At 43.4% G+C, this 57671-nt stretch carries 57 protein-coding genes, 1 tRNA gene and 3 pseudogenes (2 of these 61 only partly in view); 33 read left to right on the forward strand and 28 right to left on the reverse strand.

The features are described 5' to 3' along the window. The 3 genes from ilvB to ACYQ0C_RS14785 form a co-directional block, all read right to left on the reverse strand. Window positions 1-1539, reverse strand: partial view of a biosynthetic-type acetolactate synthase large subunit gene (ilvB, locus tag ACYQ0C_RS14775; protein WP_016275828.1) — the 5' portion only. It extends 159 nt beyond the left edge of the window; the window shows 1539 of its 1698 coding nt (coding positions 1-1539); the start codon lies at window positions 1537-1539; its stop codon lies off the left edge, out of view. Window positions 1540-1638: 99 nt separating this feature from the next. Further along, window positions 1639-3441 (reverse strand): dihydroxy-acid dehydratase, encoded by a 1803-nt coding sequence (gene ilvD / locus ACYQ0C_RS14780; protein ID WP_016275827.1) that lies wholly within the window; start codon window positions 3439-3441, stop codon window positions 1639-1641. Window positions 3442-3852: 411 nt separating this feature from the next. After that, window positions 3853-4227, reverse strand: coding sequence for a hypothetical protein (locus tag ACYQ0C_RS14785; RefSeq protein ID WP_016275826.1), 375 nt, complete (start codon window positions 4225-4227; stop codon window positions 3853-3855). Between the two features lie 356 nt (window positions 4228-4583). Between ACYQ0C_RS14785 and ACYQ0C_RS14790 the strand changes: the two genes are divergently transcribed. The 3 genes from ACYQ0C_RS14790 (at window position 4584) to ACYQ0C_RS14800 (ending at window position 7703) form a co-directional block, all read left to right on the forward strand. Next, window positions 4584-5162, forward strand: coding sequence for an FKBP-type peptidyl-prolyl cis-trans isomerase (locus tag ACYQ0C_RS14790; protein WP_016275825.1), 579 nt, complete (start codon window positions 4584-4586; stop codon window positions 5160-5162). 508 nt (window positions 5163-5670) lie between these two features. Continuing rightward, window positions 5671-6939, forward strand: a complete 1269-nt coding sequence (locus ACYQ0C_RS14795; protein ID WP_016275823.1) for a putative DNA modification/repair radical SAM protein — start codon at window positions 5671-5673, stop codon at window positions 6937-6939. Continuing rightward, window positions 6936-7703, forward strand: a complete 768-nt coding sequence (locus ACYQ0C_RS14800; protein ID WP_016275822.1) for a TIGR03915 family putative DNA repair protein — start codon at window positions 6936-6938, stop codon at window positions 7701-7703. The genes ACYQ0C_RS14795 and ACYQ0C_RS14800 overlap by 4 nt, the downstream gene beginning before the upstream one ends. On the opposite strand, the gene truA is transcribed toward ACYQ0C_RS14800, so the two are convergent. Then, entirely contained in the window at window positions 7669-8442 is a 774-nt protein-coding gene (gene truA, locus ACYQ0C_RS14805) for a tRNA pseudouridine(38-40) synthase TruA (protein ID WP_016275821.1), read from the reverse strand. The two genes, ACYQ0C_RS14800 and truA, sit on opposite strands and share 35 nt — an antisense overlap. 34 nt (window positions 8443-8476) lie before the next feature. Continuing rightward, window positions 8477-9151 (reverse strand): DUF5715 family protein, encoded by a 675-nt coding sequence (locus tag ACYQ0C_RS14810; protein ID WP_016275820.1) that lies wholly within the window; start codon window positions 9149-9151, stop codon window positions 8477-8479. Between the two features lie 157 nt (window positions 9152-9308). Between ACYQ0C_RS14810 and ACYQ0C_RS14815 the strand changes: the two genes are divergently transcribed. From ACYQ0C_RS14815 to ACYQ0C_RS14870, 12 genes are all read left to right on the forward strand, one after another. Beyond that, window positions 9309-10292: a PhoH family protein gene (locus ACYQ0C_RS14815; protein ID WP_016275819.1), complete on the forward strand. Its 984-nt coding sequence runs from the start codon at window positions 9309-9311 to the stop codon at window positions 10290-10292. 42 nt (window positions 10293-10334) lie between these two features. Beyond that, entirely contained in the window at window positions 10335-11279 is a 945-nt protein-coding gene (locus tag ACYQ0C_RS14820) for a phosphoribosylaminoimidazolesuccinocarboxamide synthase (RefSeq protein ID WP_016275818.1), read from the forward strand. A 95-nt stretch (window positions 11280-11374) separates the two neighbouring features. Then, window positions 11375-12112: a bifunctional demethylmenaquinone methyltransferase/2-methoxy-6-polyprenyl-1,4-benzoquinol methylase UbiE gene (ubiE, locus tag ACYQ0C_RS14825; protein WP_016275817.1), complete on the forward strand. Its 738-nt coding sequence runs from the start codon at window positions 11375-11377 to the stop codon at window positions 12110-12112. Window positions 12113-12129: 17 nt separating this feature from the next. Next, a complete protein-coding gene (locus tag ACYQ0C_RS14830; RefSeq protein WP_016275816.1) occupies window positions 12130-12870 on the forward strand; it encodes a shikimate dehydrogenase family protein in 741 nt (246 codons plus the stop codon). Between the two features lie 7 nt (window positions 12871-12877). Further along, window positions 12878-13828, forward strand: a complete 951-nt coding sequence (locus ACYQ0C_RS14835) for an alpha/beta hydrolase (RefSeq protein ID WP_016275815.1) — start codon at window positions 12878-12880, stop codon at window positions 13826-13828. Next, on the forward strand, window positions 13825-14760 hold the full coding sequence (locus ACYQ0C_RS14840) for a TPM domain-containing protein (protein ID WP_016275814.1): 936 nt from the start codon (window positions 13825-13827) through the stop codon (window positions 14758-14760). Before ACYQ0C_RS14835 ends, ACYQ0C_RS14840 begins: the two co-directional genes overlap by 4 nt. 37 nt (window positions 14761-14797) lie before the next feature. Further along, window positions 14798-15379, forward strand: coding sequence for a LemA family protein (locus ACYQ0C_RS14845; RefSeq protein WP_025018551.1), 582 nt, complete (start codon window positions 14798-14800; stop codon window positions 15377-15379). Window positions 15380-15587: 208 nt separating this feature from the next. Further along, window positions 15588-16664, forward strand: a complete 1077-nt coding sequence (aroC, locus tag ACYQ0C_RS14850) for a chorismate synthase (protein ID WP_016275812.1) — start codon at window positions 15588-15590, stop codon at window positions 16662-16664. Between the two features lie 13 nt (window positions 16665-16677). Continuing rightward, entirely contained in the window at window positions 16678-18030 is a 1353-nt protein-coding gene (locus tag ACYQ0C_RS14855) for a dipeptidase (RefSeq protein ID WP_016275811.1), read from the forward strand. 12 nt (window positions 18031-18042) lie between these two features. Continuing rightward, on the forward strand, window positions 18043-18672 hold the full coding sequence (locus tag ACYQ0C_RS14860) for a nitroreductase family protein (RefSeq protein ID WP_016275810.1): 630 nt from the start codon (window positions 18043-18045) through the stop codon (window positions 18670-18672). Window positions 18673-18932: 260 nt separating this feature from the next. After that, on the forward strand, window positions 18933-20363 hold the full coding sequence (locus ACYQ0C_RS14865; protein ID WP_016275809.1) for a RapZ C-terminal domain-containing protein: 1431 nt from the start codon (window positions 18933-18935) through the stop codon (window positions 20361-20363). Further along, window positions 20360-21205, forward strand: a complete 846-nt coding sequence (locus tag ACYQ0C_RS14870; RefSeq protein WP_016275808.1) for a sugar phosphate nucleotidyltransferase — start codon at window positions 20360-20362, stop codon at window positions 21203-21205. The genes ACYQ0C_RS14865 and ACYQ0C_RS14870 overlap by 4 nt, the downstream gene beginning before the upstream one ends. 149 nt (window positions 21206-21354) lie before the next feature. Here ACYQ0C_RS14870 and metH read toward each other — a convergent pair whose 3' ends face one another. The 4 genes from metH to ACYQ0C_RS14890 form a co-directional block, all read right to left on the reverse strand. Next, window positions 21355-24108, reverse strand: a complete 2754-nt coding sequence (metH, locus tag ACYQ0C_RS14875) for a methionine synthase (protein ID WP_016275807.1) — start codon at window positions 24106-24108, stop codon at window positions 21355-21357. Window positions 24109-24145: 37 nt separating this feature from the next. Then, a complete protein-coding gene (gene smpB / locus ACYQ0C_RS14880) occupies window positions 24146-24598 on the reverse strand; it encodes an SsrA-binding protein (RefSeq protein ID WP_016275806.1) in 453 nt (150 codons plus the stop codon). After that, window positions 24598-25167, reverse strand: a complete 570-nt coding sequence (locus tag ACYQ0C_RS14885) for a Yip1 family protein (RefSeq protein WP_016275805.1) — start codon at window positions 25165-25167, stop codon at window positions 24598-24600. The genes smpB and ACYQ0C_RS14885 overlap by 1 nt, the downstream gene beginning before the upstream one ends. Before the next feature lie 229 nt (window positions 25168-25396). Next, window positions 25397-26149 (reverse strand): hypothetical protein, encoded by a 753-nt coding sequence (locus ACYQ0C_RS14890; RefSeq protein WP_016275804.1) that lies wholly within the window; start codon window positions 26147-26149, stop codon window positions 25397-25399. Between the two features lie 554 nt (window positions 26150-26703). On the opposite strand from ACYQ0C_RS14890, the gene ACYQ0C_RS14895 reads away from it, so the two are divergent. Next, window positions 26704-28083: a sodium/glutamate symporter gene (locus tag ACYQ0C_RS14895; protein ID WP_016275801.1), complete on the forward strand. Its 1380-nt coding sequence runs from the start codon at window positions 26704-26706 to the stop codon at window positions 28081-28083. 165 nt (window positions 28084-28248) lie between these two features. On the opposite strand, the gene ACYQ0C_RS14900 is transcribed toward ACYQ0C_RS14895, so the two are convergent. Beyond that, the gene (locus tag ACYQ0C_RS14900) at window positions 28249-28758 is read right to left on the reverse strand and encodes a DMP19 family protein (RefSeq protein WP_016275800.1); all 510 of its coding nucleotides are present in this window, start codon (window positions 28756-28758) and stop codon (window positions 28249-28251) included. 237 nt (window positions 28759-28995) lie between these two features. Here ACYQ0C_RS14900 and ACYQ0C_RS14905 point away from each other — a divergent pair, with 237 nt between their 5' ends. The 7 genes and pseudogenes from ACYQ0C_RS14905 (at window position 28996) to ACYQ0C_RS14935 (ending at window position 34764) form a co-directional block, all read left to right on the forward strand. Beyond that, complete coding sequence (locus ACYQ0C_RS14905; protein WP_005847450.1) at window positions 28996-29697, forward strand: iron-sulfur cluster assembly scaffold protein; 702 nt, start codon at window positions 28996-28998, stop codon at window positions 29695-29697. A gap of 18 nt (window positions 29698-29715) precedes the next feature. Continuing rightward, on the forward strand, window positions 29716-30726 hold the full coding sequence (locus ACYQ0C_RS14910) for a GGGtGRT protein (protein ID WP_016275799.1): 1011 nt from the start codon (window positions 29716-29718) through the stop codon (window positions 30724-30726). A 416-nt stretch (window positions 30727-31142) separates the two neighbouring features. After that, a complete protein-coding gene (locus ACYQ0C_RS14915; protein ID WP_016275798.1) occupies window positions 31143-31433 on the forward strand; it encodes a type II toxin-antitoxin system Phd/YefM family antitoxin in 291 nt (96 codons plus the stop codon). Then, complete coding sequence (locus ACYQ0C_RS14920) at window positions 31421-31696, forward strand: Txe/YoeB family addiction module toxin (protein ID WP_016275797.1); 276 nt, start codon at window positions 31421-31423, stop codon at window positions 31694-31696. Before ACYQ0C_RS14915 ends, ACYQ0C_RS14920 begins: the two co-directional genes overlap by 13 nt. 88 nt (window positions 31697-31784) lie before the next feature. Continuing rightward, window positions 31785-32231: pseudogene (locus ACYQ0C_RS14925) on the forward strand (JAB domain-containing protein). 149 nt (window positions 32232-32380) lie between these two features. Continuing rightward, window positions 32381-32725 carry a site-specific integrase gene (locus ACYQ0C_RS14930; protein ID WP_016275795.1) on the forward strand — a complete coding sequence of 115 codons (345 nt, stop codon included), beginning with the start codon at window positions 32381-32383 and terminating at the stop codon, window positions 32723-32725. A 740-nt stretch (window positions 32726-33465) separates the two neighbouring features. Then, the gene (locus ACYQ0C_RS14935) at window positions 33466-34764 is read left to right on the forward strand and encodes a hypothetical protein (RefSeq protein WP_016275793.1); all 1299 of its coding nucleotides are present in this window, start codon (window positions 33466-33468) and stop codon (window positions 34762-34764) included. 129 nt (window positions 34765-34893) lie between these two features. Here the strand turns inward: ACYQ0C_RS14935 and ACYQ0C_RS14940 are convergent, their stop codons facing one another. Together ACYQ0C_RS14940 and ACYQ0C_RS14945 are read right to left on the reverse strand one after the other, a co-directional pair. Further along, complete coding sequence (locus tag ACYQ0C_RS14940) at window positions 34894-35532, reverse strand: nucleotidyl transferase AbiEii/AbiGii toxin family protein (protein ID WP_016275792.1); 639 nt, start codon at window positions 35530-35532, stop codon at window positions 34894-34896. After that, window positions 35529-35861, reverse strand: a complete 333-nt coding sequence (locus ACYQ0C_RS14945; protein ID WP_016275791.1) for a hypothetical protein — start codon at window positions 35859-35861, stop codon at window positions 35529-35531. Before ACYQ0C_RS14945 ends, ACYQ0C_RS14940 begins: the two co-directional genes overlap by 4 nt. Window positions 35862-36034: 173 nt before the next feature. On the opposite strand from ACYQ0C_RS14945, the gene ACYQ0C_RS14950 reads away from it, so the two are divergent. From ACYQ0C_RS14950 to ACYQ0C_RS14970, 5 genes and pseudogenes are all read left to right on the forward strand, one after another. Next, a tRNA-Met gene (locus ACYQ0C_RS14950) sits at window positions 36035-36103 on the forward strand. 224 nt (window positions 36104-36327) lie between these two features. Beyond that, a complete protein-coding gene (locus ACYQ0C_RS14955; RefSeq protein WP_016275790.1) occupies window positions 36328-36717 on the forward strand; it encodes a hypothetical protein in 390 nt (129 codons plus the stop codon). A gap of 14 nt (window positions 36718-36731) precedes the next feature. Then, a pseudogene (locus ACYQ0C_RS14960) lies at window positions 36732-36884 on the forward strand (lipocalin family protein); the annotation flags it as partial. Window positions 36885-36983: 99 nt separating this feature from the next. Continuing rightward, entirely contained in the window at window positions 36984-37574 is a 591-nt protein-coding gene (locus ACYQ0C_RS14965; RefSeq protein ID WP_016275788.1) for a putative polyvalent protein kinase domain-containing protein, read from the forward strand. Window positions 37575-37740: 166 nt separating this feature from the next. After that, window positions 37741-37917, forward strand: a pseudogene (locus ACYQ0C_RS14970) (GGGtGRT protein); the annotation flags it as partial. 132 nt (window positions 37918-38049) lie between these two features. Here the strand turns inward: ACYQ0C_RS14970 and ACYQ0C_RS14975 are convergent. The 10 genes from ACYQ0C_RS14975 to ACYQ0C_RS15020 all read right to left on the reverse strand — a co-directional run bounded on the left by ACYQ0C_RS14975 (window position 38050) and on the right by ACYQ0C_RS15020 (window position 49143). After that, window positions 38050-39078 (reverse strand): DUF4857 domain-containing protein, encoded by a 1029-nt coding sequence (locus ACYQ0C_RS14975; RefSeq protein ID WP_016275787.1) that lies wholly within the window; start codon window positions 39076-39078, stop codon window positions 38050-38052. A gap of 33 nt (window positions 39079-39111) precedes the next feature. Then, on the reverse strand, window positions 39112-39783 hold the full coding sequence (locus ACYQ0C_RS14980) for a hypothetical protein (RefSeq protein ID WP_016275786.1): 672 nt from the start codon (window positions 39781-39783) through the stop codon (window positions 39112-39114). 22 nt (window positions 39784-39805) lie between these two features. After that, entirely contained in the window at window positions 39806-40693 is an 888-nt protein-coding gene (locus ACYQ0C_RS14985; RefSeq protein ID WP_016275785.1) for an ABC transporter ATP-binding protein, read from the reverse strand. Window positions 40694-40720: 27 nt separating this feature from the next. Beyond that, a complete protein-coding gene (locus tag ACYQ0C_RS14990; RefSeq protein ID WP_016275784.1) occupies window positions 40721-41296 on the reverse strand; it encodes a PepSY-associated TM helix domain-containing protein in 576 nt (191 codons plus the stop codon). Beyond that, window positions 41280-41867, reverse strand: a complete 588-nt coding sequence (locus ACYQ0C_RS14995; RefSeq protein ID WP_016275783.1) for a hypothetical protein — start codon at window positions 41865-41867, stop codon at window positions 41280-41282. Before ACYQ0C_RS14995 ends, ACYQ0C_RS14990 begins: the two co-directional genes overlap by 17 nt. Before the next feature lie 20 nt (window positions 41868-41887). After that, window positions 41888-43438: a DUF6850 family outer membrane beta-barrel protein gene (locus ACYQ0C_RS15000; RefSeq protein WP_016275782.1), complete on the reverse strand. Its 1551-nt coding sequence runs from the start codon at window positions 43436-43438 to the stop codon at window positions 41888-41890. A 38-nt stretch (window positions 43439-43476) separates the two neighbouring features. Continuing rightward, window positions 43477-44691, reverse strand: coding sequence for a DUF4876 domain-containing protein (locus tag ACYQ0C_RS15005; protein WP_025018704.1), 1215 nt, complete (start codon window positions 44689-44691; stop codon window positions 43477-43479). A 21-nt stretch (window positions 44692-44712) separates the two neighbouring features. After that, window positions 44713-47448 (reverse strand): TonB-dependent receptor, encoded by a 2736-nt coding sequence (locus ACYQ0C_RS15010; RefSeq protein WP_032941697.1) that lies wholly within the window; start codon window positions 47446-47448, stop codon window positions 44713-44715. Window positions 47449-48045: 597 nt separating this feature from the next. Next, the gene (locus ACYQ0C_RS15015) at window positions 48046-48561 is read right to left on the reverse strand and encodes a TlpA family protein disulfide reductase (RefSeq protein WP_016275779.1); all 516 of its coding nucleotides are present in this window, start codon (window positions 48559-48561) and stop codon (window positions 48046-48048) included. A gap of 192 nt (window positions 48562-48753) precedes the next feature. Continuing rightward, on the reverse strand, window positions 48754-49143 hold the full coding sequence (locus tag ACYQ0C_RS15020) for a DUF2721 domain-containing protein (protein ID WP_016275778.1): 390 nt from the start codon (window positions 49141-49143) through the stop codon (window positions 48754-48756). 118 nt (window positions 49144-49261) lie between these two features. Here ACYQ0C_RS15020 and ACYQ0C_RS15025 point away from each other — a divergent pair, with 118 nt between their 5' ends. Beyond that, window positions 49262-50431: a DUF3843 family protein gene (locus tag ACYQ0C_RS15025; protein WP_016275777.1), complete on the forward strand. Its 1170-nt coding sequence runs from the start codon at window positions 49262-49264 to the stop codon at window positions 50429-50431. On the opposite strand, the gene ACYQ0C_RS15030 is transcribed toward ACYQ0C_RS15025, so the two are convergent. The 6 genes from ACYQ0C_RS15030 to ACYQ0C_RS15055 all read right to left on the reverse strand — a co-directional run bounded on the left by ACYQ0C_RS15030 (window position 50428) and on the right by ACYQ0C_RS15055 (window position 54297). Further along, window positions 50428-51435, reverse strand: a complete 1008-nt coding sequence (locus tag ACYQ0C_RS15030) for a 2-hydroxyacid dehydrogenase (protein ID WP_016275776.1) — start codon at window positions 51433-51435, stop codon at window positions 50428-50430. The two genes, ACYQ0C_RS15025 and ACYQ0C_RS15030, sit on opposite strands and share 4 nt — an antisense overlap. Window positions 51436-51502: 67 nt before the next feature. Beyond that, complete coding sequence (locus ACYQ0C_RS15035; protein WP_025081764.1) at window positions 51503-52084, reverse strand: Maf-like protein; 582 nt, start codon at window positions 52082-52084, stop codon at window positions 51503-51505. Between the two features lie 17 nt (window positions 52085-52101). Further along, on the reverse strand, window positions 52102-52620 hold the full coding sequence (locus tag ACYQ0C_RS15040) for a KdsC family phosphatase (protein WP_016275774.1): 519 nt from the start codon (window positions 52618-52620) through the stop codon (window positions 52102-52104). A 5-nt stretch (window positions 52621-52625) separates the two neighbouring features. Then, the gene (locus tag ACYQ0C_RS15045) at window positions 52626-53432 is read right to left on the reverse strand and encodes a Rossmann-like and DUF2520 domain-containing protein (protein ID WP_016275773.1); all 807 of its coding nucleotides are present in this window, start codon (window positions 53430-53432) and stop codon (window positions 52626-52628) included. Further along, window positions 53432-53758: a hypothetical protein gene (locus ACYQ0C_RS15050; RefSeq protein ID WP_016275772.1), complete on the reverse strand. Its 327-nt coding sequence runs from the start codon at window positions 53756-53758 to the stop codon at window positions 53432-53434. The genes ACYQ0C_RS15045 and ACYQ0C_RS15050 overlap by 1 nt, the downstream gene beginning before the upstream one ends. Before the next feature lie 2 nt (window positions 53759-53760). Beyond that, entirely contained in the window at window positions 53761-54297 is a 537-nt protein-coding gene (locus ACYQ0C_RS15055; RefSeq protein ID WP_016275771.1) for a nitroreductase family protein, read from the reverse strand. Window positions 54298-54342: 45 nt separating this feature from the next. Between ACYQ0C_RS15055 and ACYQ0C_RS15060 the strand changes: the two genes are divergently transcribed. From ACYQ0C_RS15060 to ACYQ0C_RS15075, 4 genes are all read left to right on the forward strand, one after another. After that, entirely contained in the window at window positions 54343-55365 is a 1023-nt protein-coding gene (locus ACYQ0C_RS15060; RefSeq protein WP_016275770.1) for a GNAT family N-acetyltransferase, read from the forward strand. A 156-nt stretch (window positions 55366-55521) separates the two neighbouring features. Next, window positions 55522-55935: a methylmalonyl-CoA epimerase gene (mce, locus tag ACYQ0C_RS15065; RefSeq protein WP_016275769.1), complete on the forward strand. Its 414-nt coding sequence runs from the start codon at window positions 55522-55524 to the stop codon at window positions 55933-55935. Window positions 55936-56036: 101 nt separating this feature from the next. Then, window positions 56037-57590, forward strand: coding sequence for an acyl-CoA carboxylase subunit beta (locus ACYQ0C_RS15070; protein WP_016275768.1), 1554 nt, complete (start codon window positions 56037-56039; stop codon window positions 57588-57590). Between the two features lie 27 nt (window positions 57591-57617). Next, window positions 57618-57671, forward strand: partial view of an OadG family transporter subunit gene (locus ACYQ0C_RS15075; protein ID WP_016275767.1) — the 5' end (the start) only. It continues 876 nt past the right edge of the window; the window shows 54 of its 930 coding nt (coding positions 1-54); its start codon is at window positions 57618-57620; its stop codon lies beyond the right edge, outside the window.

Genomic DNA, 57671 nt, shown 5'->3' on the forward strand with positions numbered 1-57671 from the left:
GGCAGGAATCTCGTATGCCTCGGCAATCTTCATGTAATCCGGATTCAGCATCGGAGTAAATGAATAACGATGACCGAAAAACATAGCCTGCCATTGACGTACATTGCCCAAATAGTTATTGTTCAATAAAATAATCTTTACCGGTGCCTTTTGCTCCATGACAGTTCCCAATTCCTGAATATTCATCTGCAAACCGCCATCCCCCATGAAGACGCATACTGTACGATCCGGGCGACCGAAAGTGGCACCTATGGCAGCGGGAAGTCCGAATCCCATCGTTCCCAATCCACCCGAGGTTACAATGCTACGGTTCTTGCTGTATTTAAAATAACGGGCAGCCATCATTTGGTTCTGTCCCACGTCTGTTACCAGTACCGCCTCATTGTTCGATGCCTCACTTACCGCACGCACCACTTCACCCATATTCAACGCCCCGCCGGCCGGATGGATTTCTTTACTGATAACATGTTCATATTCCGTCTTTTCATATTCGGCAAAACTATCAATCCATTCAGTATGTTTATTCTCCCGGATCAGTTGTGTCAGCATAGCTAACGTATGTTTACAATTGCCTAACACAGGTACGTCCACTTTTACATTCTTATCTATTTCAGAATGATCAATATCCAGATGGATGATCTTTGCTTGTTTAGCGTATGTATCCAATTTTCCGGTTACACGGTCGTCAAAACGCATACCTACGGCAATCAGCACATCACATTCATTGGTCTTGACATTGGGGCCCAGATTTCCATGCATGCCCAACATTCCTTTATTTAAAGGATGTGAAGTCGGTATGGCCGAAAGTCCCAGCAAAGTGCAGCCACAAGGCATATCGGCTTTTTCTATAAATGCACGCAACTCATCCTGCGCATTGCCCAACTCTACGCCCTGCCCCACCAATACCAATGGTCTTCGGGCATTGTTTATCAATTCGGCAGCCTCCTGAAGAGATTCCTTGTCAGGGTTAGGTTCAGGATCATAACTGCGGATAAAGTCAAGCTTCATCGGTTCATAATCCACCATCTCCACTTGCGCATTCTTGGCAAAATCCAGAACGACCGGGCCGGGGCGTCCGCTTTTAGCTATATAGAAAGCACGTGCTACAGCCCAAGCCACATCTTCCGCACGACGGATCTGGTAACTCCATTTAGTTATAGGCTGAGTCACGCCCACCAGATCCACCTCCTGAAAAGCATCCGTGCCCAAGAAAGAGGCCCCCACTTGTCCGGCAATCACCACGACAGGAGTGCTGTCAATCATGGCATCGGCAATGCCGGTAATGGTATTTGTCGCACCGGGACCGCTAGTCACCAAACAGACACCAACCTCACCGGATACACGGGCAAATCCCTGTGCTGCATGGGCAGCTCCCTGTTCATGACGGACCAATATATGGTTCAATGTATCCCTATGATGATATAAAGCATCAAAAGTTGGCATGATAGAACCTCCGGGATATCCGAAAAGAGTCTTCACTCCCTGATACTCCAAAGAACGCATCATCGCCTCTGCTCCTGTTATCTTTTCTTTTGCCATAATGTTTAGTTGAATATTGAGAATCAAAAGAATACGATGCTGTAGAATCACTCAGTGACAGCACAGCTATTTTTTAAGTCCCAATTTTTAGTTTCTAATTTAGTCAATGATTCTCACTCCTCCTTTATCTGCCGAACTTACCATACTGGCGTATGCCTTCAAGCTTTTAGGAACTTTGCGGTCACGGGTCACTGGTGTCATCGGCCGGGCCGCCAATACCTCATCGCTCAGCTTCACATTAATACTACGGTTCGGAATATCAATCTCAATCATATCACCATCCACTATTTTTCCGATATTACCACCTGCTGCGGCTTCGGGGGAAATATGTCCGATACTCAGTCCCGAAGTGCCCCCGCTGAAACGTCCGTCGGTAATCAAAGCACATTCTTTTCCTAAATGCTTGGATTTGATATAAGAAGTTGGATAAAGCATTTCCTGCATACCGGGGCCACCTTTCGGACCTTCATGGGTGATGACAACGACATCGCCACTCACGACCTTTCCTCCCAGAATCCCTTCACAAGCGGCATCCTGCGAATCGAACACCTTGGCAGGTCCCGAGAATTTCCAAATACTTTCGTCCACTCCTGCCGTTTTCACCACACAACCGTCCTGTGCGATATTTCCTTTCAGAACGGCCAGACCTCCATCCTTGCTATAAGCATGCTGCAAGTCGCGGATGCAACCGTTGGCACGATCGGTATCCAGTTCTTTATAAGCAGCATTCTGAGAACCTAACTTTATATTGAACTTGTTTCCCGGAGCACCCGAATAGATGCGCTTTGCCTCAGCATCCACTTCCTCCTTACATATATTATATTTCTCGATAGCTTCCGCCAATGTCAGACCATCCACCCGCTTCACATCAGTTTTCAGCAAGCCGCCTTTGGACAGTTCCCCCAATATATTAAGGATACCACCGGCACGGTTCACATCCTGGATATGGTATTTCTGTGTGTTCGGAGCCACTTTGCACAGGCAAGGCACATGGCGTGAAAGCATATCAATGTCATCCATTTTAAAATCCACTTCCGCCTCGTGGGCGATAGCCAGAAGGTGCAGCACCGTATTGGTAGATCCACCCATGGCAATATCCAGCGTCATAGCATTCAGAAAAGCGTCACGGGTCGCGATGCTGCGCGGTAACACACTATCATCTCCTTCCTCATAATATTTATAAGCATTCTCCACTATCAGAGCGGCCGCATCCTTGAACAACTGAGTACGATTGGCATGAGTTGCCAGAATAGTACCATTCCCCGGAAGTCCCAGACCGATGGCCTCATTAAGACAATTCATAGAATTAGCCGTAAACATACCTGAGCAGCAACCACAGCCCGGACACGCATTGTTCTCAATCTGAGCCACTTCCTCATCACTGACCGACGCATCGGCGGATTTAATCATAGCATCTATCAAATCAAGATGCTGATTGTTCCACTCTCCCGCCTCCATCGGACCGCCCGATACAAAAACAGTCGGTATATTCAGTCGCATGGCAGCCATCAGCATACCCGGAGTGATCTTGTCGCAATTACTGATACACACCATTGCATCTGCTTTATGTGCGTTCACCATATACTCCACGCTGTCGGCAATGATATCACGGCTGGGCAGCGAATACAGCATACCATCGTGTCCCATAGCTATCCCGTCATCAATGGCAATCGTATTGAATTCCGCTGCAAAGCATCCCAATTTTTCAATCTCGGCTTTCACCTGCTGACCAATTTCGTGCAGATGGGTATGTCCCGGAACGAACTGTGTAAACGAGTTTACTATGGCTATGATGGGCTTGCCCATCATCTCTTTCTTCATACCGTTAGCCACCCATAGAGCTCTTGCCCCTGCCATGCGGCGGCCTTGTGTGCTAAACGAACTGCGTAATTGATTTTTCATCTTATCTAAATCTATAACATCCTATTATTTATTGAAAAAGCCTTTCTCAACATGTGAGAAAGGCTTTCAATTATTTCTTTATATGTACAACTACACATACACAACCTTTCTCACGCTCCCAGTGTGACCACCACGACGCGAATAATATGCAGGACTGCCAGGTTATTCAGAGTAGTAATATTCATATATCTGTTTTCTTTATTTCTTTAACGACTGCAAAGGTAAGGCGTTTTTCGTAACAAACAAATAAAATGAAGGTTTTTTTTCATATAAATTATTATTCGTAACTAAATCAAGCTTTAAATAATCATTTTATCACAAACTTACATTAAATCTTCCAACAGACATACGAAAAAAGAGAATGCAACTCCATGCATTCTCTTTTCAGTTCATTTATTTCATTGAATGAATTTACTTATCCGCCACATCTTCCATATAGGAATCCAAACCTTTGTTTTTCAATGTAACATTCAACAGCTGCACATACTTCTTGTACTGTTCATTAGTCAATGTACGTTTCATCAGTTTGAAGTTTCCATATACGGCTTCACGTAGCTTTTTACCCTGTTTAGCTTCTTTTGCGTAGCTTGCGCTCTGTACTTTGTCAGCAAAATAATCAGAAATGTTAGCAACTTCTTCCATCTGGCGTGCATCCAAATCCAAATATTTGCTCAACTTTGTGACGTTAACATCCACCTTCCAATCTTTACCTTCTACTTTTTCTCCTGCAAAACTTGTAGCTGACATTCCTAATGCCACTACAACTAACAATACTAAACGTTTCATAATACCTAAAATTTTAATTTGTTAAACCTAAAAACAATTTACTTAGTACCTAAGAACTAAATAATACCTGCTAAAAACAATCTTGTTATCTCTTTCTTTTTACACTGCAAATATAACGACACACTTTGCAACATGTTGTCACATTTTTGTTAATAAAATTAAATACACGACAAAATGATCATTTAATTGATATAAATCAAGAAATCAACACTATCAAAACCCCATTTATAATGTCATAATAACAATTTTATGTAATATAAACGTAATAACAAAGGAGAAAGGAGAATTAATTCGTATCTTTGTCGGCAGAAAACCTACGCAAGTAGTTTATATTACATTATTATATATAAGAAAACATGGAAAATAAGTACATCACCGTGGCATACAAACTCTATGTAATGCAAGACGGTAAGAAAACATTGGTAGAAGAAGCAACTGTAGATCATCCTTTCCAGTTCATATCCGGCCTAGGAACTACACTGGAACGCTTTGAAACAGAAATAACAGCCTTGAACAAGGGTGACAAGTTTGAATTTGTCATCCCTACCGCAGAAGCCTACGGAGAATATATGCCCGAAGGTGTGCGCACCGTATCTAAAGAAATGTTCACCATTGATGGTGTTTTTGATGAAGAACGCATCTTCCCGGGAGCTGTCATTCCTTTACAGGACAATGAAGGCCATCACTTCTATGCTACTGTAAACGAAGTGACCAATGACACTGTAACTGTAGATTTGAACCATCCTCACGCAGGTAAAGACCTCACTTTTGAAGGTGAAGTAGTGGAATCCCGCACGGCCACTAATGAAGAAATTCAGGAAATGATAAAAATGATGAGTGGAGAAGGATGCGGATGTGGTTGCGGTGACTGCGAAGGTGGATGCGGTGACGGATGTGATGACGGAGGCAATTGCGGATGCGGACATTGCCATTAATCCGGTTTGAGATATAACAGACTTTAAAAAGAAAGCGGACGTGTCAAAGTTCTAACAGCATTTTGACACGTCCGCCTTTTAAAAACAAATACATGGCAATCATCTGTCAAAGACTTCACAATTGCCATGAAACACATAAATTCTTTCAAAATCAACGAAGCGGTGATGTTCTTCTTTATCACCATCCCTAAGAATGACATACGTATCCGGAACATCCCGTACACACCGGACGCTTTACGCAAAAACACCCTCCGGCCCATCTACAACAGAGTTTTGCAAAACTCCGGGAAGAAAAATAGAAAAACATGTCGCATCAAGCCAGGATCATACTTCCCCACCAAAGTCCGACAAGCCAAAAAGTTTGAATAAAAAATTGAGACTTTACCTTCAACTGATTCCATTATGTTAATAGAACGAATTCATTCTATTAAAACAAATCGTTTTTTTACGGGAATTTGTCCATTCCAAACACTATCTGTATTTTTGCAGAAACATCCCGATAGAACCCATGAACGAGAATATCCTTGCCAAACTGAAAATACTCGCAGAATCTGCCAAGTATGATGTTTCCTGCTCCAGTAGCGGAACCGTGCGCCGCAACCAATCCGGCACATTGGGAAACACGGTAGGCGGCTGGGGAATATGCCACAGCTTCGCCGAGGACGGCCGTTGCATATCCTTGCTGAAAATCATGCTGACCAATTATTGCATCTATGACTGCGCCTATTGCATCAACAGAAGAAGCAACGATATTCCCCGCGCCACACTTTCAGTAAGCGAACTGGTGGATCTCACCATCGAGTTCTACCGCCGCAACTACATCGAAGGGCTTTTCCTTAGTTCCGGTGTCGTGCGCAATCCGGATTACACCATGGAAAGACTGGTACGTGTTGCCAAAGACCTACGGTTAGTACACAAATTCAACGGATATATCCACCTGAAAAGCATCCCCGGAGCCAGCCGCGAGCTGGTCAATGAAGCCGGACTCTACGCCGACCGCCTCAGCGTAAACATAGAGATTCCCAAAGAAGAGAACCTGAAATTGCTGGCCCCCGAGAAAGACCACAAAAGTGTGTACCAGCCTATGCGCTATATCCAGCAGGGAGTGCTGACCAACAAGGAAGACCGGAAAAAGTTCCGCCATGCCCCCCGCTTCGTTCCTGCCGGACAAAGCACACAGATGATTGTCGGTGCCACCGCCGAATCAGACAAAGATATCCTTTATCTTTCTTCCTCACTCTATCAACACCCTACCATGAGGCGTGTTTACTATTCAGGATACATTTCCGTAAACACATACGACAAACGGCTACCGGCACTGAAACAACCGCCGCTGGTACGTGAGAACCGTTTGTACCAAGCCGACTGGCTACTACGTTTCTATCAATTCAAAGTAGAGGAAATAGTCGATGACTCCTACCCCGACCTGGATCTGGAGATCGACCCCAAACTAGGTTGGGCGCTACGGCATCCCGAACTATTTCCGATAGATATAAACCGGGCAGATTACGAAATGATCCTCAGAGTACCGGGCATCGGAGTAAAATCGGCAAGACAAATCATCGCTTCGCGCCGTTTCTCTAAACTGGGATTCTACGAACTGAAAAAGATAGGTGTAGTGATGAAAAAAGCACAATACTTCATTACCTGCAACGAACTCCCTACCCGGACTGTCAATGAACTGACTCCGACAGGAGTACGCAGACTGTTAGTGCCCAAGCCCAAAAAGAAAGTGGACGAACGCCAATTGATACTAAACTTTGCCGACGACGAATGACCCTGTTTATCTATGACCATACATTTGAAGGCCTGCTGACTTGTATTTTTGACGCTTACTTCCGCAAGACCTTTCCTGACTCGCTCTTGACGGAAGGCGGGCCGCTACCCTTGTTTTACGATGAAGCCATACACATAGTCACTGATGAAGAGAAAGCCGGACGCGTGTGGCGCGGATTACAGAAGAAAATTTCCAGACATGCCCTTTCCAGCCTGACCTGCTGCTGGCTGTCAGAACTGCCGAAGGTGGACGAAATGCTTTTCCGCTACATCCGGAAGGCCATAAACGCTCCTCATTCCATCGAAACCAATTTTGCCGATCCTGATGTGCTGGAACTTGCGAAAATTTATAAAAGAGTAGATGGAGAGCGCATACGCCTCATGCAGTTCGTGCGCTTCCAAAAGGCGGCGGACGGAACGTTCTTTGCAGCCGTAGAGCCTTCATTCAATGCACTGCCACTGGCTGTGGATCATTTCAAAGACCGGTTTGCCGACCAGCGTTGGCTCATTTATGATGTAAAGCGGCAATATGGGTATTACTATAACCTGACAGAGATAGAAGAAGTAACTTTTGAAGATCCTCATCAGGCACATCTGGTCACAGGAATGCTGAATGAAACATTGATGGACAATAACGAAAAACTGTTTCAGGAACTTTGGAAAACATACTTCAAGTCCATCTGCATCAAAGAACGTCGGAATCCCAGAAAACACCGGCAGGATATGCCTGTCAGGTATTGGAAATATCTGACGGAGAAACAATAAACAGTTCTTCCGGATATCCCACATCCACTAAAAACAAGGCATGTCCCGGAACAGAGCTCCCGGCACAACAACGATCCTTATCCTCTATCACCTTCCTGAACCCCTCCAAAGTCATTTTACCACGCCCCACTTCCACCAGCGTACCTACCACTGCCCTTACCATATTCCGCAAAAAGCGGTCGGCTTTTATAGTAAACACCCATTCCGTTCCGCTCACCTGCGTCCATTCAGCCTGCATAATCCGACAATTATTCGTCTTCACATCCGTATGCAGTTTACTGAAACTGGTAAAATCCGTATAATCAAACAGCACACGGGCAGCCTCATTCATCTTCTCAAAATCCAATGAATGAAAAAGCCTCCAGGCATAGTGACGGCCAAACGGATCTTTCCGGGTGGTCACATAATATTTATAAGCACGATACGTGGCGTCAAAACGGGCATGCGCGTCATCCCTCACCCGCTTCACATCGTAAACCGCTATATCGGAAGGAAGCAAACGGTTTAATTTATCCGCCACCTGAGCGACATCCAGCTCCCGGTCATCATCAAAATGCGCGACCATGAGACGTGCGTGCACACCGGCATCCGTACGTCCAGCCCCTACCACCTCTATCTCCCGACGGAGAAAAGTAGAAAGAGCACGCATTAATGTTTCCTGCACACTGTCACCATTAGGCTGGATCTGCCAACCGTGATAATTTGTCCCATCATAAGCCAAATAGATGAAATATCGCATCGTGAAGCCTCCTATTAGATGAAAATTCAGAAAATCAGCGTGCGGTGATATGAAAACATCCCTGCTTCAGTTCATATTTGATATAACATCTGTCCGCTTTCCGAAGATCACGGAGCACCTCGGCCAAGACCAGTTTCAGCGTATCCGGACTGACATCCTGCATGGGGCGTCCATCCGGGTCCTCCACTTTAAAAAACCGGCGGTAACTGACATCGAAAGTTGTCCCGAAAGCATGGGCGGAGTTAGCGGAAGCATTTCCATTGCGGCGCCGGAGGCGTTTCACATCATCTGCCGTACGAAGCACAGAGGTTACTATGATTTGGTTAGGATTCAATCCCTTGCAAGTCAATGAGTCCAGAAAATTGACCCCTATCGTATCCAGTAACGCACTAGCCTGCGGAACCAGAAACGGGATGGAGTGCGTCAGCGAGTCCATGGCATAACGCTCACAAGGCTTTATCTGGACCAATTTGCCGCCCAACCGTTCCGCCTCCGAACGAGAAGCCAACGGGCGGATACCGATTTTCTTCGCCACACTGAGATGAGTGTCATTCAAATCACCAAAACTACGTTTGTAACTGATCACACCTTTTATATTATGGGGTTCGTTCATCTTCATAGACATATCTTTTTCCTTGCAACCGGAGGAAACTGTCAAGGAAAATAAAAGCGACAACAGTGTGCAACATGCACCTTTCATATAATTCATAACCTAACTATCTTTTCAAATTCCTCGCAAAGATAGATTAAAATCCTTTTTCCGAGAAAGCTTATGCAAATAAATTGCCCGGAAAATAAGAACAATGAAAACCTTTCATTAAATTTGCAGCCTATAAACGAGTACGTAAAGTACCTAAACTAGTTAAATGATAGAAAAACATATAGTTTTAGAGGATATTGATCCTGTGATATTTTATGGCGTAAACAACGTCAACATGAAAATGATACAAGCTTTGTATCCCAAATTAAAAATTGTGGCACGCGGGAATGTCATCAAAGTATTGGGAGACGAAGAGGAAATGTGTGCTTTCGAAGAGAGTATATTGGCATTGGAAAAGCATTGCACCCAATATAATTCACTGAAAGCAGAAGTGATTCTGGACATTGTGAAAGGCCGCTCCCCCCAAACAGAGAAGACAGGAGACACCATTGTGTTCAGTGTAACGGGAAAACCGATTGTACCCCGTAGTGAAAACCAGCTGAGGCTGGTACAAGAATACGAAAAGAACGACATGCTGTTCGCCATCGGCCCCGCTGGTTCGGGAAAGACTTATACCGCTATCGCCCTCGCCGTCCGTTCTCTGAAAAACAAAGAAATCAAAAAGATTATTTTGAGCCGCCCGGCAGTAGAAGCAGGAGAGAAACTCGGCTTTTTGCCCGGTGATATGAAAGATAAGATTGATCCTTATCTGCAACCGCTATATGACGCGTTACAAGATATGATTCCCGCCGCCAAATTAAAAGAATATATGGAACTGAACGTGATTCAGATAGCCCCATTGGCATTTATGCGCGGACGAACCTTGAATGACGCGGTAGTGATATTGGACGAGGCCCAAAACACCACCACCCAGCAAATCAAGATGTTCCTCACCCGTATGGGGATGAACACCAAAATGATTGTAACAGGTGACATGACACAGATAGACTTGCCGTCTTCACAAACTTCGGGGCTGATACAAGCTTTGAGAATCCTGAAAGGCGTGAAAGGAATCAGTTTTATCGAGCTGAACAAAAAAGACATTGTACGGCATAAATTGGTTACCCGCATCGTGGAAGCATACGAAAAGTTTGAAGAAAAACAAAAAAAACTTCATACATGCCATTCTGAGCGAAGCGAAAAAAATTGAAGACATAAAACGAATTTATTGATTTTAATTACAAATAAAGACATGAGTAAAGCATTAACAAGAACAGACTTTAACTTTCCGGGACAGAAAAGTGTGTACCACGGCAAAGTACGTGATGTGTACAACATCAATGACGAAAAGTTAGTAATGGTAGCTACCGACCGTATCTCCGCATTCGATGTAGTTCTGCCTGAAGGTATTCCCTACAAAGGACAAATGCTGAACCAGATTGCAGCCAAGTTTCTGGATGCAACCACCGACATCTGCCCCAACTGGAAAATGGCGACTCCCGATCCTATGGTTACCGTAGGAGTCATGTGTCAAGGCTTTCCTGTAGAAATGATCGTCCGCGGTTACCTGTGCGGCAGCGCATGGCGTGCTTACAAAAACGGTGTTCGCGAAATCTGTGGTGTGAAACTCCCCGAAGGAATGAAGGAAAACCAGAAATTCCCCGAACCGATCGTTACTCCGACCACTAAAGCCGAAATGGGACTGCATGACGAAGACATCTCCAAGGAAGAAATTCTGAAACAAGGTCTGGCTACTCCCGAAGAATACGAGATATTGGAAAAATATACATTGGCTCTGTTCAAACGCGGTACTGAAATAGCTGCTGAACGCGGACTGATCCTAGTAGATACCAAATATGAATTCGGTAAGCATAACGGCACAATCTATCTGATGGACGAAATCCACACTCCGGACTCAAGCCGTTACTTCTACTCGGAAGGTTATGAAGAACGTTTCGCAAAAGGCGAGCCTCAAAAACAGCTTTCCAAAGAATTTGTACGCGAATGGTTGATGGAAAATGGTTTCCAAGGCAAAGAAGGACAACAAGTTCCCGAAATGACTCCGGAAATCGTAAATTCTATCAGCGAGCGCTATATGGAACTGTTCGAGCACATCACCGGTGAGAAATTTGTGAAAGCAGACACTGAAAACATCGCCGCACGTATAGAAAAGAACGTAACCGAATACTTGAAATAAATAAAAATGAAAAATTAAAGATTAAAAGACTGGTATGAGAATTCAAAATCCCCAAGCCTCTCCTTTTAATCTTTAATTTTCAATTTTAATCAAACATGAACTACCCACAAGAAAAAATCAAGCCTTACAACGCTGACGAAAAGAAAAGCGTCCAAGTAGAGAAAATGTTCGACAACATCGCCCCTGCTTACGACCAGCTGAATCATGCCCTTTCATGGAACATTGACAAAAGCTGGCGCCGCAAAGCCATCAACTGGCTGAAACCTTTTCATCCGCAACACATCATGGATGTAGCTACCGGAACGGGCGATTTTGCCATTCAGGCCTGCCAGATACTTCACCCCCAAGAGCTGATAGGCACCGATATATCCGAAGGCATGATGAATGTGGGACGCGAAAAAGTAAAAGCCGCCGGACTGGACGGCCACATCTCCTTCGCCAAAGAAGACTGTACAGCCCTCACCTTCCCCGACAAACGCTTTGACGCTATCACCGTAGCATTCGGTGTACGCAATTTTGAGGATCTTGACAAAGGACTCCGCGAAATGCACCGCGTACTGAAAGACAACGGAAAACTAGTCATTCTGGAGCTCTCCGAACCCGGCTGGTTTCCCATGAAACAGCTATATGCTGTCTATTCCAAGATAGTCATTCCCACTTTGGGCAAACTACTCTCTAAAGACCGTAGCGCCTACACTTACCTGCCTCAGTCCATCAAAGCCTTTCCACAGGGTGAAGTGATGACGGGCATCATCCGTAAAGCCGGATTCAGCCAGGTGAGTTTCAAACGGCTGACACTAGGTATCTGTACGCTTTATTTAGCAACGAAATGATTTAAAGTATAGAGTTTATGAAAAAATATGGTTTGATAGGTTATCCGTTGGGACACTCGTTCTCAAAGAACTTTTTCAATGAAAAGTTTCATTCGGAAAGCATTGACGCTGAATATGCGAACTTCGAAATTCCATCCATCAAGGAACTGCCTTCTGTGTTATTGGCCAATCCTGATTTGGCAGGACTCAATGTCACTATACCTTATAAAGAACAAGTTATCTCTTATTTGGACGAACTGGATAAAGACGCGGCAGCCATCGGAGCCGTCAATGTAATCAAAATTGTCCGCCAAAAAGGCAAGACCAAATTGATTGGCTATAATTCCGACGTGATCGGTTTTACTCAATCTATTGAACCTTTGCTGGAACCCCAGCACAAAAAAGCTCTGATTCTAGGAACAGGAGGAGCCTCGAAAGCGGTTGCCTACGGACTGAAAAAATTAGGTCTGGAATACAAATTCGTATCACGAAACCAGCGTGAAGGAATGCTGACTTACGATCAGCTCACTCCCGATATCATGGATGAGTACAAAGTGATTGTCAACTGTACTCCCGTAGGTATGTATCCACGCGCTGACGAATATCCCGATATTCCATACCAAGATCTCACACCCAACCATTTGCTTTATGATTTGTTATATAATCCAGACACTACCCTTTTTATGAAAAAGGGGGCGGACAAAGGAGCTATCACCAAAAACGGTTTGGAAATGCTCTTATTGCAAGCCTTTGGTGCATGGGATATATGGAACAAATAGATAAAGTATGAAAAGAAAAAAACTGATTATAGGGACGAGTTGCATATTCGTTCTGCTTATTATCGCCCTGCTTGGAGCCAGTCAATATATGCTGGACTATTCCTTGCGTCCTGAAAACAGAGGAAAGGATCTGGAAAGTTCCTGGCAATATATGTTCAAGACCTACCCCTGCCTGAAGCCGTGGGTGGATAGCTTGAAACAGGCCCAAGCACTGAAAGATACCTTTATCTATTCTCCCGACCACGTAAAACTGCATGCCTACTATGTGGCGTCCAGCCATCCGACAGCCAGAACGGCAGTCATTGTACACGGATATACAGACAATGCCATCCGCATGATGATGATAGGATATCTATACAATAAGAAACTGGATTTCAATATCCTCCTGCCTGATTTGCGCAACACCGGCCTGAGCGGTGGAAATGCCATACAAATGGGATGGGCAGACCGCAAAGACGTGATGCAATGGATGGAAGTTGCCCATCGGATTTATGGTGACAGCACCCGCATGGCAGTACATGGCATCTCTATGGGTGCAGCCACCACTATGATGGTTTCGGGCGAACCGCAGCCCGACTATGTGAAATGTTTTGTCGAGGACTGCGGATATACCAACGTATGGGACCAATTTTCCAAAGAACTGAAAGAACAGTTCGGCTTGCCCCAATTCCCGTTGATGTACACCGCCGACTGGCTATGCCGGTTGGAATATGGATGGGGATTCAAAGAAGCATCCGCACTGAAGCAGGTAGCCCGATGCCATCTGCCCATGTTCTTCATCCATGGTGACAAAGACGACTACGTACCCACATGGATGGTGTACCAATTGTACGAGGCAAAACCTCAGCCCAAAGAATTATGGGTGGTTCCGGAAGCAGACCATGCGCACTCCTATCTGTTCAACACCGAAGAATATACCCAAAAAGTAAAAGCATTTGTAGACCCATACATCCGATGAGAAAATTAACATTCTTACTAACCTTCTTCATACTCCTTGGCTCCGCCCACCTGCAAGCCAAAGAATATGCCATAAAAGACATACCGATGGTGCATTTGCAAAACCGCACCCGCTATGTCAGCAATCCCGACGATATCCTTTCGCCAGCCGCCGTCACCACCATGGACAGTATCCTCTACGCTTTAGAACAAAAGACAGGCATACAAACATTGATAGTGGTAGTAACAGGCATAGAGGGAGGCGATTGTTTTGATTTCGCCCACCGCTTGGGACAGGAAATAGGGGTAGGACAAAAAGAGCGTGATAACGGACTGGTCATCTTACTCTCCACCGACGAGCGGTGCGTGCAATTCGCCACCGGATACGGTCTTGAAGGCATATTGCCGGATGCCATCTGCAAACGAATCCAGAACCGCTATATGCTGCCCTATTTCAAGGACAACAATTGGGATGCCGGCATGGTGGCAGGCGTACAAGCCGTAAACGGTTATCTGGATGGTTCCATGGAAAATACAGACAATGATGAAAGCGAAGATGATTCACTGGGATTCATCATCATTTTCTTTGTGATTTTCGGAGGATTTATTGGTCTGGGCTTGTATGTAAGCTGGCGTAAGACACGCTGTCCAAATTGTAAAAAACATAAACTACAACGTCTCTCTTCCAGAGTCATAGACCGGAGCAACGGAACAAAGACTGAAGAAGTGGTCTATCAATGCAGGAATTGCGGACACATTCTCAGACGCAAGGAACAGTCCAGGGATGAAAATTACAAAGGTCCCCGCGGTGGAGGTCCGTTCATAGGTGGAATGGGAGGCGGATTCTTTGGCGGCCATGGTGGAAGCGGTGGAGGATTCAGCGGAGGAAGCTTCGGAGGTGGAAGTTTTGGAGGTGGAAGTTTTGGAGGCGGAGGAGCCGGAAGCCGTTTCTGAGAACAAGAGTATTCATTATTTAAAATAGTAAACACGTATGAAAAAGTCAACAATTATTGTAATAGCAGTCATTGTATTAATTGCCATTTGGGGAGTAACCTCTTATAATGGCATGGTAAAAATGGACGAATCTGTCAGCACAGCATGGAGCAATGTAGAAAATCAGTACCAACGCCGTTCCGATTTGATTCCCAACCTGGTAAATACAGTAAAAGGATACGCCTCACACGAAAAAGAAACTTTTCAAGCCGTAGTGGATGCCCGTAGCAAAGCCACCCAAATGCAGATCAGCGCCGATGATCTGACCCCCGAAAAAATGCAAGCCTATCAAAAGGCACAAGGCGAAGTAGGTAGCGCATTGAGCCGCCTGCTCGCTATCACCGAAGCCTATCCCGACTTAAAAGCCAACGAGAACTTCAAAGAGTTGCAAGCACAACTAGAAGGTACTGAAAACCGGATCAGTGTGGAACGCAAAAGGTTCAATGACACAGCACGCGCATACAACACAGCCATCCGCACTTTCCCCCGTAACTTGCTTGCCGGCCTGTTCGGATTTGACAAACGCCCATATTTTGAATCTGAGGAAGGAGCCGATAAAGCACCTAAGGTAGAATTCTAACTCTTAAAAGATACCTGTTTCCATCCTTCAGAAACAGTTTCCGGGTACGGATTGTATGAATTTTACAGTTTGGAATAAGAAAAACCGTAAAATTCATACAATCCGTACCCTATTTTTATCCATTCTGCTAATTTTTCAGTAACAATCAAGTATATTATCCCTAAAATTATTATCTTTACGGAAAGAAACTTTTAAAACTACAAGCAATATGTTCAATTCATTTGGTAATATTTTCCGGTTAACCAGTTTCGGCGAATCCCACGGACCAGGTGTAGGTGGCGTCATTGACGGTTTCCCTGCCGGCATTAAGATTGATATGGATTTCGTTCAGCAGGAACTGAACCGCCGCCGTCCCGGACAGTCATTACTCACCACCAGCCGCAAGGAACCCGATGCTGTGGAATTCCTTTCAGGAGTATTCGAAGGCAAGTCCACCGGCTGCCCCATCGGATTTGTGGTATGGAACAAGAACCAACATTCAAACGACTACGAAAATATCAAGAACCTTTTCCGCCCCTCGCATGCAGATTATACCTACATGCAAAAATACGGAATCCGTGACTATCGTGGCGGAGGACGCTCTTCAGCACGGGAAACGATCTCGCGTGTAGTGGCAGGAGCTTTAGCCAAACTAGCCTTGAAACAATTAGGAATCAGTGTCACCGCCTATACCTCACAGGTAGGACCTGTCAAACTAGATAAAGATTACAAGAGTTATAACCTCGACTTGATAGAAACAAACGACGTGCGTTGTCCCGATCCGGAGAAAGCAAAGGAAATGGAAGAACTTATCTGGAAAATCAAAGGAGAAGGTGACACAATAGGTGGTGTAGTGAGCTGTGTCATCAAAGGATGCCCCATCGGACTAGGCCAACCGGTATTCGGGAAGTTACATGCCGCACTGGGCAATGCCATGCTAAGTATCAACGCTGTAAAAGGTTTCTCTTACGGACAAGGTTTCGACTCCATGGAACTAAAAGGCAGCGAACAGAATGACGTATTCTATAATAACAACGGACGGATAGAAACAAAGAGCAATTACTCCGGAGGAATACAAGGAGGTATCAGCAACGGACAAGACATTTACTTCCGCGTGGCATTCAAGCCAGTCGCCACCATCCTGATGGAGCAACATACCGTAAATATCAATGGCACAGATACGACCATGAAAGCCAAAGGACGTCATGACGCCTGCGTGCTGCCACGTGCCGTCCCCATTGTAGAAGCCATGGCTGCCATGACCATTCTGGATTATTATCTGATAGACAGAACTACACAACTATAAGAATCATTCAATTATGGAAATAAGACAATATATCAAAGAAAATGAAGCACGCTTCATGGAAGAGCTTTTCAGCCTCATCCGTATTCCCAGTATCAGTGCTTTACCCGAACATAAAGACGACATGCTGGCCTGCGCCTTGCGTTGGAAAGAACTTTTATTGGCAGCCGGAGCAGACGAAGCCATGGTAATGCCCTCACAAGGCAATCCATTGGTTTTCGCACAAAAGCATGTAAGCGATGATGCCCCTACCCTCTTGATTTATGCCCATTATGACGTAATGCCTGCCGAGCCGTTGGACCTTTGGAAAAGCCAACCTTTTGAACCTGAAATTCGCGACGGGCACATTTGGGCACGTGGCGCTGACGATGATAAAGGCCAAGCCATGATCCAAGTCAAAGCATTCGAATATGTAGTAAAGAACGGACTGCTGAGACACAATGTGAAATTCATTTTCGAAGGGGAGGAAGAAATAGGCTCTCCCAGTCTGAATGCCTTCATCAAGGAACATAAGGAACTGCTGAAAGCCGATGTAATCCTTGTTTCGGATACCAGCATGCTAGGTTCGGACCTTCCCTCTCTGACAACAGGTTTACGAGGTCTGGCATATTGGGAAATAGAAGTGACCGGTCCGAACCGTGACCTCCATTCCGGGCACTTCGGTGGAGCGGTAGCTAATCCTATCAACACCTTGTGCGGTATGCTCGCCCAAGTCATTGGCGAAGACGGACGCATCGCCATCCCCCATTTCTATGACGATGTAGAGGAAGTACCGGCTGCCGAACGTGAGATGATTGCACAAATTCCTTTCGACGAGAAGAAATACATGGAAGCCATCGGTGTAAAAGCACTGAAAGGCGAAAAAGGATATTCCACTTTAGAACGTAACAGCTGCCGTCCCTCTTTTGACATTTGCGGCATCTGGGGCGGATATACAGGCGAAGGTTCAAAAACCGTATTGCCCTCAAAAGCATACGCCAAGGTATCGTGCCGGCTGGTTCCGCATCAGAATCATGCCGTAATTTCCCAATTGTTTGCGGACTATATCCAGTCTGTTGCTCCGGAATATGTACAAGTAAAAGTAACCTCGATGCACGGGGGGGAAGGATATGTATGCCCCATCACCCTGCCCGCCTACCAGGCTGCCGAAAAAGGCTTTGCTAAAGCATTCGGAAAGAAACCACTTGCCGTACGCCGTGGAGGAAGCATTCCTATCATCAGTGATTTTGAACAGATACTCGGTATAAAAACCGTTCTCATGGGCTTCGGTCTGGAAAGTGACGCCATCCATTCGCCCAATGAAAACTTCTCTCTGGATATATTCCGTAAAGGAATTGAAGCTGTGGTAGAATTTCATCTCAATTATTAACCAATCATAAAAATGAATGTGGCAACAATCTTTAAAGTTCTGACAACTGTTACTTTTTCAGCAGCATTACTAATTATAGGAGGTTGTAACAATATGGAAACGAAAAAGGAAGAGACAGGAAAAACCACAGCTATAGAAAATATACTTTCCCGGAAAAGTGTCCGTGCCTATACACCTAGACCGGTAGAAAAAGGAAAGGTGGATTTATTGGTAAAAGCCGCCATGGCCGCACCGACCGCGGTAAACAAGCAACCTTGGGCCTTCGTGATAGTGGATGACCGTAAAGTATTGGATAAACTGGCCACCGAACTGCCTTATGCCAAGATGGCGGCACAGGCTCCACTAGCCATCGTGGTTTGTGGTGATTTAAGCAAAGCTCTGAACGGAGAAACAGACCGATACTGGATGCTGGATTGCTCCGCCGCATCCGAAAATTTGTTACTGGCGGCAGAGTCAATGGGGTTGGGGGCCGTATGGACAGCTGTTTATCCGGAAAGTGACCGCATCGCAAAAGTAAGAGCCGTACTGTCTTTGCCCGATTATATCATTCCGTTCAACCTGATTCCGGTGGGCTATCCACAACATAAGGAAGAAGCCAAAGATAAATTCAATGTTGAAAATATCCATTATAATAAATGGTAAACACTTTATCATGAACAGCCCTTCAAAAAACTTGGGCAACACTATTTTCCAGGACTGTCCGAAAGATATTTTATAAGACAGGTGAAATTTAAAGGGGATTAACTTCTTCACGAAGGCGGCTTCGACAAGCGATGAAGCCGCCTTCCCTATTAAAAGCGGCTATTGATACTTTTCCATAATTTGGGACTAAAATATTAACTTTCTTTGTAAATCAGCCGAGAAAGGGAGAATAATATTTATCTTTGTTCCAAAATATGATTATGATTACAGAAGATTTACAGAAACTATATCAAACCTACCTCGGAGAGATACCCGAAGAAATTGTAGAACTACCCTCATCCGGTTCCAACAGACGTTATTTCCGGCTGACCGGAGTAAAAAACTTGATTGGCGTACACGGCACCTCCAAAGAAGAAAATGAAGCTTTTCTTTATATGGCGGCCCACTTTCGCAAAAAAGGTCTTCCTGTGCCTGAAGTGTACATCTGTTCTGAAGACAAAAATTGTTATCTGCAAGAAGATTTAGGAGATATCCTGCTATTCAACGCCATTGAAAAAGGACGGGCAACCAGCGTCTTCTCGGAAGAAGAAAAAGAATTACTGCGCAAAACCATCCGCCTGCTGCCTTCCATCCAATTTGCCGGAGCAGACGGATTTGATTTTTCACGCTGCTATCCGCAAGCTGAATTCAACCAGCGTTCCATCCTGTGGGATCTGAACTATTTTAAATACTGTTTTCTAAAAGCTACCGGGCTAGAATTCCAGGAAGACAAGCTGGAAGATGATTTTCAGAAAATGAGTGACGTATTGCTGCGCAGTTCATCCGCCACCTTCATGTATCGGGATTTCCAAAGCCGCAACGTGATGGTGAAAAACGGCGAGCCTTGGTTCATTGATTTTCAAGGAGGTCGCAAAGGACCATTCTTCTATGATGTAGCCTCTTTTCTGTGGCAGGCAAAAGCCAAATTCCCCGAAACCCTGCGCAATGAGCTCCTGGAAGAATATATAGACGCCCTCTGTAAATACAAACCTGTAGACCGCAATTATTTCTTCAGCCAGCTGCGTCACTTCGTACTCTTCCGCACCTTGCAGGTATTGGGAGCCTACGGTTTCCGCGGTTATTTTGAAAAGAAGCCACATTTTATCCAAAGCGTACCTTACGCCATTGAAAACCTGCGGCAGTTGCTCCGCAACGAATATCCCGAATACCCCTATCTGTGCTCCGTGCTGAGAGAACTGACCGAGCTGAAGCAGTTCAAGGATGATTTGAAGAAACGGCAACTCACGGTGAAAGTCATGAGTTTCGCCTATAAAAAAGGTATTCCAAACGACCCGACCGGCAACGGTGGAGGTTATGTGTTCGATTGCCGTGCCGTGAACAATCCCGGGAAATATGAACGTTATAAACCTTTCACAGGACTGGATGAGCCGGTCATTCGTTTTCTAGAAGAGGACGGTGAAATTTTTCCCTTCCTGAACGCCGCCTATTCTTTAGTGGATGCTTCGGTAAAAAGATACATGGAACGTGGATTCAGCAATCTGTCCGTATGCTTCGGCTGCACCGGCGGACAACACCGTTCGGTCTATTCGGCACAACACATGGCGGAACACCTCCATAAGAAATTCGGTGTAAAGGTAGAACTGATACACCGTGAACAGAATATAGAACAAACATTTGAAAGAACATTATGAGAGCAATGATTTTTGCAGCCGGACTAGGCAGCCGACTTAAACCTATAACAGACACCCGTCCCAAAGCTTTAGTCACAGTAGGAGGAAAAACAATGTTAGAACACATTATCTCGAAACTGAAAGCTGCGGGTTTTAATGATATAGTAATTAACACACACCACTTTGCCAACCAGATTCTCGCTTTTCTGGAAGCCAACCAGAATTTCGGAGTCAACATAGAAATCTCAGACGAGACAGACTGCCTGCTTGATACCGGTGGCGGTTTGGAAAAGGCATCCCACTTATTATACCATCCCGAGAATATGTTCACCCAAAAAGGCGAAACTCCGTACGAACTGATATTCGAGAATCTGAGTAAAGGAATGGATGAGGAAGAGATAATCGAAAAGACCTTAGGAGTTATGCGGAAAGAATGCTACTTACTACACAACGTAGATATCCTTTCCAATTGCGATTTGGAAAGTCTTATGTATTATCATCAGAATAGTCCTGACATCAGTGCCACCCTTTTAGTCAGCCAGCGCAAGACTTCCCGTTACCTGCTATTTGATGACAACAATCTGTTACGTGGCTGGATCAATAAAGATACCATGGAGACCAAACCGGCAGGACTCCGGTATGAAGAAGGAAAATATCAGGAATACGCCTATAGCGGGATACAAGTGACCACTCCTAAAATTTTGCATATCCTTCCAAAAGGCAAATATTCCATTATCGATTTCTATCTCTCCGTATGTCACAAAGTCAACATCCAGTGCTATGTAGAAGATGACTTGCAATTGCTTGATATCGGCAAAACGGAAAGTCTGGAGAAGGCGGATGAATTTCTCAGCAAATTATAACAAGCCCGGAAATATATCCATAACATTAAAAAAGTATCACCACTAAAAGGACAGACCGTTTGGCGGTCACTTCATTTTAGGGGTGATACTTTTTTTACACAGCAAACAGCTTTTTGATAAAATGAACAGATAAGAAAAAAGTCGTAACGTTATGACCAAAGGTTCAATTTCTTCTTTTGCGCTTCCTCTAAAGATACTGTTTTCACCTGTTTGGTACTATTCTTCTGACGAAGTTCCTCATATTCCTTGTTCAGCCTCTCCACGAACTCAGCAGAAGATTCCGGATTCAGCAAACGGGCGGCTGCCAAGGCGTTCTGTGAAGCATCTTTCATGTGAATGACCGGACCTCCATAAACAGGCGCTATTTTCAAGGCAGTATGCAGTTTGGAAGTAGTGGCCCCTCCAATCATAATAGGAATATCCAATCCCGCACGCTTCAACTCTACAGCCACATGCGCCATCTCTTCCAATGACGGAGTAATCAGCCCGCTTAATCCTATCAGATCCACCTTTTCCTCTATAGCCTTCCGGACAATCGTTTCAGCTGGAACCATCACGCCCAGATCTATAATCTCGTAGTTATTACAAGCCATGACCACTGATACGATATTCTTCCCAATATCATGCACATCCCCTTTTACGGTAGCCATCAATACTTTTCCTGCACTGCGGACACCTTCCTGTTTGTCGGCCTCAATAAGCGGCTGCAAAATAGCTACAGCCTTTTTCATGGTACGGGCCGTCTTCACAACTTGCGGCAAGAACATTTTCCCTGCTCCAAACAATTCTCCGACTTTATTCATACCTTCCATCAACGGGCCTTCAATAATATCCACCGCTTTAGGATACAGTTTAACCGCTTCCGCCAAATCCTCTTCCAAATAATCACCAATACCTTTTATCAAAGCATATTGAAGGCGTTTCTCTACCATCGGTTCCTCACGCCATACATCCAGTCTCACCGCTTCTGTTCCGGTTGACGTATTTTTCAAGGCCTCAGCAGTTTCTATCAAACGTTCGGCAGCATCGGCCCTACGGTTCAAGACCACATCCTCTATCCGTTCCAGCACATCAGCAGGAATGTCCGTATAGAGCACCGAAGCAGCCGGATTCACAATCCCCATATCCATACCTTGACGGATAGCGTGATAAAGAAACACGGCATGCATCGCCTCACGGATATAGTTATTTCCACGGAAGGAGAACGACAGGTTGCTCACGCCACCGCTGACGTGTGCACCGGGCAAATTCTTTTTGATCCATCCCGTAGCCTTGATAAAATCCACCGCATAATTATCATGTTCTTCAATACCCGTAGCCACTGCCAGCACATTAGGGTCGAAAATGATATCATGAGGATTAAAATCCACCCGCTCTGTCAATATTTGATAAGCACGGGCACAGACTTCAATCTTACGTTCAAAAGTATCCGCCTGTCCTTTCTCATCGAAAGCCATCACCACAGCGGCAGCTCCCAGTTTTTTTATCAAACGGGCATGTTCTATAAATAGCTCCTCTCCCTCTTTCAAAGAAATAGAATTGACAATGGACTTTCCTTGCAAGCATTTCAGTCCGGCCTCAATGACTTCCCACTTGGAAGAGTCGATCATGACAGGCACACGGGCTATGTCGGGTTCAGCCATGACCAGATTCAAGAAGGTAGTCATCTCCTCCCGGGCATCCAGCAAACCGTCATCCATATTCACATCAATGACCAAAGCCCCGTCTTCCACCTGCTTGCGGGCGATACTCAACGCCTCCTCGTATTTCTTCTCATTGATCAGCCGGAGAAATTTACGGGAACCTGCCACATTGCAACGTTCACCCACATTGATGAAATTGATTTCAGGAGTCTGTTCCAAAAGTTCCAGTCCACTGAGCCACATTCGTTCGGGCCTGGCAACAGGGATATGAGGAGGCACCCAAGCAGAACCGGAAACGATCAATTCCTGATATTTGGCAATATATTCCTCCGTTGTACCACAACAGCCACCGATAATGTTCACCAATCCTTCATCGATATATTCCTTCACCTCCGAAGCCATTTCCTCCGGAGTCTGGTCATACTGTCCCAAACTGTTGGGAAGTCCGGCATTGGGATAGGCACTTATATAATAAGGTGCTCGTGCGGCCAGCCCTTCCAGAAAAGGTTTCAATTGTTTCGCTCCGAACGAGCAGTTCAAGCCGATAGAAAAAACAGGCGCATGCTGTACGGATGCCAGAAAAGCATCCAATGTCTGCCCCGAAAGCGTACGTCCGGCAATATCCGAAACAGTAACAGAAAGCATAAGCGGAACCTCACGCCCTGTTTTCTTCATTGCCGTTTCCGCAGCATAAACGGCCGCTTTGGCATTCAGGGAATCGAAAATAGTTTCTATCAAAAGTGCGTCCACTCCTCCTTCCAGCAAGGCTTCCATCTGTTCCTGATAGGCAGCGGCCAGTTCATCGTATGTCAAAGCACGCAAGGCCGGATTATTGACATCCGGACTCATGGAACAAGTCTTGTTGGTAGGACCTACCGAACCTGCTACAAATCTAGGTTTATGAGGGGTCTTCGCGGTATATTCATCAGCCAGTTCGCGAGCAAATCTGGCAGCGGCCAGATTAATCTCACGACACAAGTCCTGCATGTGATAATCCGCCATCGAAATCCGTTGGGCATTGAACGTATTTGTTTCAATGATATCAGCCCCTGCTTCCAGATATTTACGGTGGATATCCTTTATCACATCAGGGCGGGTAAGACAAAGCAAGTCATTATTGCCCTTCATCTGTCCGGGCATCTCAGCAAAACGTCCCCCTCTGAAATCCTGTTCAGACAAATTATACCTCTGTATCATAGTCCCCATTGCACCATCAAGAATGAGAACTCTCTCGTCAATTAGTTGTTTTAATGTAGCCATAAGTCTATTTTTTAGGTACGAACAGCACGGATTTCACTTACCTTTTAAACATACGGTCCATTTCGCGACGGTCGTCCTTCTCTTTCAATGACTCGCGCTTATCATATTGTTTCTTACCTTTAGCCAATGCGATTACCAGTTTCGCCAGTCCTTTCTCATTAATAAACAGACGGACAGGAACAATCGTAAAACCGGGATTCTTTCCGGCTTCTTCCAATTTGCGCAGTTCTTTCTTGTTCAGCAACAATTTACGTTCGCGACGGGCAGAATGGTTATTGTATGAGCCGTAAAAATATTCGGCTATGTGCATATTCTTCACCCACAACTCGCCTTGCACAAAATAGCAATAGGTATCTACCAGACTGGCTTTGCCCAAACGGATGGATTTAATCTCAGTACCCGTGAGCACGATACCTGCCGTGTACGTATCGATAAATTCATAATCGAACGATGCACGCTTATTCTTTATATTTACAGGAGTCGGTTTCATTAATTCAAAATAACAGATAACTCATTAAACACAGTGGCAATCAATGCCGGACAAACAATTATAATGACCGAAGCAATCAAGGTGTATCGTGTCAGTTTCGTCTCATTCACCTTCATCAGAGTACGCGCACCCTCGAACACCACAAATACGGTATAGAATTGCAATATCCAATGAAGGATGGAAATAGAGAATAGCCCGCTGACCATATCGAGCACAAAAGTCACCACCATAGAATAACCCACAAACTGCTGGTTCAGTTCATATTGGTCTCCACGTCCCAACAGTTTCTTTCCTAATTGGTCTATGGCGTATGCCGCCAGAAAATATCCTCCGAACAAGGATACAAATACGGCACAACAGCGTGTCATCGCTATTTGGAAAGCAGCGACTCCCGCCGTATTCCCAATAAACGTACCTATAAAAACGGACAAACCGCACAAACCTATCATAGGATAAACAAATGCACCCAACACTTTACGCCTATCCTCTTCCCGGCTGATTTCCTCCCACGCTTTTGCCGGAGATGAAATCAGCGCAATTACTCGCTTAAATAAATCTTTGTAGTTCAATGCCTAATCTATTTACCTCGGTTCAACTTCAATGAGATGCAAAGGTAATTAATTCACTGGAATAAACGAATAAAAAAACGCATACTTCTCTCGGGGAGGTTGAAAAATAAGAGTACTCTTACTTAAAGCCAAAGTAATATCAAGATTTGCCCAACTGCTCAAAAGCTACAAAAAAATCCTCTCCAACTGTTGTCGAAGAGGATTTTACTATATAATATATAAAATATTTTTAATATCCTTGCATATTTGTGAAACTACATTTCACTGTAGAAACAAGTTCTTTATCGTTCTCTCCCTTAGCTGTTACTTTAACTACGATAGTATCATTTTTGGGTTGTACATTATTTAAGATTTCAAAAAACTCACCTCTATTAAAAGGCATGTGGAAACTAATCAAAGCACTTCCTGTCTGATATGCATCATCAGAACCTTTTGTCTGTCGAAGTCTTGTCACCAATGTATCCTCCTTAGCTCCTACAGCATATAAATGAAAATCATTCATGCTCAACTGTTCTTTAGTCTTGAAAGTAAACGGTACGTTAACATATCCATTTATGGCCCATATCTTATTATTAGCATCTTCCAATGAAACTAATGCATAATCATTTTTCAAAGTATCGGGCTGAAGATTAAAATCCTTATAATTCAAAACAGTCATTACACCAACCTCACTTACTTTATAAGACTTCTTTCCTTCTGTGATCACTTCTCCTTCCATCAACTTGATTCCTACCTGCGCACGCTTGTAATAACTGCCATCTGATGTTTTAAGACCGGCCAAGACACTTGAGGACACCGGAGTATAAGTATAACCCCATGCATCACCTTTCAGAACAGCTCCACCGAAAATACTGCCTTCTTCCACTGTAACGATCTCATAAAGATCATAATTGGGACCGCCATCACCATCATTCAAACAAGAACTAAAAGTAAACACCGACACTAACCCAGCAAATATTGCTGCCAACTTCATTTTTTTCATTTTCTTCTTTATAATTATTAGAGTTTGCAAAATTAAATAAAAGAATCTGTTTCCAAGAAACAAACTTGATTCTTTTTATTGTTTTAATGATTAAATGAATAATTGGCTTAAATACTGCATTACCACTTGCTTTTTAACATTATTTTTATTCATATCTCATTTCCCGGCAAGACTTACCTTATCTTTTATTTTAACTGTTTTCTTCACCAAAATTCACTTGTAATCTATCCGCCATTAGGCCATTAATAAAAATTAATACATAAAAGGACAAACTGTTTAGCCATATTGCCACTTTATTCTTATCTTTGGAACAAAACAACCCAATCACCATAAAACCTAGAATATTATGCTAACACTCAAAAAATCATATAAAACATTGCTCATCGTTCTATGTGCATTGTTTACATACTCTTGCTGTAGCAATGATGAATTGGACATCAAGAATTATCAACTGCAATCCATTCAATGGAAACTTAGTGCAGATGATACCTGTACATTGTTTTTGCCGATGAGATAAATTTCCATTCCTACCGGTTCGGTAAAACAAACTATTTATGAACGCTGTATTCTTCAACGAATACGTCCAAACAAGCCCTAGATTTATGACCGATTTCACCCCTTGGACACTCTTTGTCGACACAGGCATCATCTCAGTATTGCTGCTGCTCGGCAAACTCATGAGAGTAAAAATAAGATTCATCCAAAAACTGTTCATCCCACCCAGCCTCTTGGCCGGGTTTATGGGACTGGCCTTGGGGCCTCACGGATTCGGCCTCATTCCTCTCTCCACCCAAACAGGAACTTATGCCGGCATATTGATAGCCTTCATTTTCGGCGCCCTCCCCCTCACCTCACAAAAGGCAGCCAAAGGAGATGGTGCCAATATAGGCAGCATGTGGGCATATTCACAGGCAGGAATGTTGTTGCAATGGGCTTTCGGGGGACTGTTGGGATTGCTTGTCCTGAACCAAATATGGCCCTTGAATCCTGCCTTCGGCATCACTATGCCAAGCGGTTATTGCGGCGGGCACGGTACAGCGGCAGCCATCGGACAGGCTTTCAGCCAGTTCGGATATGACGAGATTCTGACTCTAGCCATGACTGCCGCCACCTTCGGTATCGTAGCGGCAGTCATTATCGGACTGGTCATTATAAAATGGGGGACAAAGAAAGGGCACACCTCCTTCCTTGCCAATTACGATGACCTTCCTCACGAGTTACAGACCGGCCTGTTGCCCGGCGACAAACGGGAAAGCATGGGTGAAAGTTCCTGCTCTTCCATCTCCATCGACCCGCTGACCTTCAATCTTATCATTGTAGCGGTGATAGCATTGGGCGGATACTGCATCAGCAAAGCAGTATCCCACTTTATGCCGGGATTTGAACTGCCGGTATTCAGCTGCGCGTTTGTGGTGGGTATATTCATCAGAAAGATATTCGACCGGACAAAAACCAGTGATTATGTCTGCCCGCAAACCATAGGACATATCAGCGGAGCTTTTACCGATTTTCTGGTAGCATTTGGCATTGCTTCCATAAAAATATCGGTGGTGGTAGAATACATCGCGCCCCTATTAATCCTGCTGGTTTCGGGATTGATCGTAACCCTGATTTATGTTCTCGTCATGTCACGCAAATTAATGAAAGACTGCTGGTTCGAAAAAGCCATCTTCACATGGGGATGGTTTACAGGTACTATGGCTATGGGCATCGCACTGCTCCGCGTTGTGGATCCTAAGATGAAGAGCCGCTGCCTGGACAGCTATGCACTGGCTTACTTGTTCATCGCTCCGGTAGAAATATCTCTGATAACTTTCGCTCCGGTAGCTTTCCTGAACGGTTACGGACTGATGTTTGCAGGAATCTGTCTGGCGGCAGGTCTTGCCGTGCTGGCAACCGCCTATATCAAAGGTTGGTTTATCAAAAAACAATAAATGGCACCGGAACAACAAGACAGAAAAAGTAAGTTAACTTACTTGAGCAAGTAACATAGGTTCGTCAGCCAACGAACATATCTTACTTGGCCATGGAAGCTAACTTACTTTTTTTATATCAAAATCCATGAATTCATATCAGACAAACGTACACAAGAATCCTTGTTATACAATCTCCGCAAACTCCTCAATATGATCGTCCACATATTCCGCAATCTGGGCAGTTATCAATTCTTCCAGATCCATAAACTCCTCTTCCAGATCATCAAAAGCCTCGTATTGCTCATACATAGCCATAAACTCCTCATCATCCCTGTCCTTTTCCAAATCAGCACGATTCTCATCATATATTTTCTTCGCGCTATAAATCAGTCTGGCCAGTTCTTTCGCTCCAAACATCCGCATTGCTTTCGCAAAAGGATTATCAAAGATATAAGGCCCGTATCCATTCTGTATCAGTTGCACAAAACCACCTTCATTTATTTCCTCACGCAAGAAATGATACCCCAACAATGAATGCTGGCAACCATTGAGCAAAGGCATGGTCTCCGCATTGATCACTCCCCCTGTCACCTCCAAGTATTTATCTATAAACACTTTCAAGAAACCATCCATGCCCTCTTCCGCACCCCGGCGCAGGGCTTCGTCCGTAATTGCTATTTTATTTGCTTCCATTCCTATCCTTATAATATAGGTACAAAGATAGAGTTTTCATCGGAAAGAAAAAACATTTTGGCAACTCTAGTTTGCAAAATGCTGTCCTACAATAAATTTATTTAATTTAAAGATAAAAAGTGACGGGCAACGAGTTGCAGAAAAGAATAAAACGACTAACTTTGTAGGCGAAAAGAATAACTAACCTTTTCACGTGGTTTACGAATATTTATTTTATTACCAAAAAACGTAAAGAATATGACTTATTCACACGAAGTAGAACACATGTGTGTTGTGAAGAAAGGTCCTAATCACGGACCGGCTCCTATTCCTGAAGAAGGAAAGTGGGTAAAATCAAAAGAAATTAAAGACATCTCTGGTTTGACACACGGTATTGGCTGGTGTGCTCCCCAGCAGGGTGCTTGTAAACTAACCCTTAACGTAAAAGAAGGTATCATCCAGGAAGCATTGGTAGAAACTATCGGTTGTTCCGGTATGACTCACTCAGCTGCCATGGCTGCCGAAATTCTTCCGGGCAAGACTGTATTGGAAGCATTGAATACCGACTTGGTTTGTGATGCTATCAACACAGCCATGCGCGAACTTTTCCTTCAAATCGTTTACGGACGTACTCAGTCGGCTTTCTCAGAAGGCGGTCTGATTATCGGTGCCGGTCTGGAAGACTTGGGTAAAGGTCTTCGTAGCCAGGTAGGTACTTTGTATGGTACTTTGGCCAAAGGCCCCCGTTATCTTGAAATGGCTGAAGGTTACATCAAGAACGTTTTCCTGGACAAGAACGACGAAATCTGCGGTTACGAATTCGTTCACATGGGTAAGTTCATGGACGAAATCAAGAAGGGTACTGATGCTAACGAAGCATTGAAGAAAGTTACAGGTACTTACGGACGTGTAACTGAAGAACAGGGAGCTGTTAAGAAAATTGATCCACGTCACGAATAATTATAAGGAGGAAAGAATATGATTAGAGAAGTAAAATTCGAAAGCCAAGACCGTCGTATCAAACAGATCATCGCTGCTCTGAACGCTAACGGCATCAAAGACATCGAAGAAGCTAACGCAATCTGCGAAGCTGCCGGACTGGATCCTTATAAGACTTGTGAAGAAACTCAGCCTATCTGTTTCGAAAATGCCAAGTGGGCTTACGTGGTAGGTTCTGCCATCGCATTGAAGAAAGGTTGCAAAAACGCTGCTGAAGCTGCCGAAGCTATCGGTATCGGTCTGCAGGCATTCTGTATTCCGGGTTCTGTAGCCGACGACCGCAAGGTAGGTATCGGTCATGGTAACCTGGCTGCTATGTTGCTTCGCGAAGAAACTAAATGTTTTGCATTCCTGGCAGGTCACGAATCATTCGCTGCTGCCGAAGGTGCTATCAAAATCGCTGCTAAAGCAGACAAAGTACGTAAAGAACCTCTGCGTTGTATCTTGAACGGTTTGGGCAAAGACGCTGCACAGATCATCTCTCGTATCAACGGATTTACATACGTTCAGACTGAGTTCGACTATTTCACAGGTGAACTGAAAGTAGTTCGTGAAATCGCTTATTCTGACGGTCCTCGTGCAAAAGTGAAATGCTACGGAGCTGACGACGTTCGCGAAGGTGTGGCTATCATGTGGAAAGAAGGTGTAGACGTATCTATCACAGGTAACTCTACTAACCCGACTCGTTTCCAACATCCGGTTGCTGGTACCTACAAGAAAGAACGTGTTCTTGCTGGTAAGCCTTATTTCTCAGTAGCATCAGGTGGTGGTACAGGCCGTACTCTTCACCCGGATAACATGGCTGCAGGTCCTGCTTCATACGGTATGACCGATACTATGGGTCGTATGCACTCAGACGCTCAGTTCGCTGGTTCTTCATCAGTTCCTGCTCACGTAGAAATGATGGGATTCCTGGGTATCGGTAACAACCCGATGGTAGGATGTACAGTGGCTTGTGCGGTTGACGTAGCTCAGGCTCTGGCTAAGTAATTTAGACAATTACATATAGATAAACTCCTGTAATCCTTGTGATTGCAGGAGTTTTTATTTTATGGTGAACTTGGCTTAAATAACAGGTTAAAGCACCTCATACCATTCCTTTTTTAATTACCCCTCAATTCAAGCCATAAACAAGTTACTTTTGCAGCCGATTTGCAGCCGAATTTGCCATTCTTTAAAAACGGCTGCAAGAATCAGCATAATCAACTATAATACAATGTAATATACTTCATATAATATTCCATTTAAAATGGAAAAACATTGTACAATGGTGCACATGGATTGTTGATTGAGAGAGGAAGGGACATCATTAAGTTAGTTCCCTTTCTTCATAGTTAATAATTAACTAATTATATTTGCGAGTACGCAAATAAGTACATATATTTGCATTATAAAAAGAAGGATTTATGAGAACAGCCAATTACACAGATTTAAGAGCAAATCTTAAAGATTATATTGATTCAGTAATTGATGATTACGATACTGTAATCGTCAATCGTGGTAATGGTAAAGGAGTAGTGATGATTTCCCTTGATGAATACAATTCATTGAAAGAGACTGAATATATAATGTCCTCACCTGCAACAATGGAAGCTATACGTCAAGGTGAGGAAGATATAAAGAATGGCAATTATATAGCACAGAAAGATGGAGAAAGCATAGAAGACTTTTTAAAGCGAGCATCATGTACAGAATAATATTATCTGACCAAGCACGGAAGGAATATCTATTCTTCTCACAGAGTGGCAATAAGATCATTCTGAATAAGATTACAGCTTTACTGAACGATATTGCAGAACATCCTTATACTGGAATTGGGAAGCCAGAACCACTAAAATATGAATTGACTGGTAAATGGTCAAGGAGAATCACCGCAGAACATCGTCTTGTTTACTCTGTAAACGATGATAAGATAGAAGTGCATATATTCTCCATGAAGCACCATTACTCTAAGAAGTAAACTAACTCATACATACTATTAATTGAAAGGGCATCTATTAAATTAGGTGTCCTTTTTCTGTTTAGACACTCTAACAATTAGCAACAATATGAATATAGATTATACTGTGGGTGAAGTGGAACTATCCAACAAACCCAAATTCAAGAATCTGCATAAGGTCGCCAGTTCAGAGGATGATTATAAATACTTGCTTCCTACCTATAAGGAGGATACAATCTGTTACAAAGAATATTTCAAAGTCTTGTCTCTAAACCAATCCAACCAAGTTTTAGGCTATACTCTCATATCAGAGGGTGGAATTACTGAAACTTGTGCTGATGTCAGAGTAATTCTACAAGCTGCATTGCTTACCAATTCAGTAGCTCTTATCCTTGCTCATAATCACCCAAGCGGTAACATGAACCCAAGCAGGCAGGATATGGAAATTACTAAATAGGTAAAGGATGCTGCAAGACTTATGAGAATTACAGTTTTAGACCACCTCATACTTACAGATGCAGGATATTACAGCTTCGCTGATGAAGGAGAACTATAATAAGGTAGAGGGCACTCAATTTCTAGGTTGGGTTCCTTATCATATTCACTTTGATAATTAGTGAATGTTTCTTTAGTAATCAATGAGTTAGTAAATCCAACTCAGAATTAACATTCACTTCTATTCGTTTCATTATAAAACAGAACATTATGTCACTCAAATATTCAAGCACAATGGCAGACTATCTTATATGGTCTGATGCGATGAACCTCATCTTAGTAAGTCAGAAAGGCACTATCTTCACAGTTCAGAGAATCAATATCCTTCTTAAAGAGGTGAAGAAGAAGTACAGGCTAAAGATTAAGAACTTTAGCTATCATTCTCTTAAAAAGACTTTGGGTAGACAGGTCTATAACATGAACAGCGATAACGCAGAGTTGGCATTAGTAAAGCTCATGGAACTGTTCAACCATAGTTCTATTGCCATTACTAAAAGATACTTGGGATTAAGGCAGGAAGAAATCTTACAGACTTATGACTGTTTGAGCTTCTGATTATTGGGACAGGATTATTAAGATACATCTTTATAGTGGTCTGAATGGTTCTGTCCCAAATCCATAAAATTTTGAGCTTAGATATATCTAAAGTCCAATCTTGGCAGTTTGGCATTTCAGTCTTATAGAAGTAATTCAATTTCATTAATTTACAGACTTTAGGATTATCTCAACTCTTATTAATCATGTCGCAGGTAGCACTTCTTGAATATCCACCAAAATGCAGACTTGAAGATGATAATTCAAGGTGGGTAAGAATATTCAGAATTTGGTCTTTATATGGGGAGAAGTGAATTTGATACCCACATGGATTTACAGAGTTCAGATGCAACTCTGATTAAATATCTTATTCAGACTATGTTTGAGAGCAGGAGATTTACTATTTCTCCTCACTCCATGCTTAGTGATTTAAAACCTTTCATTATCTTTGCACCAATTCCAATGAACTAATGAGATAGGGAGTTGGAAGGGCATATTTAACGAAAGGTGTTATTGAAATTATCTTCCGTGGTAAATTCTCGCAAAATTTAACGGTACGAAGATGATAGCAGTAGCACCACATCATAGCTATATACTTACCCTGTCTTGGGCTGAGATATATCGTCTTATGGTGTGGGCTATTGCTTTATCCGTACCGAGGCAATGCGAGAAGCCCACCACGAGATAAGGCAGTATGTTCCCACACCTCTTTTATTTATGGCTTACCGTAGGGAACAGGTGAGCGTAGATTAAACTCGATAATGAAAATATTTAGATTATTGGCAGCGTCATTATTAGTTGCCGTATGCACAGGATTTAGTTCTTGTGGCGATGATGAATTAGAGAGAGAACCAGTTATTAACTTTGACCCCAATGGTTCTGATTTAGAAAAAAAATACTCACAGTACATTGATGATTACGAGAATATGACCTGTAAACGATTCGAAGACAAAGGTGATACTATCGAATTTACAGGAATTACATCTAAAGGGTATCTAATGATAAATCTATTCCAATATGCAACTAAGACTAAGGTCTTTGAGTGGGTGGATAATGTAAAGATTGATACCATCTATCAAATATATAAGGGCTATGGAGAATATGAAGAGGTCAGAGTTAAATCTATTGGATTATCTAATGGAAAATATCATCTGAAATCCAATAAGGACTTTGTAACATTGCTTGATTTCTTTGGAGGAACATCTTCATTCACAAGAATACTATTCGTAAATGGAGGAAATTCTAAAATGAGTGATATTATGCCTGTGGGAGCTTGGCACATTAACACATTCATTCCTAATTGGTACAATAATGAATACAGCTTCATACATGATTGTTGTTACACACTTGCAGGTGATACTGTTTATACTATCAAATATGGGAAATATGATGATGATAATATAAATATGTACGAGAGGAGAATTGCTACTAACGGTTATGGTTCATTTCAATACCGATTTGAACAAGTGTCAGCAGAAGAAGCCGTAGGAACAGGATTAGATATAGATAATTTTCATGGCTCTTACCAATTAAGAGTTGCACGAATTAATTATAGGACAGCTCAAAATATGTGGGGAGAACAAAGATATATCAACTTGCCTTTTGATTATGAAGCTAAAGCAAAATTGTCTTATTCCATTACGGACAAATCTTCTGACACATGGAAATACAAAGCAAATATTACATATTATGATGGCACAAAGAAAGAGGTCACATTAAATGTCAATATTGAGAATGGAGCAGTACAAGGAGAAGATGATTATAATTCTCTTCTTATCATAGGTAAATGGAAGATGACAAGCGGTGATGCTGTTGCTACCCATGTAACTTATAAGAATGACGGTACATTTGAATACACAAGTACAGAAGATAGCTCTTATAAAGAAGTGGGCAAGTACAAGATAGACGGTAACAAGCTCTATGAAATGTACAACGATGAAAAAGAATGGATTATCAATGATATTTTGTTACTTAATTCCATGACCTTATCAGTGCAGGAATTGGAAGCAGACGGAGTTACACCCACAGGTCTAAAGTACTCTTATCAGAGAGTGAAATAAAGAACTTATTCATATTTAGCTAACAGAGCAGCATTTGAGGGAACTCTTATGCTGTTTTCTTTTATTAGCTACTACATTTCTAAAGAATACTTCTCATATAGCCCCCATTCACTAAAATGTTGCAGCAGTTTATAATAAACAAAACTTTATATAATCTTCTATTTCTTGAGCAGTTACAGCATAAATCGGTGCAAGTTGCTCAAAATGGGAATCTCTTGTAAAACGAGAGCCGTTGGTGAGCATAGCCAACAGATTCTTGGATTTCAATTTATGTCCAGAGTAGGTTAGGGCTAAAGATACCAAATCGCAGATAGGTACACCAGACTTTAAGATGGAATAAATATCATAATAATCGCGAAAGTTACTCCTGCGTAGCATCACCTCCATCTTCATAGCTCCAATAGACTTTACATCTGCCAATCTGAGATTATTCAGATATTCCACAGGCATACTGACAGGAGAATATTTAGGACAGGCATAAAAAGAGAACTTTACTCCAGACACTAAATATTCCACATGGTCTATATCTAAAATGTCCTTATGCTGAATATCACCTATTGCAGCGAGCTCTTTCTCTATCTGATACCATGCCACTTCCATTTTCTCTGTTTTAGAGGTACGCCATTTCATAAAGTCCAAGTCCTCACTTTGTCGAGTTCCCATTTGCAATGACAAAGCTGTGCCACCTACCAAGAGATAGGGTTTGATGCAGTCCAACTTAGAAACGGCTTCAAAAACTTGCAGCGTGTGTGGAGCTAAACCTTTCATACAAACATTTTATTAAGGTGGCGAGTAGCCATAGACTTTATATAAGCATCTGGTTTCTTTGCCTTAAAATAATACCATGCAAAAAAACGATTCAACGTGTAGAGATATTCCGCTTGGGGAACAAGATAATCCAGCCACACCTGCTTGATTTTCTTGAAAGGATAAATTAGAAACAGTTGGTTTATTTCTTCCAAGTCAAGATGTAACAAGGTTTTCTCAATCAGCATATCATCTGGAATATCCTTGATTGAGTTTTCATTGTACGACCAAAAGCAGTGTTCTTGCTTCAGTTTCGCCAATAGTTCTTGTTTCACCACATCTCTTGACATAACTCCCTGTTTTAGAATAACACAAAATTAGTGATTATTCTTATCCAAAGCAAATCACAATGGAGAATGTTTCATTGTGAATAAGATTTTTAGTAAATTTGCATAGTAAGTTCAGTGTTGACCTATTGTTGACCTCAGAACTTATACTGAGATAATTAACGTGTTGATAACGAGGTAGCTCAGTTGGTTATAGCAACAGACTCATAATCTGGAGGTCCCTGGTTCAAGCCCAGGCTGGTCCACAAACAAGAGGCTCATTCTTAATAGAATAGAGCCTTTTTTGTTTGCAACCCCTCCAGATATAACTCTGTTGCTCTTGGTTAATTTACTCCTATTTTAAGCAGATGTTGACTAATTGTTGACTAATTAAAATAGAGCTAATATGCTGACTATTAAAGCAGAAATTAAAAGGAGTGAGTTAAAAGTTGACGGAACATATAACGTCAAGATTAAATTTTAATTGATAATGAAAACATTTAGATTATTAGCAACCTCATTATTGGTTGCATTAGGCATGGAAGTTAGTTCCTGTGGGGATGAAATTACTAACGAAGTGGTTCAACAAGAGCCTGACAACACTTTAGAGTTATTACTTGGAACTTGGCAAGGAACAGGTGAAGCAGAGGGTGAAACACTTACCTTTAACAAGGATAAGACCTATGCTGAGATAAGTGAGAATGAAACTCTAAGCGGTAGATTTGAGTACTTTCCTAACAGATATATGTTCGTTATTTACTATACAACTGATTGGGGAGAAGAGAATACTATTTACACTGTCGTTAAGATTACTGAAGACGAACTATATCTTAACAACAATGGACATAGTGATATAGTAATTTACAATCGTAAACCATAATTAATTTAACAATAATGAGAACTTTAAGATTAATTGGAACGACCTTATTAATGGTCATGTTGGCTGTAAACTTTACAGCTTGTAGTGATGATGAAGATGAACAGACAATCATTGAACAAGCCAACCTTATAGGTAAATGGCAGTCCACTTGGGAGAACATTCGCAAGAATATAACAAAAGCATTGCTATTAAAAGAAGAATGATTACCTTTGCCTTAAACTCATAATCAAACAAATTATGGAATACATCAACGAATTTCACAAAGAATGGATAGAACGCACTCGTCAATCAATAGCCTCATGGAGCAAGCGACCTGCATCGCCAGAAGAAGTAAGGAAGCAGCAGGAGAAACTGAATCAACAAAAGGCTATAAGAGAAGGCAAACAGAAGAACTGATAAAGTTTGCCAATGACAATGGTCTATGGATTGACTTATCACACCTCAACATTACTTATATGGATAGAGGTGGTGAGAATGAAGTGTTCCATGATGGTAATGTGTCTGTTGTCAAGCTAAACAACTTTGAGTACGCAGGGGATGATTTAGAGAACTTCTTCATCCGCATTGCTGCACATAACAAGTTCTTTGGCAATGTGCCTTATCAAATGATAGGCTTCGCTTATAACAGTCAGCAAGAATTTTGCGCAGTTCTCGTACAACCTTATATATTAGCTGAACGAGAAGCTACGGAAGACGAGATAGCCGCTTATATGCAAGCATTAGGCTTTGAAATGGACTATTACGACGAATACCACAATTCGGATTATGAAGTGTTTGATGCAGTTCCCAATAATGTGCTTTATGGCATAGACGGAGATTTATACTTCATTGACACGCAGATTAGATTACGGTCTTAACTCCATTAGGAGTACTCTCATCTAAAGGGTAACGCATAGGCATTTGCCCACGATGCAGCCCTTTTTGATAATTCGTTCTTTTATTTACTAACAAGGAGTTTACCCATTGCTATTATAGCATTGATTAATAACAGATTGCAAAGACTTACAGGGATGCAGTGTAGCTGCTTCATACGGTATGACCGATACAATGGGCCGTATGCACTCAGATGCTCAGTTCGCCGGTTCTTCATCAGTTCCTGCTCACGTGGAAATGATGGGATTCCTGGGTATCGGTAACAACCCGATGGTAGGATGTACAGTGGCTTGTGCGGTTGACGTAGCTCAAGCTCTGGCTAAGTAATTTAGACAATTACATTATAGATAAACTCCTGCAATCACAAGGATTGCAAGAGTTTTTATTTTATGGTGAACTTGACACTTGGAAATACAAAGTAAAATATTAGTATTTTACGCTTCCCCTGCCAAATTCACATCAAAAACGAGGTCTTACAAATTTGTCATCTGGAGATGTAAAAGACAACCCCGGAACAGAACGACGGATATCTTTATAGGCATGTTCTTTAATCAGTGAATAATCTGTAGCATCCACAGCATAGTAACAATCACCTTTATCTGTCGATAACTTTACAGTCCAGTCAAACATATTTCCAAAGATGGTCAACTCATCTTTTGCCGGATCGAAACCGGGGAGAGCTGATTTCACCAAACTTCCATCACTATTGATAACATAAAAATGATGCTTGCTATCTACCATATACCCCAAAGTCCGGTGACTACGGAATTCAGTAATAAACACATATTCCGGCAAGACTCCTTCAGGCAACCGGATTGCTTTCACATACGGACGTCCTTTGGTGCACTTCAGATGGAACAGTTTATGGTTGGCATCTAAAACCAGATATCCCTCATCATAGTCTTTACGGGTAGTCGGATTGCCCGAAGCATAGCTTGCAGGAAAAGCAAACCCCTTCTGAACCAGCATATCCGTAAACAATTTGCTTTTCGCCTCATCGATACGATTCGTCTCCATACGAATAAATTCTATACCTTTATCGGTAAAACGGAATGCATCTTCGGGCATTTTCAAATCCACCCGTTTGGACATGGACTCCATCAGGAAATAGAGTCCTGTCTGGGGAGCATTGATGGCTGACGGCACACTCTTGAAAGTAAAGTTTGTCAATTGAATATCTTTCGGACTAACTGCCTTGCCACAAATGGTATCAGGGAAACGTTCGTCCGCCGTAAGCTGGCGTACATAGAGAGAAGGCAACAAACTGTCTACCTGCTGTTGTGTGTATGTATTGCCTTTCGTATCATAGCGGTGAAGTTGCTTATTCTCATCCAGCTGTGTAATAACAAAATCACCAAGTACGGAACTATACATAGTAAAAGGAGTTTTGGCAGGCTTCAGTGTGAGAAAAGCATAGCACCAAGGTAACTGCCATACAAGCAGGACAGCCACAGTAACATAAAAAAATAGTTTGCTGAATCGAATCATGTTTGTTTGATTTTTTTAGTAATAAACATTCGGTTAGTCTTGCTTACCGGCCTTGAACCGTACCACAGAAATCCACGAAAGAGAAGCGATAAGCAGCGTATAAAGTGTCAGCCAAGGCAAGAAACTGTTATAAGCCTCCGGTCCCGGAGCCAGAAAGTAGACACGGAAAATCAATGCCGCAATAATCAGGTTCAAAACCCTGCGCTTCCATGTGGGTTCCAGGCAAATCCATGAAACAAGCAGATAACCGGCAAATCCGGCAAGGAACCAGGGAGCCGCAGATAATAAGATACGCTGCACCAACTCACTTGTAAAATGTTGTGGCAGATAAACTCCCATCATAATAAAACTCATAGTAAAACAGGTCACCAGTGCAAGTACACCATAGGCCAACATCGACATGACCATCTTCTTCTGTGAATAAGGCAAATGCAAAGTAAGTTTCAAACACTTACGTTGCATCTCGGGGAAAAACTGTACGGCCGCAAGCAAGATACCGATAAGTAAAGGGACAAATTGCAACAAATCAATAAATATAGCATCCTTCTGGACCATCACCACCCATAAATGATCGATTCCCTGTATGGCAATGGTGCGGTCAATACGAAGCATGGAATATCCTGTGATCCCTATCATAAAAAGAGTTGCCAGCAACCAATACCAACGCGTTTTTATCCACTCTTTGTAAAATATGGCTTGTATCATATTTCTTCTATTTATTTACATATTAATACTTTCCGGTAAGACCGATAAAGGCATCTTCCAGATTTACATTTTCGTGCTGCAAACCAGTAAAGGGAACTTGACTTTCCTTCAATAGTTTCTCCACATCCACGGGAGGCAAAAAAGAGTACGTTTCCAAAGTTTGACGAATGACAGCCGGATGATAGCAAGTTGCCGGCAACTGAGGCTGATAACCCTCGGGCACAGTACAAGTATATCTTCTCAGCTCTTTCATCAACGTTTCAATAGGCTGTTGAATAAGGATAGAGCCATAATCCATCATAATACAATCATCAATCAACCGCTCCATATCCTGAATGATATGGGAAGTCAGGAAAACAGTCTTGTTCTCGGAACGGGCATAATCACGTAAATAATCCACAAAAAGACGGCGATAGCCCGGATCAAGTCCTAAAGAGAAATCATCCAGAATCAACAACTCCGGATTTTGTGCCAGAATCAGTCCCAATGCCACTTGCGAACGCTGTCCGTTCGACATTCTTGAGATACGTTGTCCCGGAGCTACCTTCAGTTTATTCATCAAGTCATAATAAGCCTCCTTTTTCCATTGTCCCAGATAAAAAGAAGCATAAAACTTTTCTATCTGTGTGATATTCATAAACTGATATTGAACATGCCCTTCCAGCAATAAGCCGATATTCCTGCGTAAAGCAGGATTCATGGTCTGAATGTTCTCACCAAAGATGCGACATTCGCCCGAACGCGGCTGAAGATAACCGCTCAATATATTAATGGTTGTCGTTTTCCCTGTGCCATTTTTACCCAACAACCCCAAGATACGCCCTTGAGGAACTTCAAAACTCAAGTTCTCATAAATCTTGCGTTGACCGTAATAATGGGTCAGGTTCTTACATTCTATAATTGCACTCATGCTTTATAAATCATTTTTCGTTTGCTATTAGAAACACGCCAGGAAAAGAATAGGAATCAGAATACCGGCCACCAACTCGACTCCTCCTCTGCCCCACAATCCTTTAGGACCTTTTATCATCACTATACCGCTGACAGTGATAATAATCAGACAGACAGCAAAGGCATCGGCAAACCAAGTCCACCACTTGCCCGGATTGAAATGGAGTTGTACCATGGAAGAGATCAGCGGACGGCGCTTCACCCCCTCGTAGACAGCATCTTTTGTCCGGGTGTTAATCACCAGACTTGAGCCTCCTTTCAGAAAAACCTTAATCTGATCCGGTTCCGGATAATAATATTTAGTAAAATTTCCGGCTTCGTCCAGCGGTTCCAACAAAGTCAAAATCATCTTCTCATTAACTTTACCCTTATCCGACAGATCCTCTGTTATTTTATATTCCGTTCGTGTCACTGTATAATGGGGATTTATGCTATCCCTATGGTTCATCACGATACCCGAAATAGCATAAATCAAAATCATTCCCGCAAAGAAGAAAGACAGATCACGATGGATGGTCCGGCTCCACTTGCGGAATGCAGTACTTTTACTCCGCGATTTCATAAGAACTGGCTTCCATATAGTAAAATGACAGATAATCTTTCCCGGCAGCAGCTTTTCTTTCTGCTATCTTTGCGCGGAAGTCCGCAATACGGGCTTCAGGAGTGTTGGCTGTTTCGCCGCGTGCTTTTTTTTCCGAATCACATCCGGCAGCAGTTTCTCCATGAGATTTTTCAGTCTGTGCTTTCAGTTTAGCCTCCCAGTTCTGCAAGTAAGCTTCGTCTACCCGCTGTTCCTTTAACGTTCCGGTCACTGTGACAATAGCGTTGATGCATTTGGTGTCAAACGAGCCCAAAGGTCCGGCTTCCACACGAATTGTTTTGGTATCATCACTGCCCATCAGGAATATTTTTGTTGCTCCGTGCTTGCAGGTATGTGTACAGATTCCTTCGATGGTCACCTCACGGTTGAGCAGTGAATCGGCATGCGCCAGCAGATTATCGACACTCAATACCTCCGGAGCCGCCTGCCCCGTTTTTTCGGACTGACTCTGTTTGTTGTTACTGTTTCCACAAGAAGTAATAGTTACTAAAGCTGCCATTAAGGTTGCAGCGACCATAAACTTAAATTTCATAAGCTAACTGTTTTTATTTTTTAAAAAAAGATGCCCAGTGAACAAGCGGCATACCGGGCCGTTCCGCATTTTTTATAATACGCAGCCTGCCATTGAACAGACAAAGACAGGTTATACTGTTTCATGACGGGATAATCCCCTTGCAGACGAATTCCTACCAGACTATAGCTATCAGATAAATAGTCAATATTCGCCAATAAAGTCCGGGCGGACGACTTCGCGGCATCCAATCCCGGTAAAGAATATTCAGCCGATAAACCGGCATAATATCCACCGGTAGCTTCTGCGGTCAATCGCAGCTGCCTCTTCTGATACTGCAAACGGGCACGCAAAGAACTTTCCAGAGCAGACAGGTGAACAAACCGGGATACGGCGTTGTAATCCGTCTCTAACCGATGGTAGATTATATTTGGGACAATTGCTCCTCCCCATACACCTTTATCGGTCAAAAACTTCTCCCACAAACCACTTACGGCAATCCGACTATTCGTGACCTTCATTCCCGGAGATGTGCTGATTAATGCTCCATAGGAACTTCCGCCCGCCTCTCCGTAAATATTCTCCGTTCCTTTACGGACAGTATAGCCTGCATCCAGTTTCACAGCAAGGTGCTCTGTCTGCTGAAGTTCCCGCATCCAAGTCACGTTTCCTTTCAAATCAGTCGTATTCAATTCCAGCAAAGTGAGATGATTGGCATTGCTCAATTTCTTGTCCATCGACATACGGTCTATTGAGACTGTGGCCGATACCCCCTCCTCCGTATCAGCCGGCAGAATGCCTATGCTTCCTCCCCACCGGATGCCTTGATGCTTCGTTCCGGTCTGGTTTCCGGCAAAACGCACATAATCCATGCCCAATCCCAACGTATGGTATACCGAAATGGAACCTTTATCTGCAAGGAATGAAATCTCACTTTTCTGCTGATAAAGCCGGAAATCTGCGGAAACTCCCAAACGATATGTCCCCAGACGATATCCTGCTCCCAAGGCAAAAGAGAGATCGGAAGCTGTATTACGTGGACGCGGATCTTTATCCCGATAATTATGAGACGCCCTGTAACCACCGGTGATTCCCCATGTCCAGGAACCTGACTCACTGGCGTAACCTCCATTGAAATAATAAGTTTCTCCCTTCAGGAAACCACCAATGGAATCACCGGTCACGTAAGGAGCAATCAGTTTCCAGTCTATATTTTCATTCCATAACACATTCTCCTGCTTCTCACTCCTGTATCCTGCTGAACCGAACACACGATCACGTTCCGAAAGAATGACGAAAGAGTTGACATCTACCCCGATACGGGTATCCTTATCACCTTCCTGTTTCAAAGATGCTTTTCCTTTATCATGATAAACTCCATTTACGTCCAGCCTTGTCCATGTATACGGAGTATAGTAATAATAAAGTGCCGGATTCCGCCATACCTCACCACGAAATCCGGTCGCGAATGAAGCGCTACGGATTACCTTATCGGACAGGGAGAGTGTGTCGGCAGTCTGCCCGAAGGCTTCCTGCCGACTCTCCACAAATAAAGCAATCAGCAACGTAATGATAAATCGGATTCGCATCATGAATAATAAAGATTTATAGATCAATAGGACGGATTCAATTATTTGTTAAACAGGCTCGGAACAGCCGCAGGTGTGAAATCAACGGTAGAGTTATTTGTATCCTGCAATACTTCCCGATCACCATCCTTATAGGCAGCTTTACGCATCACGCACTTTCCGATGTTCTCTGCAACGGTATTATTCACACCGATATAAGTATGCCCCATATCCAGCACGGTAGAGGTAACATTCCACTGCCATTCATTGGAAGCACCTACATTGACGGCATCAATCACCCATTCATTGGGGAACTTATATTTGCTTTGCGGTTTACTGGCTGTTCCACTTTGCAAGATATACGTATAGTTGTATGCATAGTCTGAAATATACTTTTCTTTAGTCATGCCTTTGGGTAATCTGCCGATAGCATAGGCACGATTTCCCTGTTTATTCAGCACCCAGATAGTTTTGGAATAACAATAATAAACATCCAGATTGGGAACAGCCGGATTATCCACATCTAGCTTTGATTCAACATACCACTCAAAATCGGCCTTACTCAAATCTATAGAATTCGGATTAGCCTCTTTATGATTGACCGCATTGTCACAAAGGATAAAGGACTCTCCCGGTTGTACCGGATAATCTGTTCCGCTGCCCGGCACCGCTACAACAGAGCCTACCGCAATAGCTTCATCCATGACATCCGGATCTACCGACTGATATTTCAGAGTGGTTGAGAATTGTGATTCCATAAATATCAATCCATCCGCATACAAAACTTTATCCGAATTATTATAGATACGTACATACTGGTCGCCATTATATTGCTTGCCTGCTTCATTATAAGTTCCGGGAATAAATATCTCGGCAATCACAAAATCGGGGTCACCTGTATTGAGCACATGAACCTTCAGTTCCAACTTGTATGCCCCTCCGGATACGGCCACATTCTGTTGCACTCCCTGTACATCGACTTCCACCGGAGTTCCATTCTGCGAGTAAGTTCCCTTACCTATGAACGTTACATTATACAGCCCGTCCGCCAATTCAATACTTTGAGCCGGATAGACAATGTCTGTCTTGACAGATGTATTTACATTTTCAAAAGTATAGGTTCCACCGGTCAGTTGCAGCCCCTCGATAGTTGTATCTACAGTAGTGGTAATACCTACAGTGGATATGCTCACTTTGTCATCATCACTACATGCGGTAAATCCCAGCATCGTTGCAAAAAGGATTGACATTGTCAATTGATTCTTTTTCATCTTCATTTTTGTTTTATTGTTCATTTACTAAAAAGTCAAGTTCATTTCCATGCCGAAATAAGGCGATTCGGACGTTCTCCGTTGCAGTACGCCCCGTAATGTATAATCAGGATAAATACCCAAAAGCCGGTTTACATAAAAAGCCAGATTCAGATACTTACCAATCCGTTTACTCGCCTTCAGATTGATATCCATATAAAAAGGCACGGTAGTACGCTCAAAATAAGTGGCTGAATATTTCTCCACCAGATGTTGTAACTGAATATTGTTTTTATCCTCTTCGCGAAACGGATGCGTTTCACCGGATTGATCGATATAGCTTACCGGCACGCCGTTATTCCACAAGTTCCGTCTGTTGGTATACCAAGTGCATTGTGCCGACGTGGAGAAAGTAAGTCCCAAACGCGGTATATAGGTATCAAACATAAAATTCGTATTGAATGCCTGGCTTTCTGTTCCGTTGTCTCCATTGTACAATCCCACATATTTCAGCTGTTTATTGTCCAACAATATAGAAGAGGCCTTATATTGAGGAGAATCCGAATTATAAATTGTCTTTATCCAGGCTCCATACATAGTGACGCGGGTCTTGAGCGATTCGATTCGTTTGGAAGCGAACTGAAACTCCACTCCTTCTTTACGCACCTTCATTACATTGCCTAGTGTGGAATACACATCCAGATTATATTCATTCGCATAAGTCAACTGAGAAAGTTGGGGAGGAGCCGTCAAAGCTGAGCCGTCGATACTTGCAGGATCATATAGCTTATATGCCAATGACTTATAATAAGTGACATCATCAAAAGCATTGTTCATCCGTTCGCGGAAATAAGTTATCGACAGACGGTTTCCCTTATAGCTGACGTCGGCCCGCACTTCCCATTTCATGTTACGTGCCGGTTCCAACTGATAGTTTGTATGATCCCATTTATATGTCATCATATTGATGCGGCGATAATCCGGGTTGGTATGGTAATAATTCAACTGAATCAAGTCCACATACTTAAAATCCGGATATAACTGTGCGGTGGTCGGCATACGGCTGATCCAGCCCAAACCTCCCGAAAAGGCAACATTCCATCCGTTTGAAACCGGCAAATTCCATTGCAAGTCCAGACGGAGATCGGGATATATCTTGCCCTGCATCTTATATTCAGTGTCCAGCCCCAATAAGGACTGCAAACGGATACCGGCCGTAAAAGCCAATTTATGTCTATTTACAGGAAGATTCAACACCTCCTCGGCATAGAGGGCGAAAGGTTGCAGCCCCGGTATGTCCTTAAAACGGCGCGGACGTGTACTCAAACTTTCACTGATGGGCCGTGTCACATCGAATACCTGGCCTTCTCCCAAATTCTTCTGATAATTCCATTCCATCCCCATATTCATCGCATTCTGTAATACACCCAACGGGAAAGCCAACCGCATACGGGCGGAAGCCGTAACATATAAAGGTTTACCATCAATATCCATCTGTGCCACATAATTATAAGGCAGATAGATGCCATCAAACTCTCCGGTTTCTGTCTGAGTAGCAATAGCTGCCGGACGATTCAGAGATACGGACTTTATTTCACGCATCTTCTCCCACTGCTGACTGACAGAAGTGGTCACACCAACCTCACGAATCCATAAATGGGCCGGAAACTTCATGCTCCATTTCCCCGCTATCTTCAAGCTGTTAAAGTCCGATTTATAGGAATCTTCCTTTACTGTCGCATCTTTATCCCTCTTCGCATCATCAAACGAGCCGGTATAATCGGAACTGATATTCCAATGAATATTACGTTCATTCCATAACCATTTGCCATCCAAGCGGGCGGAAGCAGTAAGGCGAGTATAATTTTTCACACTGTTGCGCGGATCTATTTTGGACTCCAGATAATTTAGATCAGCATTCAATACATAACGTCCGTTCCCATCCAGCCGAATTCCCTTGCCTACAGAAAACAGTTTACTGGTTTTATCAGCCTTAAAACGTGCGGACAAGGGGCTCTCAGTCATTTTACGCTGAATGATCACCGCACCGTTTGCCACATTGCCATAAGCCACGGAAGGAATGCCGCGAATGATTTCCACCTTCTCAATATTATCGGTTGAGATGGTACGCATATCCATCCCTTTTGACATTGTGCTCGTTGCATTCACTGCGGAAGTACTGTTTGGCATATATTGCAGATTCGCATCCGTATTCATGGAGATACCATCCATATAAAACCCAACTCCCAATGAAGAGATATCCTCCGTCTTTCCTGTTTCACGTATCCGGATCAGATTGGCCTGCCCCATCTGAGGATCAGCCGACTTTCCTCCGGGTACCAATTCCATCAAGTCACTGAAGCTGCCGGGCTGAAGATGTTTCATGGCTGTACGGTCAACGATGGAAGCGCTGGTAGCGCGCTTTGACTCAGAAGCGGTCACCACCACCTCGTTCAGCGCCATGACCGAAGGTTTTAAATAAAAGACTGCCGAAATATCCCCGGTGACCTTCATTCCTTTTTCTGTAGAATCATATCCCAAATAGGATACAATGACCCGATAAGTTCCAGAATGGATATGTAGAAGTTCAAAATGTCCGTTCGCATCTGTTATTCCCCCATAAACAATCTGCCCATCCACAAACAATTGAACAGTAGCGTAATCCAACGCTTTACGAGTCTGCTCATCCAGTACTGTTCCCCGGAATACAAATGTCTGCCCCCATAAAAAAGACACATTGCTACAAATTATAAATAAAAAAATATATGCAATCTTACAAATCATTTTCATTCTCTATTTGGTTGCAAAATTACAATTCATAAAAGCCCGGCACAATCCCCTTTTCCAGGTATATACCCAATCATACATAAGCCGAAGATACCTACATAATGGTACGCGATTTACGAATAGGACTTTCAGTTCTTTCTCCGGATAGTCTTTTTCAACATTGACAATAATAGAAGTATTAAAATATTTTTCACAATTCTCGCCCACCTACAACAGCGTTTTGCAAAACTGCTGCCACTGCTACCACCCACTCTCATGAAACCACCATGAACAGGGAGTTCCGGAGGGTGGTGGCAGCACCTTTCTTTATGTGGTAAAAGGGGCTGCTGCCACCACTTTTGCCTTTTTTTTATCCCAAAAACAAACGAAGGAAGAGAAAGATACAAGAGGCGGAGGATGACCACACGCCGAAAAAAGGAGGCGGATACGAACACACTGAACCCGGAAAACGGACAGACAGAACGAAGCCTGCTGATGGACAAGACACCGGCTGCAGCCTGACGGGAATCCGATTGCGGCCCGCCAAAACTACGGTTTACCCATGATGCAGCCCTTTTGGATAACTCGTTCTTTTATTTACGAACAAAGACAAAATCACCAATTCGCCTCTATAGCCTCAGCCAGATCTTCATAACCAGCCAACGGGTTGTCCGTAAAGACACTACGGATAACCAACTCTTTGTCTACGACATAAACACGAGGTATTCCCGATTTTGCAAACAGATAATATACAGTGCGGTCTTCCTGAGCCGAATAAGGCAACGTCAAATGATTCTCGTCCCAATAACGGGCAATCTCTGCCGGACCCTCTTCCCTGCTGATACAAACCATCCGGATTCTTTGACCATAATCCGTATATATCTTTTGCAGCACAGGAAGTTCTTTCCGGCAGTCCGGACATCCTGTATGAAAAAACACAATCAGGGAAACCTCTCCTTTCAGACTTCCGGAAGTTACTGTCCGGCCATCATCCATGGTCACTGAAAAAGCAGGAACACGCTCTCCCGGCTGCAACTCAATGACACCTTCCTCCACATCATCATCAATACACGCCGTAAACATTACAGAGGCACAAAACAGGAGACAAACCGTTTTTATCCAATTCTTCATTTTTATTTCTATTTTTCTTCCTTACAAAGATAACATGATTTTCATGAAATGACTACTTTTACAGTATGAAACAGAAATTAAAAGAAAAACAAGAGCCGCCTCCTTACGTTGAATGCCGGTAATTATTACGGGAATTTCCGCAACCAATGCATGTTATGACCGCAGATACAGTTCTTTCCAGAACATTTTAAATCAAGAATCCATATCACTCAGATGCAGTTCCAGCGCCTTGACCGAAATATAAATCTCGCGCACAGAAATGGTCAAAGAAAGAATGAGCAACACAAGCGCCAGGCCAAATATATATACAGATATGAGGTAGAACTGTATATACATTAAAAACATGCTGACCACACATAGCAACAAACTCCCGATGCCTGTCACCTGCATGGCACGTGTCAGATAAAGACGCTTGCGGAGGTTAGAAATCTGTGCCGCCGTAACAGCCGAATGATTCTCACGATACTGATCCTTCAGCGTACGCACCAACTGGGCGTATGAAAGGAAACGATTGGTATATGCCAGCATAATCAGCGATATGGCAGAAAATAATAAAGCAGGGGTTGTTAAATCTATTTCCATTTCTATAGGTATTTCAAAGTTAGAATATGGCAAAGATAAAGTAAATATCCCGATATTTTCTTCCTTTTTACAACGAAAGGAATATCTTTGCAATAAATAATCATTCAAGTAAACTTATATGCAAACTATAAAATTATACATAAAAGATTGGCTGGCCATTCATCCCTATACCCAGCAACAGGCCACAGACAGATATTTCGTCGATCTGGCCAACCGGTTATACTCCACCTGTACGATAAGAGAGATTCCCGAATCCACTAAAAAGAAGCTATGCCTTTACACCGCCGCTTATTTGGAAGATGTCATCTCAGGATCAGGTCTATGGCAAGCATTCATCCAAAAGCATCTGGAGCTGTATGATACGTCGCTTCCTTTCTATACCATCCGGCCGGATTATATGAAGGATGAAATCAATGAGGAAGACATCCGCTTCATCCTTTGGAACACCTTGGAAAAGGCTCCATATAAACATCCGTATATCAATCCGATGGACAAGAATATCGAAGAAACCGCACATTCATTTTTCCAGATATTGGAGGAGGAATATGAAATGGCTCCCGCAAATGACACGTTACAGGATTTCTTCATGGGATTCAAAGGAAAAGAGGACGCCAATCACAAACTACGCTGGCTGTTCGGACACACTTACCTCACAGAACCCTCTGTGCAAGAATACATTGCCCAGGTTACAGAGACCGACAAGTTCATCATTCCATGCGGTCCGCTTGCCCTGTTTCTTCATGAGTGGATCGACCTGCTGGCCCACGGAGCAACCGGATGTTGGGAAGAGATAGAAGGACTGTACCCTGCCATTCCCGAAATACCGGACGAGAGGAAGGAAAGAAACCTTCATACTTTCCAACTGTTCACGCAAGGTACAAACGGAGCCCGTATCGTATATCTGGAAGGCTATAAGGAACTGCACCGTTTCCTGACCCAAATATTACAATGGCCGGATGATCCCAATCACACGTTGCCTCAAATGAAAAATCATCAAGATTTCATCATGATGGTAAATCCCGAAAAAGGTATTCTGCTGGCGAAGGATCTATGCAGATGCATCAGTGATCCTCTTAACCCGATGTATGATGCAGCAACGGCTGCCCAAGAGGCATTCAGCCTGCTGACCGTCCCCACCAAATGTCCGCCGGACCTGATGGAATATTTGATAAACAACCACTATATCCCCGATGCACAAATTCCCGGATCCGGTGAAAAGGAGCTGGTTCAAAAGAACGCGGACTTTATAGCCCGCCACTCCTTATTGTATTACTACAGGGGAGACTAGGCTCTCCCCACCGTTACTTCGTTCACCAAAGGTTTACCTTCTGCAAAGTCTTTCACATTCTGCAAAGTAGTCTGAGCAATATTCGTCATGGCTTCTTTGGTAAAAAACGCCTGATGGGAGGTCACAATCACATTGTTGAAAGACAGAAGACGGGCCAAGGTGTCATCATCAATAATCTTATCGGACTTATCTTCATAGAAATAAGGCTCCTCTTCCTCATATACATCCAGGCCGGCATATCCCACCTTCTTGGTCTTCAGCCCCTCTATCAAGGCATTGGTATGAATCAGCTGTCCGCGCCCCGTATTGATAATCATCACTCCGTCTTTCATTTTACTGATGGAATAATCGTTTATCAGATATTTGGTCTGTTCTGTCAATGGACAGTGCAGCGAAATGATATCCGAGCTATGATAAAGTTCGTCCAGGGTACAATAAACCACCTGATGCTCACGGGCAAAATTATAATCGGGATAGAGGTCGTAGGCTAGCACATTCATGCCGAATCCGCGTAATATCTGAATCAGAATCCTGGCGATCTTACCCGTACCGATAATTCCGGCAGTCTTGCCATGCATATCAAATCCCATCAGTCCGTGCAAAGAAAAGTTTCCATCGCGTGTGCGCATCGTGGCACGGGCAATCTTACGGTTGAGCGACAACATCAATGCCACTGTAAATTCGGCAACAGCATAAGGCGAATACGCCGGCACCCGCAACACTTTCATCTTACCTGCCGTTGCCGCCAAATCCACATTATTATACCCCGCGCATCTTAAAGCCAACAGTTTAACGCCATTATCCGCCATCGCCCGGATCACTTCGGCATCAGCCGTATCGTTTACAAAGATGCAGACCGCATCCACTCCTTTGGTCAGCACCACATTATTCATATTCAGATGGCCTTTGTAATACCTGATATCAAAGCCAAATTTCTCATTAGCCTCCGTAAACGAGCGTTCGTCGTAGGGTTTCGTGTCGTAAAAAGCTATTTTGTAAGCCATAATCGTTTTTTTCATTTATAGTTCATATAAATAACAAAAACACGTCCCCCACGGTTCACCTACAGACTTACAGTTTTTTCAGTTCCGTGTACAAGCGCTGCACCGGAAGTCCCATCACATTGAAGTAACTGCCCGATATTCCGCGGACGCCGATAAAGCCTATCCACTCTTGCACACCATAAGAGCCGGCCTTATCCATCGGCTTGTAAGCCCGGATATAATAATCGATCTCCTCATCGGAGAGTTCCGCAAACGTCACTTCCGTCACAGCGGAAAAACTTCGCTGATCCCCGGCTGTGGTCAGACAAACACCGGTTATCACCTGATGAGTCCTGCCGGAAAGTTTCCGTAACATTTGCCGTGCGTCTTCCTCATCACGAGGCTTGCCCATGACTACCCCGTCCAGCCACACAATGGTATCGGCAGTGATAATCAGCTCGTCCGGATGCATGGAATCCCGGTAAGCGGCCGCTTTCTCACAAGCTATATATAAAGGTATCTCCTCCGCTGTCAATGTGTCCGGATAAGTTTCCTCTATACCGGGCAACGTCTTCACCTCATATTTTATACCCAAGCCGGACAACAGCTCCTTGCGTCGCGGAGAATTGGAAGCAAGGATGATTTTATATCTTTCTAAATTTTCCAACATGACTTTTCTTTGTTTCATTACCACCCGAAGGCCTTTTCATGAGACATCCATTTCCCCTGAGCCTTCAATACCTGCTCCACCACATCACGGCCGCAGCCACAGCCTCCGTTACGATGAGAAATATAAATGGCCGTCTCCTTTATCTCAGGAGCCGCATCGGCAGGGCAACAGGGCAGACCGCACAAACGCATCACCTCATAATCGGGAATATCATCGCCCATATAAAGTATCTCTTCATCCTGCAATCCGTACTTTTCCTTCAAATGGGCATATTCCCGGGTCTTTACCGCAGCCGCCAGATAGACATCCTTAATGCCCAGACCTTCATAACGCTTACGCACCGCCTCGGTATTTCCACCGGTAATGATGGCAACATGCAGCCCGCACTTCACTGCCAACTGCAACGCATACCCGTCCTTGATATTGACTGTACGCATAGGTTCGCCATCGGGGTGCAAATAAATCGTCTCCGTACTCAGCACTCCGTCCACATCGAATACCAATGCCTTTATCTTCTTTAAATCATAATTTATCATACCACTTATGAATTATTCTTCCCCTCATTCACCGGAACGGCAGACAAAGGAAGATGATGAATACTTTTACTTATCTTTTCATACAATTCCTGCAAAGGCTCCTCATCCGCCAACATCTCCAAATGTTTGCTTATTACGTTTTCATCGTAGCGCACAGCCGGCCCTGTCTGAGCCTGCACGGGAGACAGCTCATGTACTTTGCCGGCGGTTTCATCTATCAGCGGAAGCATCACTTCGAAAGGAATCCCCTGCTTTTCCAGTATATGTGAGCTTAATGCATACATGTGGTTAGCAAAATTACAGGCAAAGACCGCCGCCAGATGCAAATGCCTACGCTGGCAGGAAGTCGCCTCGTACACTTTAGGGCTGAGACGGGCCGCTACCATACGCAGCAATTCCAGCTCTGCCGGAGAAGACGCTTCTATAAAAAAAGGTACAGCATTGAAATCCACTTCGCGCTGTCTGCTAAAAGTCTGCATAGGATAAAGTACCCCATAACGTTCCACCAGTCCCTTCCACAAATCCATAGGCATACTGCCCGCCGTATGTACAAACAAAGCCTGTTCCCTTCCTTTTGCCAATACAGGAGCCAATTGCCGCAAAACAGCATCTTTCAGCGCCACAATATACAAATCGGCATCCCGGCGTATCTCATCCGGTACCACTGTGTAGTCCGCCGAAAGTCTGGCGGCCAAGACAGAAGCGGATTCCTCTGTGCGGCTGTACACCTGCAAAACAAGACAACCCGCCTTTTGTAAAGCGATTCCCAAATGAGTCGCCACATTGCCGGCCCCTATCAAAACTATTTTCATCATCGAGTCGAAACTAAATATAAAATAACGCCCAACAGCAACAAGGCTGCCGGCAATAAATAAGCGGACATTTGTCCCAACAGAGCTATCACCAAACCAATATTCAATATCAGCCATATACTCACCAGTACAATTCCTACCGACTTGTCGGCCTTGAACCAAAGGAAAATAACAGCCGCATACAGCAACAGATTATCTTTCTGCATCACCCAAGGCAGCCCGTGTGAGGCAAATCCTATAAACTTGTCGATAAGATAAAGGATCCCCATCACAATGAGAAACACCGCAAAAGCCTTATATGTATCCTTATGATTGACAGCAGCCACTTTTACTTGCCTCCATATTTATTGAGATGAATTTTCTCCCATTGTAAATGGTCTTCGTCAAAAGGCTTGCGCTCCATGCCCTTATGCCCTACTGCAATGATGGAAACCACCTGCAACTGCAAAGGAATGTCAAGCAACGTATGCACATATTCTCCCGAAGGCATTCCAGTAGCGGTAAAACGTTCACGTACTTGTATCCAGCAACTTCCCAATCCCAAATCTTCTGCCTGCAACTGGATCATGATGGAAGCAACCGCCGCGTCTTCAATCCAGACATCACTGGCCAACGGATCAGCCATCACAACCACAGCCATAGCAGCATCCGACAGAAAAGCCGCCCCCATCTCCTTACAATGGGAAAGTTTTTCCAACATATCCTTATCATCCACCACGATGAACTGCCAGCAATTGCTGCGTTTAGACGACGGAGACATCAGGGCAGCCTTCAACAAAGCGACCACTTCTTCCTGTGTCAACTCCTGATCCGTGAACTTACGCATACTGCGTCTGTTCTTTATTAAGTCACTAAATTGTTCCATAATATACTCAGTTAATTTATTTTATGGCACAAATATACAACTAGAATGTGGATTGATAAACAAAAAACAATAAATTTGCAGCTGGAGATGCCTGTCAGACTAAGTACATATCGCAAAGGAAATGCCATTCCCACCCTTCCGGGAACAAACATATTCCATTCCACGGAGTTGTTTCATGTCTTTGAAATGACGCGGGGATACGAACCGCTGCTCATCGTAGCCTATATAGGAGACCGCCCTGTGGGAAAACTGCTGGCTGTCATCCGGAAGAGTGTGCGCCTGTTCCCCCCTTCCATCATCAAGCGATGCGAGATTTATGGCACGGGCGAGTATTTTGATGAAGAGCAGAACAAGGAAGATCTGTTTGGCGAGATGTTGGAGCATCTCACCAACGAAGTTTCGCGCAAATCGTTTCTCATCGAGTTCCGCAACCTGGAAAATCCGCTGTTCGGATACAAAGCATTCAGAAAGAACAACTATTTCGCCATCAATTGGCTAAGGGTACGCAATTCACTGCACAGTAAAGCACCCTACGAACGGCTGAGCATGTCTCGCAGAAGACAGATAAACAAAGCATTAAGAAACGGTGCCATTATGGAAGTAGCCGACAATGAGAAAGATATACATGATTTCTCACGAATGCTGAAAAAAGCCTATTCCTCACAAGTGAGAAAACATTTTCCGGACATTGACTTTTTCCGGCTACTGGCATGGCAAAACCCTGAAAAAGAATTAGCTAAAGTATTTCTGGTGAAATACAAAGACAAAATCATAGGTGGCTCCATCTGTCTTTTTTCAAAAGAAAGTGCTTATCTGTGGTTCTCGGGAGGTATGCGGAAGACCTATGCATACCTTTATCCCGGTATCCTGGCCGTATGGGCACCTGTCACCTATGCTCACGAAAAAGGATATACACATTTGGAATTCATGGATGCAGGGTTGCCGTTCAAAAAACACGGCTACAGAGACTTCATACTCCGCTTTGGCGGCAAGCAGAGCAGCACGCGCCGCTGGTTCCGCTTCAGTTGGGAATGGCTGAACACACTCTTGTGCAAATTCTATATTTAACTCATTTTTGTCTTTTTGTTTAAAGTGTTGTGAAGCATCTCGCAAATAAGAAATAAAATTGAGGAAATATTTCTTTATTTAACTCGAAATTGCTTTCTTTGTGCAGTTTTATCTGAAAACTTGAGTATAAAACCAAACTATTAAAATTATAAGATCATGAAAATCTCACACATTGAACACCTGGGCATTGCCGTGAAGAGCATTGAAGAGGCCCTACCGTATTATGAAAACGTATTAGGTCTGAAATGCTACAATATCGAAACTGTAGAGGATCAGAAAGTTAAAACCGCCTTTCTGAAAGTAGGTGATGTTAAAATAGAACTGCTGGAACCTACAAGCCCCGAAAGTACGATTGCAAAATTCATTGAAAAGAACAATGGAAACGGGGGTATGCATCACCTGGCTTTTGCAGTGGAAGATGGTGTGGCAAATGCATTGGCCGAAGCGGAAACCACCGGTATCCGTCTCATTGACAAAGCTCCCCGTAAAGGTGCTGAAGGTTTGCATATCGCTTTTTTACACCCCAAATCAACATTAGGTGTCCTGACCGAGCTTTGCGAAAAACCATAAAAACGAGATTTGACTATTCATGATTGAAGTCAGTTCATTCAGTGTGACTCAAACGTAAATAGAAATATTTTTTAATCGTAAATTGTAAAATCATAAGTAAAATGAGCAATCAACTTGAAAAAATAAAAGAGCTTATCGAACGCCGGGCTACAGCACGTATGGGTGGAGGTGATAAAGCAATTGCAAAACAGCATGATAAAGGAAAATATACAGCGCGCGAACGCATAGCCATGTTGCTGGACGAAGGCAGTTTTGAAGAAATGGATATGTTCGTGGAACACAGATGCACCAATTTCGGTATGGAGAAAAAACATTATCCGGGTGACGGTGTGGTAACTGGTTGCGGTACCATAGAAGGACGTTTGGTTTACATCTTCGCACAGGATTTCACTGTTTCCGCGGGCTCTCTTTCAGAAACAATGTCTCTGAAGATCTGCAAAATAATGGATCAGGCCATGAAGATGGGTGCTCCCTGTATCGGCATCAACGACTCGGGTGGCGCACGTATTCAGGAAGGTATCAACGCATTGGCCGGTTATGCCGAAATTTTCCAACGCAACATCCTTGCTTCCGGTGTGATTCCACAAATATCCGGTATCTTCGGTCCTTGTGCCGGCGGTGCTGTTTACTCTCCTGCCCTGACAGACTTCACATTGATGATGGAAGGCACATCCTACATGTTCCTTACCGGACCGAAAGTGGTAAAGACTGTTACAGGCGAAGATGTGAGCCAGGAAAACCTGGGGGGTGCAAGCGTCCATTCAACCAAATCCGGTGTTACTCATTTCACTGCCAAGACAGAAGAAGAAGGTCTGGCCATGATCCGCAAATTGTTAAGCTATATTCCTCAGAACAATTTGGAAGAGGCTCCATACGTAGATTGTTCCGATCCTATCGATCGTCTGGAAGATTCCTTGAACGAGATTATCCCCGACAGCCCCAACAAACCATACGATATGTATGAGGTGATCAGCGCCATCGTAGATAATGGTGAATTCCTGGAAGTACAGCCGGATTATGCTAAAAATATCATTATCGGTTTCGCACGCTTCAACGGACAGTCTGTAGGTATTGTTGCAAACCAGCCGAAGTATCTGGCAGGTGTGCTTGACAGCAATGCATCACGTAAAGGCGCACGTTTTGTACGTTTCTGTGATGCTTTCAATATACCTCTTGTTTCATTGGTAGATGTTCCGGGCTTCCTTCCGGGTACAGGACAAGAATACAACGGTGTAATCTTGCATGGTGCCAAGTTACTGTATGCCTACGGTGAAGCTACTGTGCCCAAGGTAACTATTACGCTACGTAAATCATACGGCGGTTCTCATATTGTAATGAGCTGTAAGCAACTTCGCGGTGACATGAACTATGCATGGCCCACAGCCGAAATTGCAGTAATGGGTGGTGCAGGCGCAGTAGAAGTATTGTACGCACGCGAAGCGAAAGAACAGGAAAACCCCGCCGCATTCCTGGCCGAAAAAGAAGCAGAATACACCAAGTTGTTCGCCAATCCTTATAATGCAGCTAAATATGGTTACATTGATGATGTGATAGAACCGCGTAATACCCGTTTCCGCATCATCCGTGCATTGCAACAGTTGCAGACTAAGAAATTGAGTAACCCGGCCAAGAAGCATGGTAATATTCCTCTTTAATTAAAAATTAAAAATTGAGAATTGAACATGAAGAATTTAAATATAGGAATATTCCTTTCCTTGCTGCTGATGGTGGGTTTA

This window comes from Phocaeicola sartorii JCM 17136 = DSM 21941, assembly GCF_054653615.1.

What these genes read in the sequence shown, in the direction of transcription:
- ACYQ0C_RS14830 (WP_016275816.1), top strand. Translation starts at nt 12,130, where the DNA reads ATGAAAAAATATGGTTTGATAGGTTATCCGTTGGGACACTCGTTCTCA.
- ACYQ0C_RS14865 (WP_016275809.1), top strand. Translation starts at nt 18,933, where the DNA reads ATGATTACAGAAGATTTACAGAAACTATATCAAACCTACCTCGGAGAG.
- ACYQ0C_RS14990 (WP_016275784.1), bottom strand. Translation starts at nt 41,296, where the DNA reads ATGAAATCGCGGAGTAAAAGTACTGCATTCCGCAAGTGGAGCCGGACC.
- ACYQ0C_RS14835 (WP_016275815.1), top strand. Translation starts at nt 12,878, where the DNA reads ATGAAAAGAAAAAAACTGATTATAGGGACGAGTTGCATATTCGTTCTG.
- ACYQ0C_RS14965 (WP_016275788.1), top strand. Translation starts at nt 36,984, where the DNA reads ATGGATAGAACGCACTCGTCAATCAATAGCCTCATGGAGCAAGCGACC.
- ACYQ0C_RS14905 (WP_005847450.1), top strand. Translation starts at nt 28,996, where the DNA reads ATGACTTATTCACACGAAGTAGAACACATGTGTGTTGTGAAGAAAGGT.
- ACYQ0C_RS14995 (WP_016275783.1), bottom strand. Translation starts at nt 41,867, where the DNA reads ATGAAATTTAAGTTTATGGTCGCTGCAACCTTAATGGCAGCTTTAGTA.
- ACYQ0C_RS15010 (WP_032941697.1), bottom strand. Translation starts at nt 47,448, where the DNA reads ATGATTTGTAAGATTGCATATATTTTTTTATTTATAATTTGTAGCAAT.
- metH (WP_016275807.1), bottom strand. Translation starts at nt 24,108, where the DNA reads ATGGCTACATTAAAACAACTAATTGACGAGAGAGTTCTCATTCTTGAT.
- ACYQ0C_RS14920 (WP_016275797.1), top strand. Translation starts at nt 31,421, where the DNA reads ATGTACAGAATAATATTATCTGACCAAGCACGGAAGGAATATCTATTC.
- ACYQ0C_RS14895 (WP_016275801.1), top strand. Translation starts at nt 26,704, where the DNA reads ATGAACGCTGTATTCTTCAACGAATACGTCCAAACAAGCCCTAGATTT.
- ACYQ0C_RS15020 (WP_016275778.1), bottom strand. Translation starts at nt 49,143, where the DNA reads ATGGAAATAGATTTAACAACCCCTGCTTTATTATTTTCTGCCATATCG.
- ACYQ0C_RS14860 (WP_016275810.1), top strand. Translation starts at nt 18,043, where the DNA reads ATGAATGTGGCAACAATCTTTAAAGTTCTGACAACTGTTACTTTTTCA.
- ACYQ0C_RS14820 (WP_016275818.1), top strand. Translation starts at nt 10,335, where the DNA reads ATGAGTAAAGCATTAACAAGAACAGACTTTAACTTTCCGGGACAGAAA.
- ACYQ0C_RS14930 (WP_016275795.1), top strand. Translation starts at nt 32,381, where the DNA reads ATGTCACTCAAATATTCAAGCACAATGGCAGACTATCTTATATGGTCT.
- ACYQ0C_RS14980 (WP_016275786.1), bottom strand. Translation starts at nt 39,783, where the DNA reads ATGATACAAGCCATATTTTACAAAGAGTGGATAAAAACGCGTTGGTAT.
- ACYQ0C_RS14945 (WP_016275791.1), bottom strand. Translation starts at nt 35,861, where the DNA reads ATGTCAAGAGATGTGGTGAAACAAGAACTATTGGCGAAACTGAAGCAA.
- ACYQ0C_RS14785 (WP_016275826.1), bottom strand. Translation starts at nt 4,227, where the DNA reads ATGAAACGTTTAGTATTGTTAGTTGTAGTGGCATTAGGAATGTCAGCT.
- ACYQ0C_RS15025 (WP_016275777.1), top strand. Translation starts at nt 49,262, where the DNA reads ATGCAAACTATAAAATTATACATAAAAGATTGGCTGGCCATTCATCCC.
- ubiE (WP_016275817.1), top strand. Translation starts at nt 11,375, where the DNA reads ATGAACTACCCACAAGAAAAAATCAAGCCTTACAACGCTGACGAAAAG.
- ACYQ0C_RS15045 (WP_016275773.1), bottom strand. Translation starts at nt 53,432, where the DNA reads ATGAAAATAGTTTTGATAGGGGCCGGCAATGTGGCGACTCATTTGGGA.
- ACYQ0C_RS14900 (WP_016275800.1), bottom strand. Translation starts at nt 28,758, where the DNA reads ATGGAAGCAAATAAAATAGCAATTACGGACGAAGCCCTGCGCCGGGGT.
- ACYQ0C_RS14840 (WP_016275814.1), top strand. Translation starts at nt 13,825, where the DNA reads ATGAGAAAATTAACATTCTTACTAACCTTCTTCATACTCCTTGGCTCC.
- ACYQ0C_RS14810 (WP_016275820.1), bottom strand. Translation starts at nt 9,151, where the DNA reads ATGAATTATATGAAAGGTGCATGTTGCACACTGTTGTCGCTTTTATTT.
- ACYQ0C_RS14870 (WP_016275808.1), top strand. Translation starts at nt 20,360, where the DNA reads ATGAGAGCAATGATTTTTGCAGCCGGACTAGGCAGCCGACTTAAACCT.
- ACYQ0C_RS14955 (WP_016275790.1), top strand. Translation starts at nt 36,328, where the DNA reads ATGAAAACATTTAGATTATTAGCAACCTCATTATTGGTTGCATTAGGC.
- ACYQ0C_RS14855 (WP_016275811.1), top strand. Translation starts at nt 16,678, where the DNA reads ATGGAAATAAGACAATATATCAAAGAAAATGAAGCACGCTTCATGGAA.
- ACYQ0C_RS14800 (WP_016275822.1), top strand. Translation starts at nt 6,936, where the DNA reads ATGACCCTGTTTATCTATGACCATACATTTGAAGGCCTGCTGACTTGT.
- ACYQ0C_RS15015 (WP_016275779.1), bottom strand. Translation starts at nt 48,561, where the DNA reads ATGAAGAATTGGATAAAAACGGTTTGTCTCCTGTTTTGTGCCTCTGTA.
- ACYQ0C_RS15035 (WP_025081764.1), bottom strand. Translation starts at nt 52,084, where the DNA reads ATGTTGGAAAATTTAGAAAGATATAAAATCATCCTTGCTTCCAATTCT.
- ACYQ0C_RS15005 (WP_025018704.1), bottom strand. Translation starts at nt 44,691, where the DNA reads ATGAAGATGAAAAAGAATCAATTGACAATGTCAATCCTTTTTGCAACG.
- aroC (WP_016275812.1), top strand. Translation starts at nt 15,588, where the DNA reads ATGTTCAATTCATTTGGTAATATTTTCCGGTTAACCAGTTTCGGCGAA.
- truA (WP_016275821.1), bottom strand. Translation starts at nt 8,442, where the DNA reads ATGCGATATTTCATCTATTTGGCTTATGATGGGACAAATTATCACGGT.
- ACYQ0C_RS14915 (WP_016275798.1), top strand. Translation starts at nt 31,143, where the DNA reads ATGAGAACAGCCAATTACACAGATTTAAGAGCAAATCTTAAAGATTAT.
- ACYQ0C_RS14935 (WP_016275793.1), top strand. Translation starts at nt 33,466, where the DNA reads ATGAAAATATTTAGATTATTGGCAGCGTCATTATTAGTTGCCGTATGC.
- ACYQ0C_RS14815 (WP_016275819.1), top strand. Translation starts at nt 9,309, where the DNA reads ATGATAGAAAAACATATAGTTTTAGAGGATATTGATCCTGTGATATTT.
- ACYQ0C_RS15040 (WP_016275774.1), bottom strand. Translation starts at nt 52,620, where the DNA reads ATGATAAATTATGATTTAAAGAAGATAAAGGCATTGGTATTCGATGTG.
- ACYQ0C_RS14795 (WP_016275823.1), top strand. Translation starts at nt 5,671, where the DNA reads ATGAACGAGAATATCCTTGCCAAACTGAAAATACTCGCAGAATCTGCC.
- ACYQ0C_RS14845 (WP_025018551.1), top strand. Translation starts at nt 14,798, where the DNA reads ATGAAAAAGTCAACAATTATTGTAATAGCAGTCATTGTATTAATTGCC.
- ACYQ0C_RS15055 (WP_016275771.1), bottom strand. Translation starts at nt 54,297, where the DNA reads ATGGAACAATTTAGTGACTTAATAAAGAACAGACGCAGTATGCGTAAG.
- smpB (WP_016275806.1), bottom strand. Translation starts at nt 24,598, where the DNA reads ATGAAACCGACTCCTGTAAATATAAAGAATAAGCGTGCATCGTTCGAT.
- ACYQ0C_RS14790 (WP_016275825.1), top strand. Translation starts at nt 4,584, where the DNA reads ATGGAAAATAAGTACATCACCGTGGCATACAAACTCTATGTAATGCAA.
- ACYQ0C_RS14890 (WP_016275804.1), bottom strand. Translation starts at nt 26,149, where the DNA reads ATGAAAAAAATGAAGTTGGCAGCAATATTTGCTGGGTTAGTGTCGGTG.
- ACYQ0C_RS14975 (WP_016275787.1), bottom strand. Translation starts at nt 39,078, where the DNA reads ATGATTCGATTCAGCAAACTATTTTTTTATGTTACTGTGGCTGTCCTG.
- ACYQ0C_RS15060 (WP_016275770.1), top strand. Translation starts at nt 54,343, where the DNA reads ATGTGGATTGATAAACAAAAAACAATAAATTTGCAGCTGGAGATGCCT.
- mce (WP_016275769.1), top strand. Translation starts at nt 55,522, where the DNA reads ATGAAAATCTCACACATTGAACACCTGGGCATTGCCGTGAAGAGCATT.
- ACYQ0C_RS14940 (WP_016275792.1), bottom strand. Translation starts at nt 35,532, where the DNA reads ATGAAAGGTTTAGCTCCACACACGCTGCAAGTTTTTGAAGCCGTTTCT.
- ACYQ0C_RS15000 (WP_016275782.1), bottom strand. Translation starts at nt 43,438, where the DNA reads ATGATGCGAATCCGATTTATCATTACGTTGCTGATTGCTTTATTTGTG.
- ilvD (WP_016275827.1), bottom strand. Translation starts at nt 3,441, where the DNA reads ATGAAAAATCAATTACGCAGTTCGTTTAGCACACAAGGCCGCCGCATG.
- ACYQ0C_RS15030 (WP_016275776.1), bottom strand. Translation starts at nt 51,435, where the DNA reads ATGGCTTACAAAATAGCTTTTTACGACACGAAACCCTACGACGAACGC.
- ACYQ0C_RS15070 (WP_016275768.1), top strand. Translation starts at nt 56,037, where the DNA reads ATGAGCAATCAACTTGAAAAAATAAAAGAGCTTATCGAACGCCGGGCT.
- ACYQ0C_RS14985 (WP_016275785.1), bottom strand. Translation starts at nt 40,693, where the DNA reads ATGAGTGCAATTATAGAATGTAAGAACCTGACCCATTATTACGGTCAA.
- ACYQ0C_RS14910 (WP_016275799.1), top strand. Translation starts at nt 29,716, where the DNA reads ATGATTAGAGAAGTAAAATTCGAAAGCCAAGACCGTCGTATCAAACAG.